The sequence below is a fragment of the Enterobacter sp. WP_7_1 genome, from assembly GCF_003688535.1.
GTDB lineage: Bacteria > Pseudomonadota > Gammaproteobacteria > Enterobacterales > Enterobacteriaceae > Enterobacter > Enterobacter asburiae.
The window spans coordinates 1-57,671 of record NZ_REFK01000008.1 but is presented as its reverse complement, the minus strand read 5'-3'; the positions used below and the strand labels follow the sequence as shown (position 1 = coordinate 57,671).

Genomic DNA, 57,671 nt, shown 5'->3' with positions numbered 1-57,671 from the left:
ACTTTCATCAAACAACGTAACCCGATGGTTTTCGTCCAGTGGCTGGCGGTCTTCATGATCCTGACATCCATCCTGCTGGTACCGAAACGCTCAGTGCAGGTCATCGACCTCTCTGATCCGGGGGCGGTCTGGGTCACCGATAACGTACCGGTTGGCCTGGCGGCTATCGCGTCGCTGACGACCAGTATAGGGTACAAGATGGCGTCGGTTTACGACATGCTGATGGCCAGACCCGACTCAGTGACCTACAGCAAAACCGGGATGCTGTTCGGCTCGCAGATTGTGGCGGAAACCAGTGACTTCACCACGCAAAACCCGGAGCTGGCACAGATGCTGCCGGATTACGTGGAAAACTGTGTGATCGGCGACATTCTCCTTAACGGTAAATACACCATCAATCAACTGCTCAATTCCACTGACCCGCTGACGCTGATAACCAGTAATCCAAGCCCACTGCGGGGCATTTTTAAGATGACCTCCACCTCGCGCCAGTTCCTGACCTGCCAGCAGGCCGCAACGGAGATCCAGAAGCTGGCCAATACTGACGTTAACCCTGGCAGTGCGACGTTCACGTGGCTGACGAGAAAGGTCTTCGGCAACAAGCTGAATGGCGCGTCGCTTCTGGCCAACTCAATGGGTGACAGTTATGGATTCTTCTATGCCGGTGGCATGACGGCTGCTCAGATCATGAAGAACAACATCACGAACAGTGCAGTACGGCAGGGGATTAAAGGTTTTGCTGCTCGCTCATCCGACACGGCTAACCTGCTTAATCTGGCCACAGAGAACGCGGCAACCAAACAGCGTCTCGCCTGGGCTGCAGGTAACGAACTGGCGACCCGCACGCTGCCGTTTGCACAGTCCCTGCTGATGCTTATCTTGGTGTGCCTGTTCCCGCTGATGATTGCGCTGGCTGCGTCAAACCACACGCTTTTTGGTCTGAACACACTGAAAATATACGTTTCCGGTTTTATCTACTTCCAGATGTGGCCGGTTATGTTCGCCATTCTTAACTATGCCGCCAACTACTGGCTGCAGAGTCAGTCCGGGGGCACGCCCCTGGTGCTGGCCAACAAGGATGTGGTTGCACTGCAGCATTCTGACGTGGCGAATCTTGCCGGGTATCTGTCCCTTTCCATTCCGGTGCTGTCGTTCTATCTGACCAAAGGTGCGGCGGCGATGGGCTCTCAGGTGGCAGGGAGTGTACTCAGCTCGGGTGCCTTCACGTCGGCAGGTGTGGCAGCAACCACAGCGGACGGTAACTGGTCGTTTAACAACATGTCGATGGACAATGTCAGCCAGAACAAGATGGATACTAACCTGATGCAGCGTCAGGGGCAGCAGACGTGGCAGGCAGATAATGGCTCCACGCAGACTCAGACGGCAGGTGGCCATACGGTTATCGACGGCTCGGGTGCAATGTCGAATCTGCCGGTGAACATGAAGCTCAGCCAGCTGGCCAGCAGTGGATTCCAGGAGTCTGCCCGTCAGTCGCAGGTTCAGGCGCAGACAGCTCTCGATGGCTACAACCACAGCGTTACCAGCGGCTGGTCACAGCTCTCTCAGCTTTCTAACCAGACCGGTACCAGCGACAGCTTGATCAAAGGCAGTGAAAACAGCCAGGCCACTAACGCAACGCGCGGTGCCAGTATGATGATGTCTGCTGCAGAGAATTACGCGAAGGCGAATAATATCTCTACGCAGGAGGCTTACAACCAGCTGATGTCAAAATCTGTTGAAGGCAGTGTTAATGCGGGAGCAAGCGGTAAATTCAACACCGGCGATCAGGCATTCGGGAAAATTGGGAAATGGGCTACTGGAGTAAGTGCAGAAGCACATCTTGGTGCAGAAGTTAAAGGGGCGAGCGGAAGTTCGCATGGTACCCAGGAAACTCACTCCAGTAATCAGGATATGCGACACGACCAGAACAGCCAGGCAGTTAATGACTTCCGGCAGGGTATGGATATGGTTAAAAGTAGCCGAATCACCGAGGGTGCAAACCATTCCGAGAATGCAGCAAGCAGCAATGTTCAGCAGTTTGCCGCAACACTCAATGATGCTGAAAGCCAGTACCATCAATACACCACCAGTTCAACGCAGAGTAACGAGTTCAGCCGTATGGCCACCGTTGCTCAGAACCAGAGTGCAAGCCTCGATACGAACTATACACAGGAGTTTGTGGACTGGGCGGCTAATAAATACGGTGATAAGGCTCAGTCCATGCTGACAAGTGCGCCGTCGGCGCGCGAAGCGGCAATGGAATTCGTTAATGAGCGTCTTAAACCTGAAATTATGGGCGACTATCAGCAGGGGAGAGCGGATCTTAAAAGCGGTAATGAGCATGCGGCATTCAGCGGTGAGCATATTGTTCAGCCAGCCCATGGCAGTCAGCAGGTATCAGGTACATCCGGTAATGTAGGAGGAGTAAGTTACAGTTCTCTGGATGGCGATGCTCATAGCCAGGGGGGTGTTGGCAATGTCCAGACATCAGGAACGACTCAGGTCACAGGTTATGGAGGCCAGCAGGGTGGGCAGATTACACCTGTAGGTGAAAATATTTCTACTAGAACAACCGAGTATGTTTCGCGAGGGAATGAGCAACCAACAAATCATGAAGGACAATCTGCCGGACAGAGAAGCAGCTCGGGTAATATCACCTCGTCGGTAAGTATGGTTAACACCGGAAGACACTCAGCTGAAGATGAAAATGCCGGCCATATTGCAGAATCACATCCAGAGTTCCGTCATTCAGGAGTTGTTAGGGAGCAAGGGACCGTGCATGGCCAGGAAAGTGAAGTTACTCATAACCGTTCTGGTATTAATGTCGGCGGCGAAAAAGTACGTGGTGATGCTATGCAGGAGGCATACAAAGAAAATCAGACTAAGCTGCACGAACATTCCTCGCAGGGTTTTGGTCCACAGAATGAGTTACAACGACGAGTGGCGGAACAAAGATCTGAAAATGAGCATAAAATCAACGAATCTGCTGGAGAAATTGGTAAAAAACAATCCACTGTTCAGGCATCCAGTGATATATTGAAAGGAGAGCTTCATAATTCACAAAGTTCATTCTCGAATGGTTTAAATAAAGAGAAAATCAGGCAGGGGGAATCATCTCCTGCTGAACATGATGATGAAATGAAACGTAGATTAGCTGAGCTAAGAGAAAGGAAGACGGGCTGATTAGGAGGGTATATGGCATTCTCAAATGGTGATGCAAAAAAAGAAATTGCTGAGATTATCTCAGGGATTAGTAGTGATGAACGTCCAGTTTCATCGCCGAAGAAGGCTTTCCAGATTGTAGCTATATACCCTGTAATTATGATCCTCACAGCCATTCTGATGTGGTTTGCTTATTATGTCAGTCTGATTCAAGCAGGAGATAATAGCGGGCTAGGCTGGAAGTTCTATCTTGAAGCAGCACAGCTCGTTTTAGGGTATGGAGGATGGATATCTATAGGGGCGACAGCTGTTGTAGCAATATTCTTCATACTCATAAATTATTCTACTGTACTGGTATATCTATCTATACCTGAAGATATCAGGAATCGTTCGACATTAATCACTTCCTTAAGGTCCACAGTTAAGAAAATAGCCTTGTACCTATGGGGTAGCGCCACCTTGTTATCTGTCGTAGGGATGATAACTGATTGGGGGGGGTTACTGGCAGGGAGTATTCCAGCAGTTTTATTCATATCAATATTTGTTACTAATGGATATCTTGGAATACAGAGCACTCGTTACGGTTTGGGGCCATTGATGTCAACGGCCAGTAAGATGATGAGTAGATAGGAATGGTCAATATTCTATCTTAAGTAAAATTTAACATCTGATGAAAATACAGTCCCGGAACTTCATACGTTGCCGGGATTTTTATACCCTCTCGCTGTAAATTAACATTCAAATCAGCCGATAACGTCTCTGTTAGCTATATCTCGCTAACGGGGACGTTTTTCTATGCACAGGATGAATTCATGAAATTAAAACAATTAGCCGTTGTAGGTCTGATCGCATCTACTCTCGCTCTGTCTGGTTGTGGTGCCATGTCCACAGCGGTGAAGAAACGTAATCTCGATGTCAAAACCCAGATGAGTGAAACCATCTGGCTGGAGCCATCATCAGAGAAGACTGTTTATTTGCAAATCCGTAATACATCTGACAAGGACATGTCTGGTCTGCAGGCACAAATTACAAATGAACTGGCCGCGAAAGGCTACCGCGTCTCCAGCTCTCCGGACACGGCCTACTACTGGATTCAGGCAAACGTGCTGAAAGCCGAGAAAATGGATCTGCGCGATGCCCAGGGCTTCCTCAAGACCGGCTATGAAGGTGCGGCAATGGGTGCGGCACTGGGCGCGGGTATTACGGCGTATAACTCATCGTCTGCTGGCGCAACGCTGGGTGTCGGTCTGGCCACCGGGCTGATCGGTATGGCTGCAGATGCAATGGTTGAAGACGTCAACTACACGATGGTGACCGATCTGCAAATCTCCGAGCGCAGCAAAGCGGCCGTCACGACCGACAATATTGCCGCCCTGAAGCAGGGAACGTCCGGCATTAAGCTGCAGACCAGCACGGAGCAGGGCAACCGTGCTAAATATCAGACCCGCGTGGTATCCAACGCCAACAAGGTGAACCTCAAGTTTGAAGAGGCGAAACCTGTTCTCGAAGCACAGCTGGCCAAATCCATCGCTGGCATCATGTAATGCCCTGCGGCTGCGGCGATCGTCGCAGCCGTTCTTCTTCCCCCGCTGATTTTTAACTGTGCTCATTCCGGGCAGGGTGCGTCAGTGCTTTCTGTCAGTTACCAGTAATTATGCTTCCTCGCATGACTGCGCCAGGCGCAGCCCTGCCTGCGGCGAGCGTTGCGTCCTTAATTTCAAAGGAGTTCGTCCATCATGATGCATCAGATAAATGAACGTGCAGATTACTCAGCTGAATTCTGGTCGCTTATCCATCTGGAAAGTGAGCTGATGGTAGCGAGGGCTTATCTGAATGTCTTTGGTTCACTTCCTGAGGGGCACGGAATGACCTTCATTACTGGCTGGGCTGGCTATGAATTCACTCTATATGGTCTGGAACCCCAGGAATGGTATTCACCGGTTTATAAGGATGTGGCCTCCTCAGTCCGCTCTATGGCTGCATACATTAATGCACAGGACTGGGAGGACGGATGTCAGCAGGCCAGATATGAACTGAGTCTGATGTAATAACCTGACGTTTTCCCACTCGCGGTACCACGTATTTCATCACCCTTTTCAACGTTTCTTCTCTGATAACACACATCACCGCGCAGGTGATGCGATAACGGCCGGACAACACTCTATGAGCTTCGCAGGAAAAAACCTCACCCAGGGCGGGCAGATGACCGCCTATCGCTGGCGCATGTTCATTCAGGTGAACAACTGGATAGGATTCTGGATCTTCATCCTGTTCGCCGTGCTGACTACCGCCATTTTTCTCTGGCGAATTCCACAGGAAGCCCTTGATAACGGCTCCCTGTGGTGGTTCGCCAGCATCAACAGCAGTTTTATCGAACTGATGCCGGCAACGGGGACGCCAAAAATTTACGACGTCCACTACTGGTATGCGCCAACGGCGACGATGATGGTGCTCAAAATGACCCTGCCGCAGATCTATGCGGACCCGTACATGCAGGCTATGGGTGACCAGTGCCTGACTGAGCTGCAGTGGGCGGCCTGTGCCAGCGGGCTGTTCAGTATGGTGGTGTTTATCGCCGTGACATGGTTTATCGCCAATATCGGTCGTAAGGAAAGTGAAGACGAATACATTTCCGGGATGCAGCTGACTGACAAGCCTGCCGAAGTTAATAAGCTGCTGCGTAAAAACGGTGAGTTCTCTGACCTGCGCGTGGGTGATCTGCATATGGTCAGGATGGCGGAGGTACTCAATTTCCTGATGCATGGCACTATCGGGGTGGGGAAGTCGACGCTAATACGCTGGTTACTCGACTACATCCGCAAACGTGGTGACCGGGCCATCATCTACGACTCCGGCTGTACCTTCACAGAAACCCATTACAACCCGTCCACCGATTTCATACTCTGTGCTCACGACGAACGCTGTGCCAACTGGCAGATGTGGGGCGAGTGTGTCGACGCCGTTGATTATGACAACCTGGCCGCCAGCCTTATTCCGGTGGAAGGCGACTCAGATCCGTTCTGGGTATCCAGCTCGCGAACCATCTATGCCGACCTGGCCATTCGTATGTCTACGGACCCGGAACGCAGTATTGAGAAGTTCCTCAAAACCCTGCTGTCTCTCAGCATGAAAAATCTGCGTGACTATCTGGCCAACACGCCCTCAGCCAACCTGGTTGAGGAGAAGATCGAGAAAACGGCCATTTCCATTCGCTCAGTGGTAACCAACTACGCCAAAGCCCTTCGCTACCTGCAGGGGCTGGATGACGGAACAAAGCCACCATTCACCATCAGAGAGTGGATGACGCAGGAACGCTATGACAGCAGCTGGCTGTTTATTTCAACCCAGGCTCGTCACCGCAAGAGTGTACGCCCGCTGATCTCACTGTGGGTATCTCTGGCCACGCTGATGCTGCAGAGCATGGGGGAGAACAGCGACCGCCGCGTATGGTTCATTATCGATGAAGCCCCCAGCCTGCAGCGCATCCCCGAGCTTGCCGAGACACTTGCTGAGGCGCGTAAGTTCGGCGGCTGTTTCGTGCTGGGGATGCAGAACATGGCCCAGCTGGTTCACGTCTATGGCCGCGAGCTGGCCAAAAGCATCTTTGACCTGATGAACACCCGTATGTACGGACGTTCGCCGAGTGCCGAGATGGCCAAAGTGGTGGAAGAGGAGCTGGGCAACCAGCGTAAGCGCAAAATCCGCGAGCAGAACAGCTACGGTCTGGACCAGGTGCGTGACGGTGTGTCCCTCGGTAAGGACGAGGTCAATAACCCCATTGTCGACTACGAGCAGATCATGCGTCTGCCAAACCTCAACTTCTACGTGCGCCTCCCGGGTGAGTATCCGGTCGTCCGTCTGAAGCTGAAATATCGCGCCCCGAAGAAGCGGCAGGCAGGCCTGATCGAGCGCAACATCCGTGATGCGCTTAGTCCAGAGCTTGAGAGGGTTATTCAGGAGAACGAGCGCGCAGCGGCGGCTGCAGGTCTGACATTCCCGACCGGAGACGAAATGCTGGAGAAGGGAAGCGAGACATCATCTGCTGCTGACGGTCCTGCACCGGTTTCATCAGCAGGGGCAACCGGCTCGCCGGCGGCATCGCCCGTCGAAAAAGTGGCTCGTGCCCGAATGGAGGAACCGAATCCATCACGCAGCGCTGCACCTGAACGGCAGCCGGTACCAGCCAGGGAGCCCGTGACATCCCGAACAGCGCCAGTGGTCCCGGAAGTAGTGACTGAAAAACACAGCACGGTGACAGACCCTGTCACCGAAGACAAAAAAGACAACGTTGTTTCTCTTCGTATTGTCGGGCTGGCTAAACGTACCGCTGAAGCACCGGGCAAAGCACCGGTCGTGGCCGATGTATCTGGCAGCAAATCTCCTGCTGGCTCCGTACAACCGATGCCGGATGCTCTCAAAGCCCTGCGAAATCGTCAGCACATATCTGAACCGCCCGTCGCATCACCCCTGAGCATGCTGCACAGGGCGCGTCAGCGTCCTGCCACTTCAGAAGGCGATCAGCAGACCGAAGAAAGCGGTGGCGAATCAATGAATCTGGATATGAAGGTGACGGCACTGCCTGACGGCGGCCTGAGTATGACGACGGCAGGGAAGTCAGTGACACCGCAATCCCCGGATGAAGCCCACAGCACCCACCGGCAGCTGGCGAAGGAAGAAGAGAACATTTTACTTCACCGTCACGCGGACGATCCGGGTTACGACGAAAACGACCATCACTATTACGACAGAGAGCCTGAACTATGATGTCAGTCGCCCCTGTAGCGTCAGCCGGCGAGGCTGCAGGCTACTACAGCAATTCCGATAACTACTATTTTCTGGGCAGCCTGCAGAGCCTCTGGATGGGAGAGGGTGCAAAAGAGCTGGGCCTTGAGGGCAATGTCCGAGGCGATGACCTGACGGCCGTGCTCGAGGGACGTCTGCCGGACGGCTCACGGCTTGGCAAGGAGGTTAACGGACAGCACGTCCACCGCCCCGGTCATGACCTGACCTTTTCCGCCCCCAAGAGCGTGTCCATTCTGGCACTCATCGGCAACGATAAAGAAATGGTGGAAGCACATAACCATGCCGTCCGCGTTGCGGCCGGCTATGTCGAGAAACTCATCTCGGCCCGCGACACGAAAGACGGCGTTACGTCCATTGTGCACACCGGCAAGATGGTGGCGGCCGCATATACGCATGATACCTCGCGCAATCTCGACCCGCAGCTGCACACCCATCTCCTGATTGCCAACATGACGGAGTATGCGGGCAAATGGAAAGCCCTGGCCACGGACTATATCCATAACGCCGGCTTTATCGAAACCGTCATGAAGCATCAGGTCACGCTCGGGAAAATTTATCGCAGCGCGCTGCGTGAGCGGGTTGAAGCGCTCGGCCATGAAGTGGAAGAAGTAGGCAAGCATGGCATGTGGGAAATCAAGGGCGTTCCGGAAGAAGTCCGGGACGAATATTCCTCACGGGGCCGGGAAATTCAGGGGGCCGTGGGGGCTGAAGCCACGCTGCGCAGCCGGGATATGGCGGCCAAAGACACCCGCAGAGCGAAAGTTGACCCTTCGCGGATGCGCCTGATGGAGCGCTGGCTGGGCCAGATGAAGGAGAAGGGATTTGATCTGAAGGCGTACCAGGAGAGCGTGGTGCCGCGTGATGCAGGTCTTCGTGAGACCGCGCCTCAGCCGGAGCGAGATCACCAGGCTAAGCCGGTTCCTGCCGGGCCTGAACAGGCTTCTCCGCAGACGTCGTCCACGGCAGAAAAGAGCGTCGACACACCTGCTCAACTCACAGAACGGGAGAGCCTGTCCCGTCAGCCAGTACCACAACAGACTGACACGCTGAGTCAGCCGGCACAGACCGTTCCCGAAAAGACGCCGGCGACCAGGAGCATTCCTGCAGCGCAGCTGGACACTGAAATACCCCGCCCGGAACTGACTGAGGCTGTCCGTATGGCCATCTCGCAGCTCAGCGACAGTAAAACGCGCTTCACCTTTGGCGAGCTGATGATGACCACCGCTGAGCTGAGCGAACGGCTGCCGGAGATTCAGGATATTCGTGTGGCCATCGATGCGGCGCTGAAGGACGGCATGATTGTGCCGCTGGACAGTGAGAAAGGGGTCTTCACCTCCCGTATTCACCTGCTCGATGAACTCTCGATCCAGGCGCTGAGTCAGGAGCATCTCAAATCCACAAAAGTCGTCAGTTTCACCCGCCCGGCGCAGTACGCGCCGGCTGCGCTGGAAGTGGTAGAGAAAGACGCCCTGGTTCTGATGAATGCCCCGTCAGGCGTGGCGGGCATCCGTGACCTGACCGCGCAGCTGGCCGGTATTGCCGGCGCGAACGGTCGTGACGTGCAGGTGCTGGCCAGCTCTGCCGAGCGCGCCATTTCACTGGCGAAATCCGACGATTTGCGGGAACGGATCATCAGCCGTCAGCATGTTCTGAGCGGTGATTTTCACCTGAAACCCCAGAGCACGCTGATTATCGAAGGAGCAGAGCGTCTGGGATTAAAGGAGACGCTGGTTCTGCTGGGCGAAGCGCGCGCGCAGGACGCACAGCTGGTCTTTCTCGACAGTGCCGGGCGGCAGGCGAACGGTAATGCCATGTCCGTACTGGAGTCCGCGGGGGTTGCCCGCTCCCGCCGCACTGAGCCGGCACCCGGGCTGGAGGCCGAAGTGGTCAGTATTCCGAACAAACGCGACCGTTACGAGGCGCTGGCCAACCGGTTTGCAGAGCTGAGCGGAGGAACTGAAAACGTCACCGCCGTCGTGATCGGCCGGCGTGAACAGGCACAGCTGACGGGCCTGGTACGTGAGGCGCTGCAGAACGCAGGGCAGCTGGGCCGCGATGGCGTGGAGATAGAGGCCCGGCAGCCGGTCTGGCTCGACAGCAAAACGCGCCGCATGCCCGGTTCATACCGTCCCGGTATGGTGCTTGAAGATCGCACGGACGCAAAAGAGCGTAAGTCCTATGTGATTGATCGGGTGCATGAGGATACGCGAGTCCTCTCGCTCATCGACGGGGACGGCGTGCTGACCCGGATGAAAATCGGTGATATCAGCGCTGACTGGCGTCTTTTCAGCCGTGAAACCCTCAGCGTGGCCACCGGCGAAAAACTGCTGTCCGTGGCGGGCGACCGCGAGCACAGCCTGAAGGCCAAAGATCGTCTTGAGGTGACCGGGATAAGTGAAAAGGGGATTGAGGTTAAACGGGGGGAAGACACCCTGACGCTGCCAAAAGACCAGCCGCTCTATCTGTCACATGCTTACGTGACCGCGCCGGGCGGACGGGATAACGACACCGGCGTGGTGCTGGCCGCGCTGAACAGCCGCGACATATCGACCCAGACCATGAACTCGCTGGCACAGAGTGGCCACCGTGCGGAAGTGTTCACCGCCGAAGTGCAGGACCGGGCTGAAGCCCGGTTGCAGCGCATGAAGACAAATGCCTCTCCCGTGCAGCTGGTCAAAAACCTGAGCGGACACCAGGACGTCAGTCAGGCGGTGGATTCACTGCATGACAGCGTCCGGACGGACGCGGGACTTGCCGTCTGGCGTGCCATTAACGACCAGCGCACCGTGGTTATCAGCGAGCTGAAGCTCGCGACGGAAGCGCAGAAATATCATCCCGACCTTGAGGCCATCGGGAATGAAATTGGCGCGATGATCAAAAACGGCGAGCTGTTATCCGTATCTGCAGGGGGAGAGCCGGTACTGGTTTCCCGGTCCACCTGGGAGATGGAGAAAGCCATTCTGCGCGTGGTGGAGGAAGGAAAGGGCACGCAGCAGCCGTTGCTGGAACAGGTACCGGAGGCCGTGCTGAACGGCCTGACGGATGGCCAGAAAAAGGCGACCACCCTGGTGCTGGGTACCACGGACCAGTTTATCGGGATTCAGGGCTATGCCGGCGTGGGGAAAACCACGCAGCTGAAGGCGGTGATATCTGCACTGGAGACCTTACCGGCGGACGTTCGCCCGGTGATGACGGGGCTTGCTCCTACGCACCAGGCAGTGAAAGAGATGAGCGACGTCGGTGTACGGGCGCAGACAATCAAATCCTTTGTCGTTGAGCATGACCAGGCGACGGCCGCAGGCGGGAAGCCTGACTATAAAGGCCAGGTGTTTCTTATCGATGAGTCCTCAATGGCAGGCAACCAGGATACGGCGGCACTGTTCCAGGCCATTGCCAGCGGCGGCGGTCGCGCAGTCTCGATGGGGGATATCGACCAGTTTGAAGCGGTCGACGTGGGCGCGCCGTTTAAGCTGATGCAGGAGCGAAGCCCGATGGATGTGGCCATCATGAAGCAAATCGTCCGTCAGAAAGACCTGCAGCTGCGCGGTGCCGTTCACGACATCATTGATAACCGGATCGATGCGGCCCTGCAGCGTATTGAAACCCAGACGGCTGACCGCGTTGCGCGTAGCGCTTCAGCCGCGCTCCCGGAGAGTGCCATTCAGGAAACGGAGGCGCCCGTTAACGATATCGTGGAGGACTGGACGGACCGGACGCCGGAGGCCCGGTCCCGCACGCTCATCATTGCGCAGCTGAACGCCGACCGTAAGGCGATAAATGCCGGCATTCATGCCGTGCTTGCTGCGCGGGGGGAACTTGGAGAGAAGGCCATTAAGGTGCCCGTGCTCGATAAAATCACCCATACCCGCCATGAGTTCAACAAAACAGAGGCCTGGGAAGCCGGGATGGTGGTTAAACGCGGCGATCGCTACCAGGATGTGCTGGCCGTTGACCGTAACGGCAGCACGGTGACGGTACGTGATGAGGAGGGGAAGATTGGTCTGGTTTCACCGAAGGAGCTGATCACCGGTGACGTGCAGCTGTTTCGCCGCAGCGAGATGGAAGTCCGTTCCGGCGATCTGCTTAAGTTCACGGCGACCGATCGCGAACAGGGGCAGATGGCCAACCAGCGCTATACGGTGGAGTCGGTCAGCGAGGAGGGGAATATCCGTCTGAAGGGGGAGAACGGTCGCGTCACCATCAATCCGGAGAAGGTCCGGGCGCAGCAGCATCTCGACTACGGATGGGCCGTTACCGGCTACGGTGCACAGGGGGCAAGTAGCGATTATGTCATTGCGCTTGAGGGCACGAAAGACGGGCGTAAGGCGCTGGCTTCCCGTCGGGCCTTCTACATCTCAACTTCCCGCGTCAAGGAGCACGTCCAGATTTACACCGACAATAAAGCGGACTGGGTTAAGGCGATAAAAACGCCGGAGCGTGATATCAAAACGGCGCACGATGCGCTGGCGCCTGAAACGCAGCGTAAACAGGCGAAAGCCATCTGGGCAATGGGGCAGCCGGTGAAGAAAACGGCCATCGGTCGCGCCTGGGTGCGCCATCAGGGCATGCAGGATGCGTCACTGACGGCAAAAATCATCCCGGCCACCCGGCGTTTTCCTGAACCGGCGCTGGCGCTGCCGGTGTATGACAACAATGGCAGGAGTGCGGGCCTGGCCCTGGTTTCCCTGGTTGCCAGCCCGGAAGGACGGATGACGCAGGGTGAGACCCGGATGGTCATGACAGAACGTGCCCGTGGCGCCGTGCTGCAGCGGAGTCAGTCCGGAAACACGATTGTGGCCAGCGACCTGACGGCCGCACTCGAGGCAGTACGAAATCATCCAAAGGACGGCGTGGTCTGGCAGACGGGAAATGAGTCACTCTCGACACATCTGTTAAAAGTCAGTGGCGGAATTATCAGGGCAGAGGAAGAGGGACTCGCTCAGCACGTTATCGGCAAAGAAAGCGAAATTGTACTTCCGGCAAAAACCGTGCTGCACGAAGCCCTGGCGGAAACTGCTGATCTTAAGGCAGCGCTGGCACAGGAAGAAGAAAGACGACAGCAAGATGAACCAGGTATCAGTAAGGCATTGATACAGGAGAATGCGCCCAAAGATGAGCAGGAAAAATACTCGATTCCGGTTGAGGATACGGTGCGCATCAGGCCTGACATGATCGCTGACAATCAGAGCACAGAACCACATAAACCCGAACACTGGAAGGTGAAACAGATAGCGGACAGGGACAGTAGCATGGCGAAGGACGTGGGAAGAGTGGACGGTCGCGATAATGTAGCGGACAAATCCCTTTCTGACCGTGAGCAACATATGGCGTCACGTATGGGCAGACAGCTGGTCAACAGTGAGAGCGATATCGTCCGTCAGCCAGACAGTAGTGAGCGTGGAAGGATGCCGGAGCGCGAAGAACAGACACTCACCCGAACCATTCCGAAAGAACGTTAATCTCACTTTTAACCACGAGAATCAGACAATGAAAGCAAACAAATTAGCAGCATTTATAGTTACAACATACATTGGCTTTATTTCAACGGCACACGCTTCAGCCCCTCAGCCTTTATTCAGCCCGGAGCAGGAGGCACGTATCGGCGAAATCGCTGCCGACTATCTGGTTTCTCACCCGGAGATTCTGGTGACGGTCAGTCATAAACTGCAGGAACAGCAGGAGGCACGTAAGCAGAAGATGTTTGCACTCAGCGTAATGGAGAATCAGGCGAACCTTCTGCATGATCCGGACACACCGGCTTACGGGCCTGATAACGCAAAGGTCGCGGTGATTGAATTCTTTGATTACCAGTGCGTGTTCTGCAGCCGCTTCGCGCCGGAGCTGGAGAAGGTTATGAAAGCGCAGCCGGACGTCCGCTACCTCTTTAAGGAGTGGCCAATATTTGGTGGTCGCTGGGAAGCTTCACTGCAGGCAGCGCAGCAGGGGCTGACGGTCTGGCAAAAGAAAGGGCCGCAGGCCTATGTCACCTATCACAATGCCGTCTACGCCACCGGCCATAATGAAGGCAAGCTGACGGCGGAGGATATTCTCGCGGCAGCGTCAAAGGCAGGGCTGGCTGCCCCAGCTCCTGGCGACCATACCGCATCCCTTGAGAAAAACAGTAACCTGGCAGAGGAACTGGGACTCACCGGAACGCCGGGGATCATCGTCATGCCCGTTAGCGGTGCGACTCCCGACACCATCACAGTTTTCCCGGAAGCCGTAACCGCTGAAAGACTCCAGGCAGCAATCCGGAAAGCCACCAGAGTGAAATGATCCTCAGCCCGAAGAACGTCTCCCGCCAGAGACTGTTTTTCATGTTCCGCGCGTAATTGCCATCTTTCCGTTCCGTTCTCCTGCGCTTCCTCGATCAGGCCTGCCGGCCTGATACTGCGGCGAGCGCTGCCGGTTATAGTCCCTTAAGGGCAATTAGCATGCAAACTATGGACGGTTATCTGGTCTAACATCTGGAAAAATTACTGACGAGAAGGTAGTATTCGGATCGTCAGCGATCGTCTTGTGGTGGGACAGATTGTTGATTCAGATTACTTTTGTGACCTAACTCAAACTGACGGTTTGACTGCTTTGTGGTGAGGCAGGCGGGTGGCAGAAGATGGTTTTACGGAAGAAATGCGGACTTCCGGAAACAAACAGGGACAGGACGTGTCCAGTAAAACGTTCAGGAGCAGGTAACGGGATTTCCCGGAGCCTGAATGCACAAACCCCCTGAAATCTGTATCCACTTTGGCGGGCGGTTCAGATTCAGGGGGTCCAAAAGCAGGCGCGTTGCCTGTGAAGGATTATAACGCATGCACCATAGAAAACAACACCCGGCCGCCATAAGAACAGGCCGCCGTGAATGACAATCAGATTTCTGTTCACTGGTCAGATCTACCGAAAGATGAGCTAACCCGTTTCTGGCAGGATGTCGATGCCGGCACTCAGGGTAATTTCCTCATTGCACCGATCAAAAAACTGACCCGCCGCAAACGCGGTGAGCATTCCACAAAAGCCAAATGTGAGAACCCGGCCTGGTATCGCCCGGAGCATTATAAAAAGCTCTCCGGACAGCTCGGTCATGCCTACAATCGCCTGGTAAAAAAAGACAAAGAAACCGGGCAGGTCAGCCTGCGCATGCATGTTTCGCGTCACCCTCTCTATGTCGCCGGCCGCCGTAAAGCGGGACGTAAATATGGCTTCCGTCCGGAACGTCAGCGCCTGCTCGATGCGCTCTGGCCAGTGCTCATCAGCTTCTGTGATGCCGGCAAGCATACCGTTGGCATGTGTATCTCCCGTCTTGCAAAAGAACTCAGTGCAAAGGACGCAAAAGGCAATGTCATTCCGGAAACGGAGGTGACGGTGTCACGCCTTTCACGGCTTATTGAGGAACAGGTAAGGTTTGGCGTCCTGGGCCTTGCGGAAGAACGCACCTGGGATCGTGAATCCCGCTCCTGGCTGCCAACGTATGTCTATATCACCCCCGTGGGATTCCAGATGCTGGGCGTCGATATGGACAAGCTGTTTAAAGAGCAGGAGAAGAAGCTCCGTCAGAGCGCCGAGCGTGAGCAGCTGATACGGGAAGGGGTGATGAGCGAATATGATGATGTTCAGCCCCACTCCGCGCGGAAATGCTGGTCTGGCCGTAAGCGTCGGGAGGCACTCGTTTACCGCCGCAAAAAAGGCGCAGAGCGTAAACGTGCCAACAATCTGATTAAGCTGCCGGCAGATGAACGACTCCATGCAATGTCTGAATGGATTTACCGCACCCTGCCGCCTGACGAAGCGTACTGGTGCACATCTGAGCGCCTGAAGGCTCTGGCCATCCAGCATCTTTACCAGCTGGATCTGGCGCTTTCTCCACCGGACTAGTCACAGACGAAACAAATGTCTTTCTGTTTACAGGCCCCTCACCGGGGCTTTTCGTGCTGGTTTTTTTCGGCCATTATGCTCATTTTTCATCCTTCACTCCTTTCTTCTTCCGGTCACCATGACGTTCTGCCGGTCGTTATGGCCCGCAATGGCCACTGTCTCTTTTTTTTACACAGAAATCCGCAAACGAATAAGTGAAGTAACCCGGAAATGAATAAAAGACATTCCGCAAAACAGTCTTACTTCACCTTTTTTATCTCTCTGTTCATTACATTCCAGAGTAGATCTTTGTCTTTGGCCACTCTGTGGATAACGTAAAATGCCTTCGCATGCAGCGGCCTCACGGCCGCGCGCTCAGAAAGAAATCAAAAGTTCCTCCCGTCGCAAGCGCCGGGCCCCGTTCTGGCCACAACCCGGCACCGCATACATACCTGACCCCTGCTAAACCGACGCCGCCCCGGCCCGTAGGGCCGGAACACCCTCGCTTTAAGAGGGATGTTGTAACTAGAAGTAAGAGCTGCTGCAGTTAGCGTCGCGGCAAGCCCACTGTACACGCTCGTAAGCGCCTGACGGCGCTAACGCGGAGATACAGCCCGTCAGCGGCCTCTGGCCTCGACGGGCTCACTCCGACCGCGCACGTCACTACCAGGCGTGGCGGTTAACGGGTATGGCTTTGCAGGGTAAGGGATGGGACAGGCAGAACCTTTCAAACCGCAGCGGCTTACGCCGGTCACGGCGCCCGTCGACTTCCTCTCCCTGTCTGGCTTCAGCTGGCGCCTCCATGCCGCGATGCGGCATCAGTGAGTTCTGCAGGGCAGTGTGTCCTTTTTTGTTGTCAAAACTAGTATCGGGAATATGCTTTCAGAGACAGATAAGCGAGGCGATAAAATGGACACGTTGCTTTTACCCGGCCAGAATCCCCGTGCCTGGGCGGAAACCATGATCAACCTGGAGGCCAGGAAACTGGTTAACACGGCCAACACGGTGGCACCCATGCACCTTCAGGATGGTTTTATCCGGATTCAGTTTGTGGATGAGATCAAGGCATTCATCATGGCCCAGTTTGAGGCCGCACGCCGGGCGAAAACGGATGATGACTGTATGGCTTGTTTGCGGGCCTTACGGGCTGAAAATAGCAGCCTGCTGGAGCAGTCCCGTTCGCTCAAAACCGGCTATGCAAAACTCTATGCCGAGGTGAAGGTTGTCCGGGACGAGAACAAAATTGTGGGCTACATCATTTCAGCGGTCGACGTCGTGGTGGCCGGTGCAGCCATCTTTGGTGGGATCGTCATGATGTCCTCGATGACGCCGGTGGGCGTGGTGGCTGGCGCGGTGATAGTCGTAAATGGCTTTAACACGATTTCACGGGAAGCCGCGCACAATCTCCTCGGTGATAAACAGACGGAGGGGATATTTGCGGACGGATCGATGGAGTTCGCTGAATTTTTGGGCTTCAGCCGGCAGCAGGGGCTGGGAACCTATAAGGCTGTCACACTCTTCAGCGAAGTGTACGGCGCTTATGGCCTGAGGCTGAAACCCGAAGCACAACGGCTGTGGTACTGGACCAGGCCCGATTTCTTCAGGAAAGTATCCGGCACGCCACGTCCCGCAATGGCGCTTAAAATTGCGGGATGGGGAGTTAAAGCCAAAGTGGCGCTTGATTTACTGACTATTGAGCCTTCCGGGAAATAGTCTTCTGCAGGCGGAATGCTTTCCAGCCCAGTACAGGTGGGAAGGTCACCCAGGCAATGATCAGGACGACAAGGGAACTCATGCCCCCGGAAAGAATGTGTGTCCGGCTGCCGGCAATGAGGGTGACCAGCATAACCAGAACCAGCGCGACAGTGATCCATACCGACACCCGGAAGCGCCGTGATAGCGCATCGATGAGATGCTGCATGGTGCCTCCGCCTGCTGCAAGCCGGCCCTGTAAATTGTTCACTTCGCTCTTGCTGAAACCTGCCTCAAGCAGCTCTTTCTCACTGATAGCCATCACGTCCTCCCTAATCAGGCGAAAGTATACTGTATAAGACCAATAATCCCCAGGTGACCGGTGTAAGCATAATAAAAGAAATTACGCGGCATGAAACGCCGGCGGCCGTCCGGACAGATTTGCCTGCAGAAGGAAACTACTGCCAGGGGGAATGCCAGAGTAGGCAGCGTGGCCAGTAATAATGTTTCTGCGGGCATATCCAGGAGATGCGATAACCCGTTTAAACAAATCAGTGACAGCACGGCAGTGATGGCCGCCAGCCGCTGCACTCCGGGTGTATCGCTGCCAGAAACCGTTGCCATACTGATGGCCAGCGTTATTCCTGCCAGCCCGTAGCTTGCCGGCTCCAGTGGCCAAATCATGAGGACCTGGAGCAGATATCCGGCGAGCATTCCTTTCCGGCCGTGCCGGTACTGAAGGGCAAGCAGCTGCGTGACGCCTGCAAACACGAACAGAATGTTCAGGGCCCACCAGGGCTGGTGATGCGAGAAGGCCAGGCTGAACACCGGCTGCGTGATGACTGCCCAGATCCACAGACGACAGGCTCTCTTCTGCAGTCGTTCCGGGGTGCGCTGTACGTTCATCGCCCATATAAGCGTGAACAGGGGGAAGGCCATCCGGCCAAGCGCATACATCACCGGCCAGGCTGGCGACAGAAACACCGTATTGGTGTGATCGATAATCATGGCCAGAAGTGCGAGAAGCTTGACCATATCGAGAGCAGCGGGACTGAGCTGGCTGGCGTTCCGGATAGCGGGAAGAACGTCGGGTACTGAACGATTCATGCTGTAGATTCCCCTGGCGACACGCGGTTAACAGCCAGCTCTGAACATAATACCAGAATGCCCTGCCGGTTTGCGTTGCGACCCTGATCTTAAGTTTCTCCAGAATCTTGCGCACCGCAAATTCTGATTTATCACGCAGCACGCGCATTGCGCCTGCCACATCCTTATTCTGAATACAAATACTTAAATTATGAAAATCGTTCACACCGCCCCCTTTCTTACACTCTTATTATCGGCCGCATGAATATTATATTTAGTGGAGCAGGAAATTTCATAATGAAATTTTAATATTATCGTTCTAAACCTTAGTCAATTTATCGACTCATTTTAAGTAAGTTAAGACCGTTCATTAATTATCTGTATTGTTTGCTGAAGTCTTTGCTTTGACCAGAGCAAAATCTTCACGAATAGATTTTGCGGCAGGCTTCCACCCTTTAGCCCATTCCTCGCTCATACGACCTTCACTGACAATTTTCAGGGTGATGGCATAAGGGGTGCGCTGCAGCTTCTTCGACAGCCAGAGTATATGATCATCGATTCTGTCATCCGGAATATCAGCAATAATCGAATGAATAAGGTCCAGGTCCTCCGGTGCCCACGGTTTTCCGGAACGCGGAAACACTTCATCAGGAAGGCGTGGTTTTTTTTCCTTTTCTTCTTTTACCTGCTTTCTGGCTTCTTTTTCCGCAGTGATGAGGCGCTGCCGTTCTGTTAACCCACCCAGGGTTGCAACCGTCCTGACCATATTTTCGCGCTGCTCACGCGTAATATTTACTTCACCGCATATAATGGCATTTAACGTATCGACAAGAATTTCCAGTTTGCTTTCGGTTAATTTTAAAGTCATACAATAATTTCCTTAATTTTTATTCGTTTTTAGCTCTTCCTGATGCAGACTACGCCAGCGCCAGGGCTCTGTCTGACCCGGTTCTGACCAGAGTCCGACTGACTGACGGCGGGCTTCGGCCTCCAGAACAGCGTAGTCTGGCCGGACGGGTTTTCCGTGGTACCGGTATGCCCAGGCCAGGCCTTTGCGTATCTGTTCGGCATTCACATCCGTCACGCCAAGCCACACGGTACCGAGCAGACGTCCATAGCGATCCGTATCACTTCCGGTGACGGTTACATGCCGCTGGGCCACCATCGATGAGAGTTCCTGACGAGAACGCTGGCCAAAGGGCTGACTCTTTTCCGGCGCATCGATACCGGCCAGACGAATGCGCGTCAGTTGGTTTCCTGGCTCAAGCACCTCAACGGTATCCCCGTCCAGCACGCGCACAATCCGGCCGATGATATCTGCACTGGCCGAAAACGCCACAACGAACAAAACCAGCGAGCAGAACTTCCTTTTCATTATTCGTTATCCCCGGTTGTATACACTGCGGTTATTAAGCACGTAAATTTCAACCCGGCTTATCCTCCAACGAGGCTTTTTAAAGGAATACCGAACATTGAATGTAATTTCCTGATCATGGGCAGTGTCAGATTACGTTTGCGATTAAGCACTTCATAGACCCGGTTAGATTTTCCGATTGCCGGCTCAAGATCTTTTACCGTCAGCCCCTGCTGTTCCATCCTGAACTTAATAGCTTCAATCGGGTCCGTCGCTTCGACAGGAAAGTGTTTATTTTCGTATTCATTAATCAGCACACACATGATTTCAAAAAAGTCTCCCTCCGGGGTATCGGCAGGAGGTTCGTTATCAAACATAGGCTCTACGGCGCGCAACGCAGCTTCATAGTCCTGTTCAGTTTTAATTGGTTTAATCTGCATAGGGTTTACTCCAGGCTGACAGTTTCAGCATCTATTTTGTCATATTATTTATACGTACCAATGAATTTTATAAACATCCATCCTCACTGGTATGCAATCGCAACAATTAACCGATAGTCATTTCCCTTGATATTAAAAACCACTCGCCTGTTTTTAAGAATACTGGCACTGCGGTACTGTTCTTTGATTTCTGCCGGGGTTTTCCATTCAGCTTTACTGGCCTCATCTACCCAGGCTTTTAGCAGCTGCTCTGCATCGGGATTCGCCGTCCAGAAATCCCTCAGTGTCTTGATAGCGATTATCTTCATGTCATGAAGATAGTCCCATTTTAGGACTATCTCAAGTTTTTTGTCCCATAACAGTGTTCCTGATCCCACTACCTTTGGTGAGGTCCGTCAGCGGGCCTGGAAAATCATGCCCCGGGAAACACTGAAAAGTACCGCACAGCGCATGAGTGTGAACCCCGTAGGTAAACTGGCGATGCAATGGCAGGTTGTGGATGGTATGACAGCATTAATCCGGCGTAACCTGAGGCCATTATATCTGTCGTTTGACCTCACCAGCATGGTCCGGGACAGCCCGTGGGTTAAAGTGCTGAACTGGCTCAGAGTGGTGTTCAACAAAAAGCAGACTCTTTCTCAGCACCCTCTGGAGGAGTGTCCACCGGAAACACTTCCCTCACGACTGCCCCCGTATCTGCTGGAATCAGGTGAAGAGGGGGAAACTGTCAGACTAAATTCCGGGCGTTATGAATTCTGGCTCTACCGACCAATCAGAAAACGCTTCTTGTCCGGCGAAATTTACCTTAATGACAGCCTCCGGCACCGCCATCTTTCAGATGAACTGGTTGCAGAAGGTAAACAGTCTGCGGTTCTGGCCGAAATAAAAATCCCCTTTCTGCAAAAGTCTATAAAAACACAGTTAAAGGCACTGTCAGGCGAACAACACCGACAATGGAAAGCATTTAACCGTGAACTGAAGCAGGGAAAACTGAAGCATCTGGAATACGACACAGAAACGCGGAAGCTGAACTGGCATAAATCGGTAGTCAGTCGTTATAAAGAATAGAACCGGCGTTTTTACGGGCAACTGCCGTTCTGTGATGTTACAGACGTTTTCCGTTTTGTTAACGAACAGTGCCGGTTCCTCTCCGTCATGAAACCATTACAACCCCGTTATGCCAAAAAAGATGCAGATACAGACAGTCTGACGGCTGTCATCGTTGCTCAGGCCATGAATCATGGCAACCATGTCATGGCGCGAACCAGCGATATTCCATACCATGTGCTGGAAAGTACGTACGAACAGTACCTTCGTCAGGCATCACTGCTCGCAGCTAATGACTGCATCACTGATGCCATAGAGAAACTGCCCGTTTTTCCGCTCTATTCGTTTGAGCCGGATACTCTTTATGGCGCTGTGGATGGGCAGAAATTTGGTGTTGAACGACCAACAGTGAAAGCCCGACACTCACGTAAATACTTTGGCCGCGGTAAAGGCCTAGTGGCCTACACTCTGCTGTGTAACCATATCCCGATCAACGGATACCTGATTGGCACGAATGATTACGAAGGACATCATGTTTTTGATATCTGGTACCGCAATACCTCTGTAGTGAAGCCGGTAGCCATCATCGGAGATATGCACAGTGTTAACAAGGCAAATTTTGCGATATTGCACTGGTTTGGCCTTCGTTTTGAGCCTCATTTTACTGACCTGAACCGGCAGTTACAGGATCTGTACAGCATCAGGGAACCGTCGGTCTATAAAAAATGCCTGATTCAGCCAGCCGGTCGGATTGACCTGGAACTTATATCCCGGGAGAAAAGCAATCTCGATCGCATCGTTGCCACGCTGGGTCTGAAGGAAATGACACAGGGAACGCTGATCCGTAAGTTATGTACATATACAGCAACCAATCCGACAAGGCAGGCAGTATTTGAATATGACCGTCTGATTCGCAGCATTTATACGCTGAAGTATCTGCGCGATCCGCAAATGGAACGCAATATTCGCCGTTCCCAGAACCGGATTGAGTCTTATCACCAGTTACGTGCAGCAGTGGCCAAAGTTGGTGGAAAGAAAGAGTTAACCGGAAAAAACGATATAGAAACGGAGATCAGTAATCAGTGCGGTCGCCTGATCTCCAACGCGATCGTTTATTACAACTCGGCGATCCTGTCACGTTTGCTGAGGCGACTGGAAACAGAAGGTAATGAAAAGGCCATTGAGGCTCTGACCATGATATCACCAGTAGCCTGGCAACACATTTTGTTGAATGGGCATTATACCTTCCAAAACGGTAATGAACTCATTGGCCTAGATAAATTGGTAGCCGGTTTAAAACTGGGATAGCGGAAATTTCGGCGGTTCCGGCGTAGAACCCCATCACGTGATGCGGGTGAACTTGTAAACCGCGTTCGCCACCTTCAAACAGGAAGTGACCGGCAAGATTGAAGAAACCAGCCAGGCATTTTCTGCCCTGAAAACCCTCCTTAACAACACTGAAAGTTTCAGTCGGCGGTGGCGATGAGCTGCTGACCGAAACCGGGCATGGTGATTCCCGCACCGGAGACAGGCGATACAACGATTACAAAAAGTTTTTTTCCCTGATGTGGGTCCGAAACTCATGCGCGAGCGGATATGCCTTGATCAGACGGTTTCCGGTGACATCAAATTATCTCAAAATAATTAATTGTGATTTTATTCACACTTTGTCAATCTTATAATTGACTAAGAGACTTATATTAATATTTTAGAATAAGCATTAGAAAGGAAAGTACACCATGGACATATTACATATGTATTATAAATATAGTAATAAAGCCTCTAAATGGTTTAATCTAGACAATCAAATTGTTGAACACCATCCTTGAAATCCATTCCTGAAAAATAATCAGCCTCAGGTTGATTACCAATCTTATTTAGTTGTTTGTAAAGTCATATCTTTGATGATTATGTGCAGGCAACAGTTATATTTAAATATCTATTATCGAGTAAATATGTACGGTTGCCTTCTCGTGGTAAATAGTATATTTACCGGGCACACAGTATAAAGTGAAGGATTATGTAATGGAAAAATTTAAACATCTCCCTGAACCATTCCGTATTCGGGTTATTGAGCCTGTAAAACGTACTACTCGCGCTTATCGTGAAGAGGCAATTATTAAATCCGGTATGAACCCCTTCCTGCTGGATAGCGAAGATGTGTTTATCGATTTACTGACCGACAGTGGCACCGGGGCGGTGACACAGAGTATGCAGGCCGCGATGATGCGCGGCGACGAAGCCTACAGCGGCAGCCGCAGCTACTATGCGTTAGCCGAGTCAGTAAAAAATATCTTTGGTTATCAATATACTATTCCGACTCACCAAGGACGTGGCGCAGAGCAAATTTATATTCCGGTACTGATTAAAAAACGTGAGCTGGAAAAAGGCCTGGATCGCAGCAAAATGGTGGCGTTCTCAAACTATTTCTTTGATACTACGCAGGGCCATAGCCAGATTAACGGCTGTACCGTGAGTAACGTTTATATCAAAGAAGCTTTCGATACGGGCATGCGTTACGACTTTAAAGGTAACTTTGACCTCGAGGGATTAGAACGCGGTATTGAAGAAGTTGGCCCGAATAACGTGCCGTATATCGTTGCAACCATCACCAGTAACTCTGCAGGTGGTCAGCCGGTTTCACTGGCAAACTTAAAAGCGATGTACCGCATCGCGAAGAAATACGATATTCCTGTGGTCATGGACTCCGCACGTTTTGCCGAAAACGCCTATTTCATCAAGCAACGTGAAGCAGAATATAAAGACTGGACTATCGAGCAGATCACCCGTGAAACCTACAAATATGCCGATATGCTGGCGATGTCCGCCAAGAAAGATGCAATGGTGCCAATGGGGGGTCTGCTGTGCGTGAAAGACGACAGCTTCTTTGATGTGTACACCGAATGCCGAACCCTTTGCGTGGTACAGGAAGGCTTCCCGACGTATGGCGGCCTGGAGGGCGGCGCGATGGAGCGCCTGGCGGTAGGTCTGTATGACGGCATGAATCTGGACTGGCTGGCTTATCGTATCGCGCAGGTGCAGTATCTGGTTGATGGTCTGGAAGATATTGGCGTTATCTGCCAGCAGGCGGGCGGTCACGCGGCATTCGTTGATGCCGGTAAACTGTTGCCACATATCCCGGCAGACCAGTTCCCGGCACAGGCGCTGGCGTGCGAGCTGTATAAAGTCGCCGGCATCCGTGCGGTAGAAATAGGTTCTTTCCTGTTAGGCCGCGATCCGAAAACAGGTAAACAGTTGCCGTGCCCGGCTGAACTGCTGCGTTTAACCATTCCGCGCGCAACATATACCCAAACACATATGGACTTCATTATTGAAGCTTTCAAACATGTGAAAGAGAACGCGGCGAATATTAAAGGGTTAACCTTTACCTACGAACCAAAAGTATTGCGTCACTTCACCGCAAAACTGAAGGAAGTCTGATTTTATATAATCATACAGCAGAGTGACTATAAAATATAAATAGTCACTCTGTTTGCGCTGGCGGTCCAAAATAAGTAACCTGTCTGCAAAAAAGGTATTGCCATGAATATTCATTCAGAAAAAAAACACTCCGCATTCTGGGGGGCTATGGTCATCGCTGGTACAGTAATTGGCGGAGGAATGTTTGCTTTACCTGTTGATCTTGCCGGTGCCTGGTTTTTCTGGGGTACATTTATCCTTATAATTGCCTGGTTTTCCATGCTTCATTCTGGGTTGTTGTTATTGGAAGCAAACTTAAATTATCCCGTCGGGTCCAGTTTTAACACCATCACCAAAGATTTAATCGGTAACACCTGGAACATTATCAGTGGTTTTACCGTTGCTTTTGTTCTCTATATCCTTACTTATGCCTATATTTCTGCTAATGGAGCGATCATTAGTGAAACAATTAATATAAACACTGGCAATAATATTAACCCCCGTATTGTGGGATTAATCACAACAGTCTTTGTCGCCAGTATACTCTGGATAAGTTCTTTAGCATCCAGCCGTATTACATCACTGTTTCTTGGTATAAAGATAATTTCTTTCGTCATCGTATTTGGTTCTTTCTTCTTCCAGGTCGATTATTCCATCCTGCGCGATGCTACCAGCATGACAGCAGGTGCTTCTTACTTCCCGTATATCTTTATGGCTTTGCCAGTGTGCCTGGCATCATTTGGTTTCCACGGCAATATTCCCAGCCTGATTATTTGCTATGGCAAACGCAAAGATAAGCTAATCAAAAGCGTGGTCTGCGGCTCGCTGCTGGCGCTGGTGATTTATATCTTCTGGCTTTATTGCACTATGGGGAACATTTCGCGAGAAAGCTTTAAGACCATTATCTCTTCAGGCGGCAACGTTGATTCACTGGTGAAATCGTTCCTCGGCACCAAACAGCACGGTATTGTCGAATTTTGCCTGTTGGTGTTTTCGAACTTAGCTGTTGCCAGTTCGTTCTTCGGGGTAACGCTGGGGTTGTTCGATTATCTGGCGGATCTGTTTAAGATTGATAACTCACACGCAGGGCGTTTCAAAACAGTGCTGTTAACCTTCCTGCCACCTGCTTTGTTGTACCTAATCTTCCCGAATGGCTTCATTTACGGGATCGGTGGTGCCGGGCTGTGCGCCACCATCTGGGCAGTTATTATTCCTGCTGTGCTGGCAATCAAATCCCGCAAAAAGTTTCCCAATCAGATGTTCACGGTTTGGGGCGGCAATTTTATTCCGGCAGTTGTGATTCTTTTTGGGATAACAGTGAGCATGTGCTGGTTTGGTAATGTTTTCAGTTTGTTGCCAAAATTTGGCTAATACATTGTTCATCGATAGGAATTTAAATCCCCAACAGATTGAAAAAACGCCGAAAAATCGGTGTTGTGGATTTACCGATTTTTTAGCATGTCCTGACGCATACGTTTACCGGGCCATGAATGAGAATTTATGCTTACCAGCTATATGAGGCGGTGTAACAAGGAGATCCGGCATAGAACCTCAAGAAGATGCTGAGTACGGAAGATTGATATCTAAAACCCAAGGGGCTGATAGTCAAGAGGCCAGTGGCCTGGCGCCCCTATTGATTATGCCTACTGGCAATGATAACGACTACTTTTTGAATGGACTGGAAACATTTAAAAATATGCCGCCTCAACAGCTTCGAAAAGTGGCACAATGACCTGTTCGCTCGATTTCGTTTACGATATGCCAACATACTGTTGTCGTGGCCACTCCGACGGTGCACAAAAAGTTCTTCATTGCGTTAAGCGGATTATGGCTTATCAGAATGAAGGGGGGATTGGCTCCCCCATTCCGCTTCGCGTCAGAATTACCGCCCCCTGAAAGCGGGAGTTTTTCCAAAATAAGTGAGTCAGCTTACGATATCTGTTGCCTGAACTCGCGTAATGGAACCGGAGGCGAGTAATAAAAACCCTGTTGCCAGTAAACGCCCCGTTCTCTCAGCCAGTTTGCCTGCGCTTCAGTTTCGACTCCCTCAGCCACTATTTTCAGATTCAGCACGTAAGCCAGATCGATAAGGCTTAACAGCAGCTGCTCTGCAGCCGCTCCCTGACCGATTCTGCTCACGAAAACCCGGTCCAGTTTGATGATATCCACCGGTAACCTACTGAGATACTCCATGTTGGAGTAGCCGGTACCAAAATCATCAAGAGCGATGGCCATCCCCGAGGCATGAAGTTGTTCCAGTCTGTTCCGGATAGCTTCACTGTTGCCAAAAGGTTCGCGCTCCGTTAGCTCCAGAGTGAGGCTGATGCTGCCCGGCGGAAAGGCTGAGGTAAACGAGAGGCACTCGGTTATAAAGCTGTCTTTCTGAAGATGTGCCTGCGTGACGTTGAATCCGACATGCCAGCATGGCTGGCTCTGTAACAGGGAAGGCAGCTCACATGCGGCCCGCTCAGTCAGACGCCGCGTCAGCGCGATTATCAGTTCTGAGCTTTCGGCCTCCGCGATAAAGCTGGCCGGGGACAGCACAGTGCCATCCGGTTTTTCCCAGCGGGCCAGTATTTCAACGCCGACAATCTCTCCGGTCCCGGCATCCACTATCGGCTGGTACCACGGCACTATTTCCCCGTTACGAACGGCCAGCCCGAGCTCCGTGCTGCGGCGAAGGAGTGCATGCCATAGTGCTGTGGCCACAGTGGCTCCCAGGAAAACAGACAGCAGCAATGAAAGCGCACCATCCCGCAGAAAAAGGGCCAGAGGAATACGCCGGTCTCCTGAGAATTCCACAGAAAAGGGGTACAGCCCCGAGTGAACGGCATGCGTGTACCTCGTCAGAGGCTCTTTCACCAGGTGGTTTCCGGCGGTAAGCACCATGTCAGCTGTGCGCAGCGCGAGTGGTCTGTGGTTATCGGGCTGCTTCAGTGCATCCGCTGTCCAGCGCGTGGCCACGCTGGCCGTAATGCTCCAGTCACCGTAATACCTGCGCAGAATAATTACCGGAGCTACGGGGGAAACTGAGTCGTCTGTCGCCAGGAAAAGCATCCGGCCCTCACCGACAGATATGAATTCCCGTACAGGAACTGCTCCCCCGAAGGAAGAGCACGCCAGAAGATCATGGTGGAAGAAATTCATCTCGCGGATGTGTTCAGTTCCGGTAGTCAGACGGCGTAGTCCGGCGCTGACTTTCTGCGTGCAGGGCTTAGTGAGCAAAGGGCTGACCCGATCGACAGCGCTCCGGGTTTCGTCGAGCATGCGTTCGGTGGACGAGACAACATCCCGGGCTACTGAGGCCGCCCTGTTCAGGTCCGTTTCCGAGACCTGATACCACGTCAGTAATGCTCCTGCAGCCGTGATCATCAGCCCGACAGCAAGAGTAATCGTAATCCGTTGTAACTGTTTTGCTGGCATGTTGTGTCCTTTTGCTTCGCCTGATTAGGGAAAACCCGTATCGCCCTGTTCCGCCGCTGAAGCGATCAAGGGAATAAGTCAGCATGGCGCAGTCAGAAGAATTGGGCCATCTTGCATGGCGTGCACTGGTGGCGCTTGAACTGGCCAGACAAGATGGTGGTGTGTGTCACCGACACAGAAAAATTAACTGATGACTTTCTGAAGGTAGTTGTTTCGGATGTTGGCAATATGCGTGTTCAGAGGCTGGACTTTTTGCTTCTGTTTCTGCCAACTTGCGCCTGCTTGCTTTAAGGCTGGTATATAGTGCCATCTGAAAGCGTGACGAATTACTATACGTTCTGGCGCTTACTTAAAAAATGAGTAATCGTCGATTTTTGAATTTCCCCGACTTCAACCCCCAGACTTTTGAGCAGATTAATGGCTCTATTCACAGCCTTTTCCTCTGCTTCCTTATATGATTTTCCCCAGGCTAAGCCCCAGACAGAATGGTCCTTTGGCAGAGGGATTTCATTCTCGTCATGGTCATTAACATTGGTCACTTTTGCTTCGTATTCTTCTCCGGAAGGTAACGGTCTTATTCTGTGTACGGTTGTATGCATTCTTAACTGTTCAAACTCTAAAGCCATCGTTGACTCCTCAGTAACTCCGCCAGGACGCGCGCCTGTTCGTTTGCAAGAAGTGGGGCGGCTAGCACACGGCCAGCTGCATGTTCGGGGCGCGCAGCGAGCCCGCGGTTTCCATGCGCCGGCAGGAGGCGCGGAGGGGCAGCCCGTACACAGGGGCGTCCCCGCCCTGCTCCAGCAGATGTTCCAGGCCCCGGGTACTGATTGTGCTCAATACCTGCCAGCATAATCAGCACCCGCCGCTGCAACGGTGATGGTCGGCGCATCGTTTTCATGTCGGTCATTAATGCAGCCTCATGGTCTGGTTTCCTGCTGCAATCAGCATCAGACGCTCCCTATCCGCGTCGATGATCTCCCGTTTCGCCTTTGAGGCGATGGCCAGCCTGTACCAGAATGACAATACGGCATATGCCTTTGCCTGCTCGAGTGCGAGGCCTATGCCGTCGAGGATCTCCGTTCTGGCCAGATGTTCCCGGATTGTGGTCTCACACTCGTGGGTCAGGATGTCATAGCTGAGGCAAAGGCTCTGTTTTCCACCCATCCTGTAGGCTCCGTCTGATGATGTTCGATAAAGTGAAAAATTATATCTTTTTTTCCCCCGCCGAGCAGATCCGATTTCCGGCTGAAGCAGAAGCTACTCAGCTGCCAGCCCCTTACGACACCTTAGACGTAGTAAACCCGCCTGTGATTAACGCAAAGAGCAGTTCAGCTTATTGCCTTAAGTGAAGCTGAACACAATTTTCCGGAGGTGAAAAATAAATCACGACTGGATAACCATTAACTTCGAAACAGATGCCTACCACAGTATCTTCAGAGTGGAACACTATTAAGTGTAATATTTTTCTGACTTTGCCTCACCGAATGACTCAGTCAAGGATGTTTCCTTTCGATATATCTTAAACTCTGTCTGTGTAACTGATATGGCTGATGGAAAACTGAGGTTCGTACTTAATAGTCTTCTGGACATTGCACAAGTAGAAATAAAAAATAATGATAACTACTTTTATCTATGTTTTCGGGTTTTTGTCTGGAGTGAGCAGAATGCCTCTTATTTACATTCAGGTAACAATTTACCTTGTGTTTTTAACATTAAAGAATAATATCATCGCAGCTTTCGCCATTGTGTATGTTAGCAGCGGTTATATACCTCTGAGCTTCATCCCGGAGTCGAAAGGTGATGTGATTAATGACGGTGCTCACACAGCTTGGGTTATGTAATATCATTAATTTTAACTCTGAATTTTATTTTATTTTTCAGAAAAAGAGAGTTAGATGCAACTAATTGATTTTTATATTTGTTTATATAAAATCCAAACAAATAAAAACAAACAAAAATAAATCCAAACAAAACATTTGAAAAAATTAAAAACAAATCAAAAAACTTAGAAACAACACTTTGCTGGGTTTTTATTTTTATATTTTTTGTTTTAATGGTGTTTTGTTTTAAGTTATTTGTGTTTTTTGGTTTTTTTTGCTTTTGTTTGTTTCTTTTTTTGTTGTTGAGGGGTGAAATTAGTCTTGAATGGCAATGAATTTTGAATAGAATGCGCGCCATGATTTGTTTTGGCATTTTTTCTTTTACTCGTAATAACGATAACAAGGGGGCATGCACAATGACAGAGCATTCTCTCACTGATAACTCTTCCTTAAGTACGTCTACATATTTGAAGGTTCGAAGTTGTGCGCTTATTGCAGGTGGCGTTGCTGAGGAACAATTCGAGTTATTAGTTGAGCTCTCATCCATTCACAGTGAAAAAATTGTTCAGGCGCTACGTGAGCACCTGGTCCTTGGTAAGCCAAGGAAAGAAGCTTGTGAGAAGTATGGCGCTAATATTAGTTATTTCAGTGTGGCGTTAGGTAGGTTGTTTCGTACGAATCTTCTTGTTTCGCAACTGGCTTCTTATTATTGCAGACAACCAGTTTATTAAACAAACCAGACTGAACTTAAAATGAAAAGAATATATTCATTTGCAATTCTGTTTCTGCTGGGGTGTGGGGTTTCTTACGCTTCTGTTCAGAAAACCGTATTCAGTGCAGACGTGGTGGCATCCGCATGCCATGTGGTGGTGGATGCTGACAGTTATGGCAACAGTGGGCGGCTGACATTCGGCACTTACCGTAAATCCACTGCCACACCTGTGCCGCCGCGTGACTTCACGGTGCGACTGTATGAGCCAGGCGCCACTGTTCAGGGCTGTTCTGCATTTCTTGCAGGGCAGGTAGCCACTCTGGACTTTGGTAACCCGGGGCAGCTGGATTCCGTTGGCGTGGTCACCCGTGGTGCCGGTGATGGCATTCATGTGGATGTGCGGGCAGTGGATCCACAGGCTGATTATCGTGGCCGTCTGACTCAGAACAACCATTTGGTGAGCTATCCGGTGGACTTTGCTGCCAGGGGGGCGTTCCGTTTTCGCGCGCAGCCGGTCTTTCCGGCGAATGTGAAGGCGGGAGAATACACAGGCGCACTGACCTTTGTGGTGACGTATCAGTAACGGAGTGAATGATTGTGCGTACAGAAAAAAAAACAGTCACAAAACCCGCTGCGTCTATGTTTTTTCGTCGGGCGTCCCTCGCACTTGCCGTTTCAGCTGCATTTGCGAGTGCCACAGGCGTCGCGGCTGAAAAGCTGGATATGTCCTTTATTCAGGGGGGAGCCGGTGTTAATCCGGAAGCCTGGGCTGCACTGAATGGAAGTTATGCGCCGGGGCGTTATCTGGTTGACCTGTCCCTGAACGGAAAGGAGGCAGGGAAACAGATACTGGACGTGTCGCCTCAGGACAGTGAGGCGCTGTGTCTGTCAGAGGAGTGGCTCACAAAAGCCGGAATTTATGTCAGTGCAGATTACTTCCGTGAGGGGTATGACGCCGCACGAAAGTGCTATGTGCTGACGAAAGCGCCCTCAGTGACCGTGGATTTTGATGTGTCCACGCAGAGCCTGGCGCTGTCCATCCCCCAGAAAGGTCTGGTGAAAATGCCGGAGAACGTGGAGTGGGATTACGGAACCAGTGCATTTCGCGTGAACTATAACGCGAATGCCTATACCGGACAGAACTACACATCGGCCTTTGGAGCTGCAGACCTGAAAGCCAACGTGGGACGCTGGGTGGTGAGTTCAGCAGCCACGGCCAGCAGCGGCGACACCGGGGATAACTCAGCCACGATAAATATGTTCACGGCCACCCGGGCTATCCAGGGACTGAGTGCGGATCTGGCGGTCGGGAAGACCTCCACCGGGGACAGCCTGCTGGGCAGTACAGGAACGTACGGGATGTCGCTGAGCCGGAACAACAGTATGAAGCCGGGCAATCTGGGGTACACCCCGGTGTTCAGCGGGATTGCAAACGGGCCATCGAGAGTGACCCTGTCGCAGAACGGACGACAGCTACATTCAGAGATGGTGCCGGCCGGACCATTTTCCATCACAGATGTGCCACTGTACACCAGTGGGGATGTGATGATGACCGTTACCGGAGAAGACGGACACGAACATGTGCAGAATTTCCCGCTGTCAGTCATGGCCGGACAGTTAAGTCCGGGCCAGCACGAGTTCAGCGTCGCGGCGGGCATGCCGGATGAGGACAGTGATCTGAAGGGGAGCGTTTTTGCCGCGTCATACGGTTACGGTCTGGACGGTCTGACGCTGCGCACCGGGGGGGTGTTTAACCAGGACTGGCAGGGGGTCAGCGCCGGGGCAGTACTGGACCTTGGTTATCTGGGGGCGGTATCAGCGGACGGGGCATATGCCACGGCGAAATACCGTGACGGCAGCCGCAGCGGGAATAAGGTAAAGGGTTCCTGGAGTAAACAGTTGCCACTCACAAACACTGGACTACGGATGAGCTGGTCACGGCAGAGTGCGGAATATGAAGACATGTCCTCCTTTGACCCTACGGAGCTGTGGGGACGGGAAAACCACGGACGGCGGATAAAGGATGAATGGAGTGCCGGTATCAGCCAGCCGGTGGGGGGACTGTTCAGTCTGTCGGCTTCCGCCTGGCAGAGGAGTTACTACCCGGCATCGACCACAGGCAGTTACTGGTACCGTGATGACAACGGTAAGGATACGGGGATTACCGGCACCCTGAGCACCCAGGTTAAGGGTGTTAACCTGAACCTGGGCTTGTCCGGCTCCCGAAACTCTCAGGGAGAGAACAACTGGTCGGCGTCCGCATCAGTGTCAGTGCCGTTCACGCTGTTTGACCGTCGGTACAGCAGCAGTACGTCGGTGAGCACAGGTAAGGATGGCGGTACAGGCTTCAGTACCGGGTTGTCAGGCTCCCTGAATGATCGCTTCAGCTATGGCTTCGGTGGTGGTCGTGACAGCGCTGGCGGTGCCAGCAGTTATCTGAATGCGTCATACAGCGGTGATCGGGCTTATCTGAACGGCACACTGAACCACTCGCAGGCCGGCGGAACCAGTGGTTCTGTTTCTGCCAGCGGTTCTGTGCTGGCGGTGCCTGCCGCAAAAGACGTCATGTTCAGCCGCACGACCGGCGACACGGTGGCCGTGGTGAATGTGAAGGATACGCCGGGCGTGAAGGTGACGTCCGTTGACGGGCAGACCAACAGTGACGGCAATCTGGTGGTGCCACTGAACAGTTATGACTGGAACACGGTGACGATTGAGGCGGGAGCGCTGCCGCTGGATACGGAACTGGTTACTACCAGTCAGAAAGTGGTGCCAGCAGACAAGGCGGTGGTGTGGATGCCGTTTGATGCCCTGAAAGTTAAACGCTATCTGCTGCAGGTGAAGCAGCGTAACGGTGAGTTTGTGCCAGGGGGAACCTGGGCACGTGACAGTAAGAACACACCGCTGGGCTTTGTGGCCAACAATGGTGTGCTGATGATTAATACGGTGGACACGCCAGGTGACATCACTCTGGGTCAGTGTCGGATACCTGCAGCGAAACTGCAGGAAACAGAGAAACTACAGGAGGTTTCGTGTGACTAAGCGTAACGCAGTAACGACGTTTTTCACCAGCCGGGTGACAAAAGCACTGGGAATGACCCTGGCTCTGATGATGGGCAGCCAGAGTGCGATGGCCTCTCTGGCTGCAGACCAGACCCGCTATATCTTCCGCGGGGACAAGGATGCACTGACCATCACGGTTACCAACAATGACAAGGAGCGCACCTTTGGTGGTCAGGCATGGGTGGACAACATCGTGGAGAAGGACACCCGCCCGACGTTTGTGGTGACGCCCTCCTTCTTTAAGGTGAAGCCGAACGGTCAGCAGTCGCTGCGTATCATCATGGCCTCAGACCATCTGCCGAAGGACAGGGAGTCGGTGTACTGGCTGAACCTGCAGGATATTCCGCCGGCCCTGGAAGGGAGTGGTATCGCCGTGGCACTGCGCACAAAGCTGAAGTTGTTCTACCGCCCGAAAGCACTGATCGAAGGCCGTAGGGGCGCAGAGGAAGGCCTCAGTCTGCAGAGCCGGCCGGACGGCAGAACCGCGCTGGTGAACACCACGCCGTATATTTTTGCGATTGGCAGTCTGCTGGATGCAAACGGGAAGAAAATCGCTACGGACAATGAGACAGCACAGAAACTACTGATGTTCATGCCGGGGGATGAGGTGCAGGTGAAGGGGAATGTGGTGAAGGTTGACTCGCTGAACGATTACGGTGAGCTGCAGACATGGACCATTAACCAGAAAAAACCGGCAACGCCTTCTGAACGGAAGGATAATAAATGAAGATCAAAATGATGGCAGCTGCTCTGGTGCTCACCACCCTCAGTTTTCAGTCAGTGCAGGCAGCTGAATACAGAGAGAAGACGCAGTACCTTGGGGTAGTGAACGGCCAGGTGGTGGGTAACAGTGTGGTGAAGGTGACCCGCACACCGACAGATCCGGTGCTGTACCGGAGCGGGGAAGGCACATTACCGGAACGCCTGACCATCCGTAACGCCGATGTGCGTCCGGCATCCGGAAACATGGCATATATCACGGTGAAGCAGGGACTGCAGGATAACCAGGAAGCACGCATCACCCTGAAGACAGCGCTGATAGTTGACGGAAAGAAAGTGGCGGTCAGTGCCAGACAGCAGGGTGAGGACGTGGTGATTGCGGTGCCGGAGGCGTACAGGCTGGTTGAGTTACGGACGGATGCGCCGGCGGAGCTGGAAATACCGGCCAGCTACCGGGGAAATCTGCAGATAGCCCTGCAGGTGGAGGACTGAGTATTCATCTCAGACAACAGATATCGATGCAATACCACCGTGACTCCGGAATGGGTCAGATTGGTAAAGGGACTTACCGTTTTTACGGGAATAACGTAAAACCATTCTTAAAACAGAACGCTCTGTGAATAAAAACAGAGAATGTAGTGCGGCGAAATAAATATGGCTGCAGGGGATGGTTTTGCGGTAATTCCGGGAAATAAGGATTACCACTTTCAGTTTGCTATTTATGAAATATAGAGGTTATTTTATGAAAAAGACTCTGATTGCAATGGCAGTAGCTGCATCTGCTGCGGTATCCGGCTCTGTAATGGCATGGACCCAGAACGGTACCGGTGGTTCTGTTGACCTGAGCGGTACGCTGACGCCGGTTGAAAAAGTCACTCCGTGGGAAGTTAAGATTGGTCAGGCAGTAACAAATCTTGATGCCCTTGTCCAGAAGGGACAGTCCTCTATTGACCTTCTTGTAAAAGAAGCTATTCCTGTACTGGGTATTCGTACTCAGGAAGCAAAGGCATTTAGCGGGAAGCCGGGTATTAGCCCACAAATTGACTTCCGAGGCACCGTTAACCTTAATGGATTTAGCGGCGGTCTCTCCACCTTGACTCTGGAGGTTAAGGATAACAACGACCAGAAAATTGGCACACTGTCAGTTCCATTCGCAGTTGGGTCAGCCGGCTCAGTAGCCAAAAATGGGGTTCCTCAAGACCAATGGCGTCTTATAGCTCCGACCGCGGGCAACACCTTTTATGGTGGTTTACCAACAAATGAATCGGGGGTACCAACGTCCGCTTGGGGAATGGCAGCCACTGTATTTGAGGAGGCTGCGATGCACTATCAAACTCAAGGCGTTACCTACTGGGGAGCGGTTCGGGGGCTTTCTACCGAAGACCCTTCATTGACCTATAGTGCATATTATGCTTCTGGTATTCAGGCTGGCGCTAAAGCCAAAATTAATCTTGATGCCCCGGCTACAGGTGATGCTGCGATTGCCTGGAAAGCTTCTCTGCCGGTTACTGTTCACTACCAGTAATTCAGTCGTTCGTCAGGCATAAGTGTACAGAACTCAGTGCCTGATAAAATAAATCAGGCCGCCGTCGTTATTAGGTGGCCTGAATAAACAGAACCGGCATGTCGGCAAGAGTATTATTCCTTGTCGAAATGCTTATGCATGCCGATTTTATTTACATCCGATATTGCATTAAACCTGAATTACAACTCTGGCTCATTTTTTCCCTGCGTTATATTTATATGTGCGAATAAAACAGAGTGAATAACGATGAAAATAATACATCATTATAAATTCCTATTTTCCGCCCTGCTGACTGCGGCCTTGTTTTATTCAGCAGTACCCCGTGCAGACATGCTTGACGGTGGCGAAATTCAGTTTAACGGCTTTGTCACTGACGACGCCCCCAAATGGACTTGGCAGATCAGTACACCTGACCAGAGCTGGGCGGTGGATACGGCAGATGCACGCTCGGAGAACGGGCAGCTGGTTTTTGATTTGCGTGATAAAGGTGCGCTGCCGTTCCTGGAAGGCCATCTGCATGAGGTGGCAGAGCGCGGTGGCCCTGGGTTTACACCATTTATTACTTTCAGCAGCAATGGACAGCCTTTTACCGTAACAGAGGGTAATAGCGCTACAGCACAACATTTTCGCGCCTCTGTCCCGGTACGTGATCCGGAGAGCGGTAACGTGGCGGGGCAGCTTTTTTTCACTCTGAACCAGGGGATGGCGGTGAGTGCCGGCAGACAGGAAGACGGTGCATCCGTTCCGGCCGGCATGTCACTGGTCAGCGGTCAGAGTGTGACGGAGGTGCAGTCGGGAAGTCTGCCACAGGGGCTGAAAAGCCGCTTATCTTCATTATTGCTGATGAACCAGAATTTCGGGAATGGCATGAGTGCGGTTGATAACGGTCAGGTTATCAGTCAGGGAGTACTGGCTGATGGTAACGTGATGAATCTGGCCGCGTCATATGCCTCAATCGTGTCAGATTTTGAACTGCGGCTGCCGGCAGAAGGTACTCCGGCAGTGTGGCAGGCAGGGCTGAATGTGACCGTCACGGTACAGTGATGGTCGCCTGAATCAAAGGGGAAAAGAGTAATGAAAAAGATGACACTGTTTCTCTTAACTGCCAGTCTTCTGCCCTCCTGTGTGCTGGCCTGGAACACTCCGGGAGAGGATTTCAGCGGGGAGCTTAAGCTGGAAGGGGCTGTGACCAGTACCCGAAACCCATGGGTGTGGAAGGTCGGGGAGGGAAATGAAAGCCTGGACGTTAAACTGCGCCCTGACGTGCGTGGCGGAGAGCAGGGTATACCGGTTTCTCTGCCGCCACTGACCGTTGTGCTGGGAAAAACCACACTGACTACCCCTGCCGGTCGCGAAGGGCTGTCGCCGCGGGTGAGTTACGGAAAGGGGGCCGGGGATTTTTCGCTTGTATGGACAGAACCCGGCACAGCGGAAGTGACGCTGCCCGTGACCGGAGAAAATAATACCCGCGCGGGCACATTGGTTTTCAGGATGCAGGCCGCCGGGGTGTTGCGTCATGTTCAGAACGGACAGCCGGTGTATGCTGGCGTTTATGACGATCTGAATGCGAATGGTCTGCCCGGTGAAAGCCGTGCCATGAAGGCGGGTGACATCCCGGGTGTCCTACAGAGAATGTTCCGTGGTGAAGGTCCGTCCTGGCTACAGATAATGTCTGTGACAGCGACAGCGGGGGTGAGTCATTTCAGTGATGCAGCCCTGCGTCAGGTTGAAGGTGCGTATGGCGCACAGATCGTGGCAGGCAGCGGTGAATTACGTCTGAACGGAACGCTGCCGGAACGCTGGCGGGTGTCATTGCCGGTAAGTATTGAGTATCAGTGAGGAATGGAGAGTATGCTGAATAATATCCATCATCTGAAACCTGGTATGTTGCTGGCACGATTTTTTCTGACTTCAGGTTGTTGATGATGGTGTGGCTGCACAGGGATCTCAACAGAATGGAGAGCGCACAAAATGCAAGGTGATGCAGTGACAGCAGACAGACTTCTGCGGGCCCTCAGTAACGGGGAATTTGAGCCGTATATTCAGCCGGTGGTTCGTGCATCAGACCTGCAGGTGTCGGGCGGTGAATTACTGGTACGCTGGCACACGTCGGTGGGAGAGATTATCCCGCCTGCGTGTTTCATTGAGCAGGCTGAATCTGCTGGCCTGTTATCACTCATAACACAAAAGATACTGCACCAGGCTGTGACAGCGCTTGCTGGCATAAAAACAATGCTGCCGCAGGGGTTCCGGCTGGCCGTGAATGTAACCCCGCTGCTACTGGAAGACAGTGATTTTTCACAGATGTGTTTGTCACTGGCTGGTGAACGCGGTATACGCCTGGTGCTGGAGCTGACAGAGCAGCAACCCTTTTATATAACAGATAAAACAGCGCAGGTGGTGAACAAACTGAGTGATGCCGGCGTGGAAGTTGCGCTGGATGATTTTGGCGCTGGATGTTCGGTGCTGTCATATCTGAAGTATTTTCCGGTCAGTTATATAAAGATGGACAAAAGCTTTATACAAGATCTTTTGTGGGAGAAAACATCCCGGGATATTGTTGAGTGTGTGACTGATCTGGCAGAAAGACTGGGGGCCACTACAGTAGCGGAAGGTGTGGAGACACTGGCGCAGGCAAACTGTCTGTGTGCTTTGGGTTTGGATTATCTTCAGGGCTATTATTTCGGGATACCCGTGAGGTTGAACGCATTTATCAGTGAACACCTCTGATACTGGAAAATTTTCGAAAAATAAGAGTCGGGCATTAACTGGACATCATTGAAAACTCTGGATGAAAAATAATAAACAAACTTGGGGACATTATATCTTTTGAAGTGATTTTGTGCCTTCTTTCTTAATGGTTTTTTAATTCATTAATATCTAGTTGATTTGACCTCCAGAGTTTACCCCACCACACATAATATTAATGCTAGATATGACGGGAGGGAGTTTTGCGCAAAAATACTGTGACTAATATATTACTTACCTATTTTATTTTTTCTTTGTTACTTTTCGGAAAAGTTTTTGCTGCCGGATGGCAGTCCGGAGAGAATTTTCAGGGGACAGTGGAGCTGAGGGGGACCCTTACACCTTATGATGCTTCACTTCCACCCTGGATGTGGAAGACGGGGGGATATTCCGGGTTCAGTAACAGCATTAGCGATCTGACCAGTAATGGAACCCACCTGGCTGTCAGTGCACCTCATGATCTTCTGTTGCTTGCAGGAAAATCAGAACGGGCTTTTGAGGGCAGTCTGACATCTGGTACCCATATTGTTCCTGTCATTCAGCTGGCAGGAAGTGACGGGGCAGAAATACATATTCAGTGGTTTAGTGATTCGCCGGGGCGAGGATTGCTTGTGCTGCCACTGAAAGTTACCGGAGATTCTTCGGCAACAGGCACGTTGGCTGCTGAGGTTCAGGCTTTCGGGGCTCTGGCGTGGGCGGAAGAAGACGGTTTCGGCGCCAGAATCACTCAGGTACAGGGGAATAACAGCACCGATGCTTATGTATTTAATGGTGGTGTACCGGGCACGAACATGTGGCACACCGCTGACGGGCTGAGTTTTATTTCCCGGATGACGAATGGTGAAGTGTCAGCAGAAAGCATCTGGGGACAGTTGAAATACAGTGTGCCGGGTGTTCCTGATTCACCAGTGATTGCTGATGAGAGTGGTTACCAGGACCTGGTGGGAGAAGGCTGGTTTTATGCCGGAGGCTATGCGCTGGGAATATCTTCGGGTACCCCTCTTAATCTTCATTTTAATACGTCGGTTACCGGAGAGTCAGTCTGGCATGCCGGAATGACAATTGTCATTAGTTATATCTGAGATTACAGGTTTTATTTTTTTTCAGAGATGAAATAATGAACAGAATTTATTCTCTTCGCTACAGCGCTGTAGCCCGGGGCTTTATTGCCGTATCTGAGTTTGCCAGGAAATGTTCTTTAAAATCAGTCAGGCGTTTTCGCTTTCCTGTTTTATTTCTGCTCCCCGTATTTTTCTCTGCAGGATGTATTGGCGGGACGGTCAATAATGAGCTTGACTATCAGTTGTTTCGTGATTTTGCTGAAAATAAAGGCATGTTCCGTCCGGGAGCAACAGATATCGCCATTTATAATAAACAGAGGGAGTTGGTTGGTACTCTGGATAAGGCCGCCATGCCAGACTTTAGTTCTGTGGATTCGAAACTAGGGGTGGCGACGCTGATTAATCCTCAGTATATCACCAGTGTGAAACATAACGGGGGATATAAAAACGTCAGCTTTGGTGATAGTGAAAACCGTTACAATATTGTGGACCGGAACAATGCTCCTTCACTGGATTTCCACACTCCCAGACTGGATAAACTGGTAACAGAGGTTGCCCCGTCAGAGGTAACGGCGCAGGGAGCCGTTGCCGGCGCATATCTGGATAAGCAACGCTATCCTGTTTTTTATCGTCTGGGCTCCGGTACTCAGTATATTAAGGACAGGAACGGACAACTGCCTCAGATTGGTGGTGCCTATTCCTGGTTGACAGGAGGGACCACAGGAAGTTTGTCTTCCTATCTGAACGGGCAAATGATAACCACAAGATCAGGTTTGATATTCGATTATGCCACCAATGGAGCGATGCCGATACTGGGAGAGACCGGTGACAGTGGTTCTCCACTGTTTGCCTGGGACAAGCTTCAGAACAAATGGGTTCTTGTTGGAGTACTGTCGTCGGGTTATGGCCCTGGAGGACGGGGAACTAACTGGGCCGTTATTCCCCTGGATTTTCTCGGACAAAAATTTGATGAGGACAATGATGCTCCTGTCACGTTCAGTGCATCAGACAGTGGGGCGCTGGAATGGACATTTGACAGCGATACAGGAACCGGAACGCTGACGCAGGGGACTGCCACATATGCAATGCACGGGCAAAAAGGCAATGACCTGAATGCCGGTAAAAATCAGATATTCGTGGGGGAAAATGGTCAGATTGACCTGAAAAGTTCGGTTTCACAGGGAGCGGGTTCTCTGAGGTTCCGTAATGACTATACGGTGACAACCTCCAGCGGGAGTACCTGGACCGGAGCCGGTATTATTGTCGATAAGGATGCTACCGTAAACTGGCAGGTCAACGGCGTGAAAGGAGATAACCTGCATAAAATTGGTGAAGGAACACTGGTAGTCCAGGGTACAGGGATCAATGAAGGCGGTCTGAAGGCTGGCGACGGAACCGTTATTCTGGATCAACAGGCAGACAGCAAAGGACAAATTCAGGCCTTCAGCCGTGTGAACATTGCCAGTGGTCGGCCGACTGTAGTGCTGGCTGATGAAAGGCAGGTGGATCCGGACAGTATCTCATGGGGATTCCGGGGGGGGGCACTGGATGTCAACGGTAACAGTCTGACGTTCCATCAACTGAAAGCTGCTGATTTTGGCGCCGTACTGGCAAACAACGCTGATAAGCGGGCAACCATCACGCTGGATTATTCCCCGGAGACTGGCAATTTAAATACGGCAGGTTATATATACCACGGTCAACTGAAGGGCAATCTGGATGTGGAAAACCGTTTGCCGGAGAAAACGTCTGGTGTGCTGATTCTGGACGGTACAGCAGATATTTCCGGCTCGTTCACACAGGAAAACGGACGCCTGACCCTGCAGGGGCACCCGGTTATTCATGCATACAACGCCAAGTCTGTGGCCGATAAACTGGCTTCCCTCGGGGATCATTCTGTTCTGACGCAGCCCACGTATTTTAACCAGGAGGACTGGGAAAACCGCACTTTTTCGTTTAACAGACTATCGCTGACGAATACAGATTTTGGACTTGGTCGTAATGCCACGCTGAACACCACCCTTGAAGCAACAGACTCAACTGTCACGCTGGGCGACAGACGGGTATTTATTGACAAAAAGGATGGTGATGGTACGGCCTTTGTTCTGGAAGAAGGTTCTTCTGAAGCGGTACAGGATGCAGACCGGAGTGTGTTTAATGGTCATGCAGTGCTGAACGGGAAGACAACGCTGGATATCATGAATGCGACCTTCCGGGGGGATATTAACGGCCGCACCGGCTCACAGGTGGCGTTGTCACGCAAAAGTCACTGGAATATGACGAAAAGCTCCACGCTGGATTCATTCAGGAGTAAAGGGGGAACTCTTTCCCTGCTGACCGAAAACTGGTCACCTAAAACGCTGACAGTAAACACCATGCATGCCAGCAGTATGAATATTGCCATAGGTGTCAGCGCAGCAGACAACACCAGTGACCGGATTGACATTCTGAATAAAGCTACAGGCGGTCATAACGTGCTGGACCTGTCCACGCTGTTAAACCAGAGTGTCGCGTTGAAAAGTAACCTGACACTGGCTTCGGCCCCTGCCGGAACCTCTCACGGGTATTTCTCTTTTGCCAGCCTGAACCGGGGTTTTACCATATATACCCCCGACGCACAGATCCTGGAAAAAGACGGTAAGGTTTTCTGGCAGCTGAAGGGGAATGCCGGAGCAACAGATTCTCAGGGTACAACATTTCCGGAAGATGGCCATACCGGCGGTACGTTGTTTAAAAACAGTAAAGCACGGGCCATGTTTGCGGCACGTGAATTTCTCCTGAGCGACAGTGCTTATAACTGGGCGCAGGTGGTGGACAAGAGTGACGCGGATGATGTTACCAGTACAATGTCTCCGGATATTGACCATGCCCGCAATACCGGAGAGGGGGATCTTGTGGCAGAAAGTAACCATAGGGAGACCATGATTTCGCCTGATTCTCCGGAAGAGAATACTGATACTAACGTGAGCGGTAGTACGTTGTTTAAAGGAGAAGATAACCTTTCTCTACTGAATAAAGCACGAGCTATGTTTGCGGCACGTGAATTCATCCTTAGCGACAGTGCCGATCGCTGGCAGCAGGTGGTGGATAACAGTGACGCTGACGGTGGCATGTGGGCCATGACAGGTTACAGTCATGGCGGATACGGTGGTTTTACGCTGAACCAGAGTGGTCTTAACGTCGGGTACCGTCAGTCTGATGCGGGTGATGCATGGTGGGGGATCGGTACAGAATTCTACCGTGGACACAGTAGCGCTGATGATTACCGGGATGACTTCAGTCTGTGGGGCGTGCATCTTCTGGCCGGAAAACAGGTCGCAGACCGTCTGTTTGTGGATGGTATGGCCGGCTACCGGGAGTTGTCTGAAGATTATACCATTCAGGGAGAACTTAACGATCTGTCAGGTAAAGTGAAAAGCCATATTTTGACTGCAGGTGTCCGCGCCGGGTGGAAGACGTACTTCAGGGGTATGGATATGACAGTTACGCCAGCCCTTTCGCTCAACGGTGTTCAGGCAGACGTAAACCGGTTGCAAGGTAATGCGCGAAGTGTCGAACTGCATAGTGGCAGGGCAGCCTGGCTGAAGGCCGGTTTTGAGGCAGAGAAATTACTCGGCGGGCTGTCGCTGAAAGCAGGTATCTGGCGGAGCATCACCCTTAATGATATGCCCGGGGTGAGCCTGAGTGATGACTGGAAAACACGTCACTATGATGCAGAGAAGGCAGACCGTTACACCGCATCGTTGGGTGTTAATGGAAAGATTACTGAGAAGCTTTCTGTCCAGGCGAAAGTGAACAGCAGTTTTGACGGGTATTTTAAGACGGATTGTGAGGGGATCGTGGGGATACGGTATGATTTCTGATCTCCGGAAGTCATTTCTCTGCCACCAGATTTACGGCTGACCGATGCCTGCCCTGCTACAGGTGAGGATATGGATAGCTTACTTGCTCAATGCCCGCAGACGGGCATTGTTACAGACGTAACAGGACACCATCCGCCAATGGCGGACTACCACCCTCTGCACTCACGGCAGGGTAGCCGCTTACGCTTTCGAAATCAACCGGATGTAGGCGTGTCCTGCAGCGTATTATTTCCTTGGAAAGTCGCAGCTAGCCAATAAGTTCTGGCGGCTGTTTAATTTCTGACAGAGATAATATGGAGTGAATAGTCGTGAACTCAGAAATAATAAATATATGGATATACAGCAGTAATGTTTTTTTTATTTGGGGAGTGACTGCTCTGGTTGCTGAGGTTTTAGGCAAGAGGAAATATGTTATTCATGTTTTTGATGAAAAGCACATCCTGAATATAACGTCAGTTAATGGTATGCCGGACAGGACACTTGTTTTCTCTGATACACATAACCCTCTGTTCTTGCTTTATCTGGATTTGTTTTGCAGAGACAATCTTGTTTCCGGAATCTGTGATATTGAGAATGTCAGGAGGCGTCTTTCCAGAAGAAGCAGAAAAAAAGGAGGGGGGGGTTCAGTCTCTCATCTGAAGGGAGAGCTGTCTCTCCGGGAAAGGGAAATTATTGCATGCATGAAACTCATGATGACGGATGATGAAATAGCGTCAAGGTTTAAGTTGTCCAAGAAGACTGTCAGTGCTCACCGAAGAAATATTCGGTTAAAACTTGGAATTAGAAACAGGAATGACCTTTATAAATACCTTTTTTTGGGGGGCAAAGGGGGGGGATGATGGAAGACACTCTTCTGTCTGATGAAGTGCTTGTTATTCTGGGAGGGATTCTTGTGGTGGTCATAATATTAAGTTTGTGCCGGCATTATCATCAGTGGGCTGCCAGGTACATGGGGGATGAGATAGTGACCTTTTTAAAGGCCCTTTTACTGAGATGAACATGAGGTTTAGTCACTGTCAGCCCACAGGGCTTTTATCTGGTCACCCCGGCATCTGCGGAAGATGAACAGATACCCGGAGAACGGGTCATTCCTTCAGGCCGCTCTGAACTTTTGATGCAAGACCGTTAAACCCGTTTCGCATGTCGGTGATACCGGCAACCAGCCAGATACGCGAATCTACAGAGAGATATCATCAGTACCCGTCTTTTATTTCGCGGATAAGCGTCTGTAATAATGCCGGTGTCAGCGCACCTTTCAGCCTGAGGGTTCCGGTCGGCAGGACCAGCTCGCAGCACAGACTGTCTTTGGAATGAGAATAGTCTGGGCAGCATAATAGCGTTCTTTGAAGCGCTTAAGAACCCTGAAATAAGAATGGGGAGACATTTATCCCTCTTTTGAAGAAACAATCGAATTGCTTCGAAACCTGCCAGATAAATTCTCCAGAACGGATATTCTTCGTCCCAACATAGATTCTGTTATTTAAGTATCAGGCCCACACTCGCTCAAACTCTCGCGTATTTTTCATCACCAGCACGGCGATGGCGTGCCCGGCGATCAATGTGTCGCCTGGACCGATCGGCGTCCCGGGTTGTTGCAGCCGCCACCTTAATCTCGTTGGTGGCATCCACCGTGGCAAGGCCTTCGGGCCGGCGGCGCCGAAGCGCATTTCAGAAAATGCTTTTTCCAGTATTGTCCAATATTCCAGACTGTATATTACTTTTTATAGAAGCCAGTGATTGAATTTATTTTTGTTTCCGTTTTTTTATTTTTCATGAAAAATGTGAACTGTTTTTTGATGAATATCTAAATGTGCACAAAAAACCTTTCCAGAACGCTATATTGTTATTTGAAAAAATTAATATCTTTTTATCTGTCTTTTTGTTGTGCCTTGGTTCTTTATTCCTAATTTGGTTTGTTTTTTGATTATTTGTTCTGTTTACGCCTGGTTTGATGGTTGTAAAGATCGTCAAAGTGGTGTTTTTTAGTATAAATCACCATGATAAGATTAATGGCAGATAACAGGTCGGTATATTTGTGTTCTTCAGGATTGCGCCGTCTTTTTGTCTGGTTGTCTTTCTGGGAAAGATATAAATGAGTAGCAGTAACCTGTATTTGAGCAAGAAGCACGGGTGTGTTTTTTCGCCCGGTGAAATGTCAGAAAACCAGTTCTGGTTATTAGCTGAAATATCTCCAGTTCACAGTGAAAAGGTTATTAACGCACTGAGAGATTTTCTGGTTCTGGGCTATACCCGAAGGGAGGCCTGTGAGCGGCATGAGGTTTCTCAGGGGTATTTTTCTGGTGCGCTCGGGCGTTTCCAGCATACTCATCAAATGGTAAACAGGCTGGTTCTTTTTTATATATCAGAAGCCAGTATTCCATATACGGGATAACAGTTGCATGAAAAATTTTATCGCTTTCAGTACTTCTGCTTCTGGCAGGCTGTTCAGAAAACCGTATTCAGCGCTTACATGCGTGGTGGCTTCGGTCTGCCATGTGGTGGTGGATGCGGACATCACCGGAAACAGTGACTGGCTGACATTCGGGACATTACCGTAATGTCCACTGCCACACCTGTGCCGCCGCGTGAGAAGACTGGTAAAGGCATTTACCGCCTTTTTAAGGGGAATAGCTCAAAATTATTTTGAGTTAAATAATGAATTTAATTCAAAGCGACTGTTTAAATAAGGTCGCGGAGATGGCTTTACGGTAATTCCTTAAAATAAGGATTATCACTTTCAGTTTACTATTTATGAAATGTAGAGGATTTATTTTATGAAAAAGACTCTGATTGCAATGGCAGTAGCTGCATCCGCTGCGGTATCCGGCTCCGCGATAGCGTGGACCCAGAACGGTGCAGGTGGTTCTGTTGATTTCAGTGGTACGCTGAATCCGAAACCCCTTGTTACACCATGGGAAATCAAGGTTGGTGATGCCGTAAATAATCTGAATGCACCAATCCAAAAAGGTCAGAGTGTTGTTGATGTCGTGCTGAAAGCAGATATACCTGTACTTGGTATCCGTAACAACAATAAGGCTGGTTTTCGGGGGCAAAGTGGTATTGACCCGCAAATTAGTTATAGTGGGAAAGTTGATATTGATTCCATGAAGAATGGTGTTGCTAAACTCACTCTTGACGTTACTTCCGGTAATCAGAAAATTGGAACACTGTCGACTGAAATGCGGGTAGCTTCTCAGGCGACCAATGGTTCAAATTCCAATCTCATGTTGTATGCTCCAAGGGAAGGCGATGGTTTCTTCGGTGGGCTTGCAAAAAATAAAGCTGGTACCTGGAACTCTGTTAGTGCATACACTTGGGCTGTGGGTCTTTTCCCCGGCATTGCTGAAACGTGGAGTGATGGCAATATCACTTACAATGGTGGGGCAGGAATTTACAATTTCTATTCTGGTAAGCGTATCTATCATGCGTATTATGCTTCTGGCATTGATAAGAGCAAAAAAATCAAGATCACCCTTGCACAGCCTGTAACCGGTGATAATGAAATAACCTGGAATGCTTCCCTGCCGGTTACTGTTTTCTACCAGTAACACTCTTGCCGGCATGCGGTTGTGTTTATTCAGGCCGATTAATAATCGGCGGCCTGATTTATTTTATCAGGCACTGAGTTCTGTACACTCATGCCTGACGTACGACTGAATTACTCCTTGTCGAAATGCTTGCATGCTCAGTAAGCCTGATGGAATCAGGTTTTACTGAGCCATGAGCCGTAAACCTCCCTGCGTCGCTCAAAGGCTTCCCGTCCTCCCTCCATCACAGAAATAATGTGCTGTTGCACAGGCGGAGCATCCATACCTCCACCGGCTATCTGGATCTTCCCGCTTGCATATTTACAGGCACAAACATTCTCTGCATCCCCCAGAACCGGAATGTTAGCGTTGTGAGTTGCAAAGATAAACTGGGTGCGGGGTTTCATCGTCCGGATGATTTTAATCACGTCGTCATAAATCGTCTGATTGTCAAGGTCGTCCTCGGGCTGGTCGATGATCACCACATCATTGTCCTGCTGATTCAGGACAAACAGCATTAATGCGGAGGCGCGCTGACCCAGCGAATGTTGTTCCAGTGGTTTACCTCGAAATTCAATGGTATAGGTATTCGGTATCTGCCTGACAATAAGCGATTCTATCTGCTGTTCCAGATACACGCTGAAAGTCTCGGCAGAACTGTTGATAATGTCCGGCAGTTTACCCCTGTTCAGCCAGAGCTCGCCAAAGTCTCTGAAGTTGTCAGCCACGGTCTGGTAAGTGCTTTCCCGCAACCGGCTGCCGGTACAGGCTTCTTTTAAAAAGGTCTGCATGGCTTTTTTATCGCTCGCAAAGGACGGCACGATCTTCAGGGGCGAATCTGCCTGGCTGATGGCGGCCAGCACAGCTTCAATTTCCTGATACTCTTCCCCCCATAGTTCAGACAATCGGCTCAGCGCCTCTGTCAGACTTTGGTCCAGTAACGCCTGACGGCTTTCCGCCCGGGTCAGCTCTGCAATTTTCTGTTCCGCAAGTTCCAGCCCGGCCTTCAGCTTCAGAAAGTCAGCCGGATCGACTTTTTCCACGCCTGCCAGCCGCAGCTCTTCAGCCAGGCCACGCTCTATTTCGGCAAATTCCTCCGTCAGCGCGAGCTTTTTCTCCAGGAAGGCCTGCTGCTTCGTATCGAGTTCTGTAAGGAGCCGGCGGGCGCCGTCCACGATGGTGTTCAGGGAGTCGAGATGAGCCGTGAAGCGATCATATCCCGCACTGTAATCATCAATGTCTGCCTGGTTATGCGCTGACTCATGCTTCTGCTCCTGCTTCAGCTCATCGAGTGTTTCCCTGATCCCGTCCTGCAGACTGTCCAGCGCCCGGGTTGCCCGTACAGTGGTACTGCTGAGGTAGCGCTCATCCCGTCCGAAGGTGGTCTGACGTTCCAGTTTTTCTTCCATGCCGTGCCGGGCATAAAAGCGCAGGCGGAACTGCGCATCCTTCTCTTTCGCCTGCCATTCGGAGAGTGTTTCTCCTGATGTTTTCAGACGACGATACTCGCGTAACCTGTCGAGGACGACGTCTTTCTGCTGCCGGATTTTGTTCCGCACGGGAGCCAGACGCTCACCGACCAGTTTTTCAATCAGGTCGTGTTCAAATCCCGCGCCGGTATTGGACAAGTCTTTCTGGCCAAAATACACCGGCTTGTGCAGAACCGTTTCCCGGAGCGCCACTCCCTGCCGGGCCTGACCGTCAAAAATAACCTGCGGCTCCTGGCCGTAGATGCGGGTTATCTGATAGACCCGACCGTGACGGCACACGGCGTCGAGAATAATCTTTCCGCCGCTTTTGAGTAAATTACTGACCAGATTTTCTTTATAATCGCGGTCAGAAGCCTTCTCGCCAAACGGAATGTCCAGGGCATACCGGATCCCTTCAAGTATGGAGGATTTTCCGCTGCCGCGGATCCCAATCAGGGTGTTCAGTTCCGGAGATAACTTCACTACAGTTCCGCCGAGTGAACCGGCTCCCTCGAATGCTATCTGGCGGATATGGCTGTGGGGCAGGTGCGGTTTTTCCCCACTGACGCGGTGCGGAAAATCCTGCAGGGCAAACCGGACAGCTTCAAAGCTGTAATCACCCAGTTTCAGATAGCTGGCGACTTTTCTGGCACCGATGTGATCCAGCGTTTTGGCATCGCACCCCTGGACTTCGGCAGGATAGCGTTCACCGAGCACGCCCTGAATTTTGACCCGCAGGTCGTGGGTCATTACCTTCTGAAATCCCTTCACGCGCCGGCGGACAAGGTCATTATCAAAAAGCTCCCCGATCCGGCCAGGGCTCAGCCCTCCCCATAACCCGTTATCCGCCTCAACGTGGGCAAACACAATAAAGTAATCCCGTTCGTACCGGTCAAGGCGCCGGATGGTCTGTGTGATATTTTCTGTTGAACGGGCATTTTCGTTCTCAAAATTATCAACGCCCGCAAACGTAGCCGTCAGGAAACTTTCAATATGGTTCGTCTGCTGCGGATTGATAAACCACTCATCAGCAAACACTACGAGCGTATGCACGCCGGCTTGGCCATCATTAACGGACAACTCCACGCCGGGAAGCAGCTCCATGCCTTCACGGCGCGCGGCTTTGCGCAATGCCTTAAACTCTCCGGGATCGAATTTATTGTGATTGGTGATCACGCCCACGCCCACTTTAGCCGCTTTCAGGGCGCTGACATAGTCCCGAATATATCTGTCGGATTCTCCGGCATAGCGAAATTCTTTATCTGCTCGGGTATGAAGATGAAAATCTACCTTGACCCAGCAGGCTCCATTCTCAAATACAGGATACATTCCTTAATACCTTTTTCAGTCGCTGATGAATGCCCGGAGGCTTTGCATAATTTCATTCATATTAGGGCGATCCCGTTCCTGCTTCATTTTATTTGCATCACCGGTTAATAAATATTTGATCTGAACCCGACCGGCATTAAACAGGTTAGGGATGAAGGTGAGTAGCAAACTTCGTCAGATGTTACTCTTAAGGCGATAAAACCTGATAATTATTGTATTTACGACAATAGTGCCGAGATGGCAATAATAATGATTATTTATTGCTACAGGGGCAACTGTTCCTTTCTCTTCATACGAAGATCCGATTTCTGTTGAAGTCGGAACCTCCGAAACTAACGCACAGCATTGACTCAGTACCTCCTGCTTTGACATCCCGTTATACTTTGTAAAAAGAGGAGGCTGGCGTGAAACTGAAAATGCAGGATCTGAGACTGTTTAATCTCATCTTTGAAAGCGATCCGGGCTGGATACTCGATTTCTCCAACCGAACGCTGTCGGCTTTTTTTGATGAAGAGTTGAATATTGATATTGATGATGAACGTTATAAGGAAGAAGGAACCTCAAAAGCCAAACGGGTAAGATGTTTGCTGAAACAGGTGGATCGCGAAACAGCCCTGCGGGTTCTTGATGCTCTGTGGCGGTATAAAATGGAGACCATGCCTGATCAGGCCGAACAAAGCCGCAATGACTGGCTTGCACTGATTTCACGACTGGAAAATACGGACGCTGATACAGCCAAAGGCGACAGGCCTGTACAGGTATGGCACGGTGTTGACTGGCCTTCACTGATAACCGAAATGAACGAGATGAAATCCCTGCCACCACATCCGCGGGGGTTTCGGTTTGAAGCATGGCTTGCAGAACTTTTCAGTACCTTTAAGCTTGCCCCCCGCTCGTCATTCCGTAACACGGGCGAGCAGATTGACGGCAGTTTCCGGCTGAATGATGACTTTTACCTGATAGAAGCTAAGTGGCATCAGAACAGAACGCCAGCGGCAGATTTGCACATATTCGAAGGAAAACTCAGCTCCAAGGCAAAATGGGCCCGGGGCGTGTTCATCAGCTGGATGGGGTTTACTGAGGAAGGTCTGACGGCCTTCGGGAAAGGAAAGCGGGTGATCTGTGTCAGTGGCTATGATCTTTATCATTCACTCAGTCACAGTATCGCTCTGCCCGACCTGCTTGAAGCCAAGCTCCGGCATGCAGCTGAAACAGGGGAGCCTTATGCTGAGTTTGACAGGCTCTACAACCTTAAAGACAAAATAACCGGCACGCCGAAATAAACTGCAGGGTAATTCAGTAAATTACCCTGAAGAGAGCGGCTTACTTCACCCAGTCTTCCAGTACCAGACCCGGCACCCGCTCAAACTCCCGCACATTGTTCGTCACCAGCACGGCGCCGGCCGCAATCGCATGCCCGGCGATCGCCGTATCGTTCGGGCCGATCGGCGTTCCGGCGATGCGCAGCGCCACCTTAATCTCCGTGGTCGCATCCACCGCGGTGCGATCCCAGGGCAGGACGGCATCGAGTCGCTCACAGAATGCGTCAACCAGCTGAACGTGGCGCGGCGAGGCCTTCGGGCCGGTGGCGCCGAAGCGCATCTCGGAGTAGGTGATGGCCGAGACCACGATACGGTGACCGCGCAGCACAGCCTGCTCCAGACGCTTCAGTACGGCTTCCGGCTGCTCGCGCATGATGAAAGAGCAGATATTCGTGTCGAGCATATACATTTTGTTCACAGATTAAATCGTCCTTCGTCGCTGACAACGTCCTCGCGCTCCGCCATAAAGTCCGGATCGGCTTTTTCGAGCTCCAGGAATGAGCCCCAGGTCGGCCGGACGGGACGCAGAATGATACTGTCCCCTTCCCGGACTATCTCCAGCTCGCTCACCCCCTCAAAATCCAGATCGCGGGGCAGTCGGATGGCGCGGTTGTTGCCGTTTTTAAAAATGGATACGGTTCTCATGGTTTTTCTCCCGGGTAAGTATGGATATGTGATGCATATCCGGAATGAGGTTCATTGCACCGGGTGCGTGCATTTGCCAAGTATATGCAGATGTTGAGCATATGTATAGGCATAGCATATGCAGATAGTGAGTATATGCGTATGCCATACCCATGCAGATGCCAGGCATATGGATATGTCACACCTATCCTTCCTTTTCTCATTTCACGCTGAGATCCGAAAAAAGCTAGTTCCGGATCTTCTTCACCCACCCCGGCGCGCAGCGGCCCACTGACACAATATGTAGCGGTATTGGTAGCTGATAATGACGCTATATGTTGTGTTACTGCCCTGCCCCGCGACCGCCCGCTCACCACCGGAATTGAGCGCTTTGCTTATTCCCTGACCGTGGTACACTTCCGGAAAGTCGTGAATACGTAAGAAATCGGATCACCGCGAAACGGGTATCCGGTAATTTAGTATTGTTTCTATATGCCTGCTTACTATCATCCTAAAAATGATAACAGCATGGGAAAATCATCCTGGTGACAGACGCAGGGTTGTGCTCAGCAGATTGTGCCGTGCGTCATCATTACTCTGAGTGACTATTTAAGGAATGATGTGATGGATGAAGAAGAACCGGTATCTCAAAAATTTGACAGCCTGAATGATCTCCTCAATGAACTGAATCGGGCTGGCCACCCAAATGACCAGATCTGGTTTTATGGCGCCAACGGAGATTACAGTGAACCGGTCGCATTTCAGGCAGTGGACTCGCGTTTAATCGCAGAACGCCGTGATGATGGCTCATGGTGGACCGTCGACGGATACGGGAATGCTAATGATCCGCGTATGCCTGAACCGGAGGATGCCTGGGATGTTGAATCGAATCGCGGTCAACTGGATATGTGGTTTGATAACGGAATCAGAGAAAATGAATGATGGCTGGCGGGATTTCTCGATAAGGAATAAGCATGGCTGACTGGTTTATTGCGACCGAAGGCGTGAAGGTGGTGAAAGACAGCGCCAGTCTGTGGCCGCAGATATTTACTGCCGGTGCTGCATTCGGTGGTGTGTGGTTCGGGCAATGGCTGATAACGCAGCGGGAAGCAAAAGCGACCGCAGGTAAACGTGATGAAGAGTGTCTATATATTTCCACGGAGCTGGTTTTTTTGCTGGAGCAGTTTGCCGAAGGTTGTGCAAGGATAGCGACAGACACTGGGCATACCGATGCGCAGGGTTTTACCCGCTCGAATGAAAGCACTCCTGAAATTGACCTCTCGGTGGTATCCGGGGACTGGCGGGTTCTGCCTCCACGTCTGATGTATGCCATTCGTGAAATACCGATGCTGCAGAAAGGAGCTGACAGACTGATACAGGCTACCGAAGAGCACGATGATCCACCTGATTACTTCAGGACATTCGGAGAACGCAGGTATCAGTACACCCGGCTGGGGCTCAGGGCGATAATTCAGGCGCGTCGTCTGAGAAAAAATGCTGGTTTTCCTGCAACCCGCCTCGATGCCACTGAATGGTCTGCCCAACCCGTGCTCTGGAGTGTGTGGCGGCTGGAGCGTAACAGACGTTCGGTTCAGGCAAGGCTGCGGCTTCAGACCATTGCGCAGATGAATATTGCTCTTCAGCAGAGTATTAAAAATAACGGTCAGTCCGGGGGAAGTCAGTGAATTTACCTGCCCATTTTACCCCGACACCCTCCTTACATTTGCCGGTAGCCATCGACTATCCGGCAGCGCTGGCGCTGCGCCAGATGGCACTTGTTCAGGATGAACTGCCAAAATATCTGCTGGCGCCGGAGGTGAGCGCCCTGCTTCACTATGTCCCGGATCTGCACCGCAAGATGCTGCTGGCAACACTCTGGAACACCGGTGCACGTATTAACGAAGCTCTGGCGTTGACGCGAGGGGATTTTTCGCTGGCTCCACCTTACCCATTCGTGCAGCTGGCCACACTCAAACAAAGGACTGAAAAAGCTGCCAGAACAGCCGGCCGTGCACCCGCCGGCAGTCAGGCTCACCGGCTGGTACCGCTTTCTGATCCGAACTATGTTGGGCAGCTGGAGATGATGGTGGCCACGCTGAAAATACCTCTTGAACGACGTAACAAGCGAAGCGGCAGAACCGAGAAGGCGCGTATCTGGGAGATTACCGATCGGACGGTCCGCACCTGGCTCAGCGAAGCGGTTGAAACGGCTGCGGCCGATGGAGTGACGTTCTCCGTGCCGGTGACCCCGCACACATTCCGCCATTCCTACGCGATGCACATGCTATACGCAGGCATACCGCTGAAGGTGCTGCAGAGTTTAATGGGGCACAAAAGCATTAGCTCGACGGAGGTGTATACGAAGGTGTTTGCGCTTGATTTCGCAGCACGCCACCGGGTGCAGTTCCAGATGCCGGGCGATGAGGCGGTGGCCCTGCTGAAGGGTAACGGTTAAGCAGTCAGTTCTTATTTAATACTACTAGCTGGAGAGCCCTTAGTTGTTTTTAATAAAAAGATAATAGGCAATTATTCCAAGACCTATATAAACAAGATGCATAAAAAAGAAGTTATTCATTTAAATCACCATTAAATATGGCCGCATTCGCGGCCAAAGATAAAAGGAAGTAGAAATAGTTGTACCTGGTTTGACAGCTAAGCACTTCTTCAATCTCATCAGATGAGATAGTGTCAATGGTGACATCATTTTCATGCTTACAGCGCCAGCCAGTAGAACAGGACGGCAACACCTTCCCAAATGAGGTAATGTTGCGGGAAGGTGCACTCTTGAGAGGCAGTAACACATGAATCATTATTTAATGACATCATGATATAATGATTTCATTTTTTTGGGTAAAAGCGACTCGATACTTTCTACAGTTGTTCGAGTTGCATCCCATGATAACCAACCAGTTGCACCATAATTTGCGTTGTACCATCTTTCCTTTACCATCCGATGCTCTTGATAATCAGAAGTATTCATCCCCCATATTTCCACAGGGAATGGTAAATGGTTCTCTGTAGATGCATCAGTAAGACAAAAATCCGCGAGATATTCATGAGTGGATGAATCATAACGTAGGGGTTTATAAAACGAGCGCTCCAGCTCGTATAGCTTTTTTTCAAACTCCCCTTCATTCAATGAATCAAGTGGTATGTAGCGATCACTTACCATCATCAGAGCAAGCTGTCTTACCTGAGCTGATTTTGCACCAGGAACATCCGTAACAGCTATAACAAATACCTTCATCCCTTTCATCCAGCCATTCACAGCAATTGGGAATCTGCTTAACGCAGACTTCCATCTGTCATCATCAAGCCCCAGAAAAGGCATGCCGGAAAAGTCACGTACAGGAAGTCGATTTAATCCATCCATGTAACTTTCAGAGAACTTAGCAAGCTCAGCAATAACTACAAGACGTTGTTTATTAACTTTCGCACGTTCGACAGTCATGCTGTTTCTTCTGCTATCGCTTGAGTTCGTGTAGGCCGGGGTGAGCAGAACGTCAGATAACTTTGTTTTGCCTGCTTCTATCTTTTCTGCTTGCTTAAACAAGTGATAACCCAATTTGGTGGATGAACGCATACCGTCCATTTTAGGTACCCACGTGTTATAGCTAGTTGTCTCCCAGAGAAAATGCAGAAGACCAAGAATAGAAACTGTGTCGCGTTTATTGTTCCGTGAAGCATCACCAGAACGCAGAGAGCTATCTATGGGAGCTGACGGACCGGTGACCTGCAATGGGTAATCAAGCTTAATATTGATTGTTCCATCCGGCTTCTCTTTCAATGCGTCCTGTGTATAACACCCCTGCGGCCCTTCAGGACTGAGGCTACTATAGAATCTGCAGTCCTCTCTGTGTTTTATACCCGTGAGTGGGAATCGAGCTAAATGATGTTTCTCCACTCTGAGCCTCACAGAGAGTGGCAATTCTTTACCCGTACATAAGCAAGCAGCATATGAATTACAGTCTCGCGACTTTTTAAGAGCCACCTGGAACGGTGTCGTATTCGATGAATCATCCTGCCTGTCGCCACCAAAATAAGCAGGCTCGGATTTATCTCCAAAGTAAATTTTCAATGTGTACTGTTTCATAAACTATCCTCGCGCACTTAATCATGAAATCATTACATCATGCTTTTATTGCTTATTGATGTATTACTATCAGTCAGTTACGTAAATCATGCTATAATTATATCATTAAATCATGATTTCATCTTGTTAAGTTGTTCGATTTTGGGCAATATGAGTAGTGGGATGTATGTGTTTAATGAAATCATGATTTAATGAAGGTGGTTAATATGGGAAAGGTTATATCGATCGTTGGTCAGAAAGGCGGAGGTTCAAAAAGTACCAAAGCCAGAACACTTGCTGTTGGGTTTACTGAAGCTGGATGGAAGACTCATCTGGCGGACATAGACACGAAGCAACAAACCTCTCTGAAGTGGACAGAACGACGCGAGAACAATGGTCTAAGCCAAATTGACTGCGCTCTTTACCGCCGGGTAGATACAGCTGTCAAAATGAAAGATAGCTGTCATTTGCTTATCATCGATGGTCGTCCTGCAGCAGAGACAACATCACTGGATGTGGCTGATGAATCTGATCTCGTTATCATAACCACTGGGACTACAATTGATGATCTGGAACCCTCTCTGGAACTTGCCCGTGAATTGATTAAAAAGGGCATTGAGAAAAGCAAAATCGTATTCATTGTCGCTAAGTCACCATCTCAGTCGCAGGGCGAAAAAGCTCAGGAGACTATCAAGGCGTGGGGCTTCAAAGTTCTCAATACAATCATTCCATTCAAAACCAGTTACGGTGAGGCTCTGGATGCGGGGCGTGCCCTCCATGAAACTCCTTTCAAATCTTTAAACGAAACGGCAAAACAAATGATTGAAGAAATTCATGATATCATTAACTCATGATAGCATGATAGCATGATAGCATGATAGCATGATCCAATGATTTCATTATTTTTGACATGAGGAGATCTATGAAAGCCCCGGGAAAATCAATAAAACTAGCGCCTCCTAAGGAGGATGAGCCAACTCTGGATGTTACCGGAAAGGGGGCTGTGCCGGATTCGTCGGTTAAACCTATCCAAATCAAAGTGCCGGTATCTAAGCATAAAGAGATGAAAGCTTACGCAGCAGAACAGGGAATATCGATGACAGATATGCTCCTGGCAGGATATGAAATGTATCGCAATAAAATGAAATGATGAAATCATGATTTCATTCCCAGGTTAACCCCTAAGATCCCCAGCCTTCATGAAAGGATGAAATCATGATTTCATCCTTTCATCTAAGTACATGCACTCTCATCGCCTGTCACCTCGGTCACTAAAGAGCAAGAGCACAAAGCTATTTAATGACTTCATGACTTCATGACTTCATGCTTTGTTATGGCGGCGCCAGATTATCTTATCTAGTTATATCTCTTTGGCGCACAGCTGCGACTCAAGATTAATCTTTGCGGACTCCGGCCGTAGATCACTCTGCCTATAGCATCGGTGTACTGTGGGAAACAGGTCAACTTCACAGACATCCCGGGCTGTGGGAAACAGGTCAACTTCACAGACATCCCGGGCTGTGGGAAACAGGTCAACTTCA

General features: G+C 51.1%; 45 protein-coding genes and 7 pseudogenes (1 of these 52 running past the window's edge). 34 read left to right on the top strand and 18 right to left on the bottom strand.

Translation table 11 applies throughout. The features are described from left to right. From traG to BJ885_RS21885, 9 genes are all read left to right on the top strand, one after another. Window positions 1-3,183 carry the 3' portion of a conjugal transfer mating-pair stabilization protein TraG gene (gene traG, locus BJ885_RS21925; RefSeq protein ID WP_121932790.1) on the top strand. Its footprint begins 138 nt before the window's first position, so the window shows 3,183 of its 3,321 coding nt (coding positions 139-3,321); its start codon lies beyond the left edge, outside the window; it ends in the stop codon at window positions 3,181-3,183. A 12-nt stretch (window positions 3,184-3,195) separates the two neighbouring features. Further along, the gene (locus BJ885_RS21920) at window positions 3,196-3,792 is read left to right on the top strand and encodes a hypothetical protein (protein ID WP_047345087.1); all 597 of its coding nucleotides are present in this window, start codon (window positions 3,196-3,198) and stop codon (window positions 3,790-3,792) included. A gap of 182 nt (window positions 3,793-3,974) precedes the next feature. Next, the gene (traT, locus tag BJ885_RS21915; RefSeq protein ID WP_032641144.1) at window positions 3,975-4,706 is read left to right on the top strand and encodes a conjugal transfer complement resistance protein TraT; all 732 of its coding nucleotides are present in this window, start codon (window positions 3,975-3,977) and stop codon (window positions 4,704-4,706) included. Window positions 4,707-4,898: 192 nt separating this feature from the next. Further along, on the top strand, window positions 4,899-5,210 hold the full coding sequence (locus BJ885_RS21910; RefSeq protein ID WP_032663648.1) for a hypothetical protein: 312 nt from the start codon (window positions 4,899-4,901) through the stop codon (window positions 5,208-5,210). A gap of 115 nt (window positions 5,211-5,325) precedes the next feature. Beyond that, window positions 5,326-7,926: a type IV conjugative transfer system coupling protein TraD gene (traD, locus tag BJ885_RS21905; protein ID WP_121932789.1), complete on the top strand. Its 2,601-nt coding sequence runs from the start codon at window positions 5,326-5,328 to the stop codon at window positions 7,924-7,926. Beyond that, window positions 7,923-13,424: a conjugative transfer relaxase/helicase TraI gene (gene traI, locus BJ885_RS21900; RefSeq protein WP_121932788.1), complete on the top strand. Its 5,502-nt coding sequence runs from the start codon at window positions 7,923-7,925 to the stop codon at window positions 13,422-13,424. The genes traD and traI overlap by 4 nt, the downstream gene beginning before the upstream one ends. 28 nt (window positions 13,425-13,452) lie before the next feature. Then, window positions 13,453-14,241 carry a DsbA family protein gene (locus tag BJ885_RS21895; RefSeq protein WP_032663653.1) on the top strand — a complete coding sequence of 263 codons (789 nt, stop codon included), beginning with the start codon at window positions 13,453-13,455 and terminating at the stop codon, window positions 14,239-14,241. A 579-nt stretch (window positions 14,242-14,820) separates the two neighbouring features. Continuing rightward, entirely contained in the window at window positions 14,821-15,834 is a 1,014-nt protein-coding gene (repA, locus tag BJ885_RS21890) for a plasmid replication initiator RepA (protein ID WP_029403829.1), read from the top strand. 888 nt (window positions 15,835-16,722) lie between these two features. Then, on the top strand, window positions 16,723-17,526 hold the full coding sequence (locus tag BJ885_RS21885; protein WP_121932787.1) for a DUF4225 domain-containing protein: 804 nt from the start codon (window positions 16,723-16,725) through the stop codon (window positions 17,524-17,526). Here BJ885_RS21885 and BJ885_RS21880 read toward each other — a convergent pair. The 6 genes and pseudogenes from BJ885_RS21880 to BJ885_RS21855 form a co-directional block, all read right to left on the bottom strand. Further along, window positions 17,504-17,827, bottom strand: coding sequence for a hypothetical protein (locus BJ885_RS21880; RefSeq protein WP_121932786.1), 324 nt, complete (start codon window positions 17,825-17,827; stop codon window positions 17,504-17,506). The two genes, BJ885_RS21885 and BJ885_RS21880, sit on opposite strands and share 23 nt — an antisense overlap. A 14-nt stretch (window positions 17,828-17,841) precedes the next feature. Continuing rightward, window positions 17,842-18,612 carry a TraX family protein gene (locus BJ885_RS21875; RefSeq protein WP_121932785.1) on the bottom strand — a complete coding sequence of 257 codons (771 nt, stop codon included), beginning with the start codon at window positions 18,610-18,612 and terminating at the stop codon, window positions 17,842-17,844. A 349-nt stretch (window positions 18,613-18,961) separates the two neighbouring features. Then, the gene (locus tag BJ885_RS21870; protein WP_033488180.1) at window positions 18,962-19,459 is read right to left on the bottom strand and encodes a hypothetical protein; all 498 of its coding nucleotides are present in this window, start codon (window positions 19,457-19,459) and stop codon (window positions 18,962-18,964) included. A gap of 12 nt (window positions 19,460-19,471) precedes the next feature. Further along, window positions 19,472-19,966 (bottom strand): thermonuclease family protein, encoded by a 495-nt coding sequence (locus tag BJ885_RS21865; RefSeq protein WP_121932784.1) that lies wholly within the window; start codon window positions 19,964-19,966, stop codon window positions 19,472-19,474. Window positions 19,967-20,025: 59 nt separating this feature from the next. Beyond that, window positions 20,026-20,385: a type II toxin-antitoxin system HigA family antitoxin gene (locus BJ885_RS21860; protein ID WP_121932783.1), complete on the bottom strand. Its 360-nt coding sequence runs from the start codon at window positions 20,383-20,385 to the stop codon at window positions 20,026-20,028. A gap of 44 nt (window positions 20,386-20,429) precedes the next feature. Next, a pseudogene (locus tag BJ885_RS21855) lies at window positions 20,430-20,693 on the bottom strand (type II toxin-antitoxin system HigB family toxin). A 49-nt stretch (window positions 20,694-20,742) separates the two neighbouring features. Here BJ885_RS21855 and BJ885_RS21850 point away from each other — a divergent pair. The 5 genes and pseudogenes from BJ885_RS21850 to tnaB form a co-directional block, all read left to right on the top strand. Further along, window positions 20,743-22,740: pseudogene (locus BJ885_RS21850) on the top strand (Tn3 family transposase); the annotation flags it as partial. Window positions 22,741-22,798: 58 nt separating this feature from the next. Further along, a pseudogene (locus tag BJ885_RS23520) lies at window positions 22,799-22,931 on the top strand (GPO family capsid scaffolding protein); the annotation flags it as partial. A gap of 240 nt (window positions 22,932-23,171) precedes the next feature. Continuing rightward, entirely contained in the window at window positions 23,172-23,261 is a 90-nt protein-coding gene (locus BJ885_RS23605) for a tryptophanase leader peptide (protein WP_121932782.1), read from the top strand. Between the two features lie 196 nt (window positions 23,262-23,457). Next, window positions 23,458-24,873 carry a tryptophanase gene (gene tnaA / locus BJ885_RS21835; protein ID WP_121932781.1) on the top strand — a complete coding sequence of 472 codons (1,416 nt, stop codon included), beginning with the start codon at window positions 23,458-23,460 and terminating at the stop codon, window positions 24,871-24,873. Window positions 24,874-24,975: 102 nt separating this feature from the next. Continuing rightward, on the top strand, window positions 24,976-26,223 hold the full coding sequence (tnaB, locus tag BJ885_RS21830; protein WP_121932780.1) for a low affinity tryptophan permease TnaB: 1,248 nt from the start codon (window positions 24,976-24,978) through the stop codon (window positions 26,221-26,223). A gap of 558 nt (window positions 26,224-26,781) precedes the next feature. Here the strand turns inward: tnaB and BJ885_RS21825 are convergent. From BJ885_RS21825 to BJ885_RS21810, 5 genes and pseudogenes are all read right to left on the bottom strand, one after another. Beyond that, on the bottom strand, window positions 26,782-28,275 hold the full coding sequence (locus tag BJ885_RS21825; protein ID WP_121932779.1) for an EAL domain-containing protein: 1,494 nt from the start codon (window positions 28,273-28,275) through the stop codon (window positions 26,782-26,784). A 329-nt stretch (window positions 28,276-28,604) separates the two neighbouring features. After that, window positions 28,605-28,901 (bottom strand): hypothetical protein, encoded by a 297-nt coding sequence (locus tag BJ885_RS21820; RefSeq protein WP_121932778.1) that lies wholly within the window; start codon window positions 28,899-28,901, stop codon window positions 28,605-28,607. 67 nt (window positions 28,902-28,968) lie between these two features. Further along, a pseudogene (locus BJ885_RS23515) lies at window positions 28,969-29,182 on the bottom strand (hypothetical protein); the annotation flags it as partial. Continuing rightward, on the bottom strand, window positions 29,182-29,439 hold the full coding sequence (locus BJ885_RS21815; protein WP_121932777.1) for a hypothetical protein: 258 nt from the start codon (window positions 29,437-29,439) through the stop codon (window positions 29,182-29,184). The pseudogene BJ885_RS23515 and the gene BJ885_RS21815, both read right to left, overlap by 1 nt. A 669-nt stretch (window positions 29,440-30,108) precedes the next feature. Then, window positions 30,109-30,468 (bottom strand): hypothetical protein, encoded by a 360-nt coding sequence (locus tag BJ885_RS21810; RefSeq protein ID WP_147449230.1) that lies wholly within the window; start codon window positions 30,466-30,468, stop codon window positions 30,109-30,111. A 43-nt stretch (window positions 30,469-30,511) separates the two neighbouring features. On the opposite strand from BJ885_RS21810, the gene BJ885_RS21805 reads away from it, so the two are divergent. The 12 genes from BJ885_RS21805 (at window position 30,512) to BJ885_RS21750 (ending at window position 44,626) form a co-directional block, all read left to right on the top strand. Further along, window positions 30,512-30,826 carry a PapB/FocB family fimbrial expression transcriptional regulator gene (locus tag BJ885_RS21805; protein WP_121932775.1) on the top strand — a complete coding sequence of 105 codons (315 nt, stop codon included), beginning with the start codon at window positions 30,512-30,514 and terminating at the stop codon, window positions 30,824-30,826. Between the two features lie 21 nt (window positions 30,827-30,847). Continuing rightward, window positions 30,848-31,390, top strand: a complete 543-nt coding sequence (locus tag BJ885_RS21800) for a fimbrial protein (protein WP_121932774.1) — start codon at window positions 30,848-30,850, stop codon at window positions 31,388-31,390. An 8-nt stretch (window positions 31,391-31,398) separates the two neighbouring features. Next, complete coding sequence (faeD, locus tag BJ885_RS21795; RefSeq protein ID WP_404851415.1) at window positions 31,399-33,849, top strand: F4 (K88) fimbrial usher FaeD; 2,451 nt, start codon at window positions 31,399-31,401, stop codon at window positions 33,847-33,849. Then, window positions 33,842-34,597 carry a F4 (K88) fimbrial chaperone FaeE gene (gene faeE, locus BJ885_RS21790; protein ID WP_121932773.1) on the top strand — a complete coding sequence of 252 codons (756 nt, stop codon included), beginning with the start codon at window positions 33,842-33,844 and terminating at the stop codon, window positions 34,595-34,597. Before faeD ends, faeE begins: the two co-directional genes overlap by 8 nt. Then, a complete protein-coding gene (locus BJ885_RS21785; RefSeq protein ID WP_121932772.1) occupies window positions 34,594-35,082 on the top strand; it encodes a DUF5462 family protein in 489 nt (162 codons plus the stop codon). Before faeE ends, BJ885_RS21785 begins: the two co-directional genes overlap by 4 nt. Window positions 35,083-35,332: 250 nt before the next feature. Beyond that, window positions 35,333-36,115, top strand: coding sequence for a fimbrial protein (locus BJ885_RS21780; protein ID WP_121932815.1), 783 nt, complete (start codon window positions 35,333-35,335; stop codon window positions 36,113-36,115). A 246-nt stretch (window positions 36,116-36,361) separates the two neighbouring features. Next, the gene (faeH, locus tag BJ885_RS21775; RefSeq protein ID WP_121932771.1) at window positions 36,362-37,159 is read left to right on the top strand and encodes a F4 (K88) fimbria minor subunit FaeH; all 798 of its coding nucleotides are present in this window, start codon (window positions 36,362-36,364) and stop codon (window positions 37,157-37,159) included. 30 nt (window positions 37,160-37,189) lie between these two features. Next, window positions 37,190-37,954: a F4 (K88) fimbria minor subunit FaeI gene (gene faeI, locus BJ885_RS21770; protein WP_121932770.1), complete on the top strand. Its 765-nt coding sequence runs from the start codon at window positions 37,190-37,192 to the stop codon at window positions 37,952-37,954. A gap of 132 nt (window positions 37,955-38,086) precedes the next feature. Next, window positions 38,087-38,845 (top strand): EAL domain-containing protein, encoded by a 759-nt coding sequence (locus BJ885_RS21765; RefSeq protein ID WP_121932769.1) that lies wholly within the window; start codon window positions 38,087-38,089, stop codon window positions 38,843-38,845. 221 nt (window positions 38,846-39,066) lie between these two features. Next, complete coding sequence (locus tag BJ885_RS21760; protein ID WP_121932768.1) at window positions 39,067-39,945, top strand: fimbrial; 879 nt, start codon at window positions 39,067-39,069, stop codon at window positions 39,943-39,945. A gap of 35 nt (window positions 39,946-39,980) precedes the next feature. Further along, window positions 39,981-43,787: a S6 family peptidase gene (locus tag BJ885_RS21755; protein ID WP_121932767.1), complete on the top strand. Its 3,807-nt coding sequence runs from the start codon at window positions 39,981-39,983 to the stop codon at window positions 43,785-43,787. A gap of 308 nt (window positions 43,788-44,095) precedes the next feature. Further along, complete coding sequence (locus BJ885_RS21750) at window positions 44,096-44,626, top strand: helix-turn-helix transcriptional regulator (protein ID WP_121932766.1); 531 nt, start codon at window positions 44,096-44,098, stop codon at window positions 44,624-44,626. A gap of 170 nt (window positions 44,627-44,796) precedes the next feature. On the opposite strand, the pseudogene tnpB reads toward BJ885_RS21750, so the two are convergent. From tnpB to BJ885_RS23510, 3 pseudogenes are all read right to left on the bottom strand, one after another. After that, window positions 44,797-44,929: pseudogene (gene tnpB, locus BJ885_RS21745) on the bottom strand (IS66 family insertion sequence element accessory protein TnpB); the annotation flags it as partial. 51 nt (window positions 44,930-44,980) lie between these two features. Then, a pseudogene (locus tag BJ885_RS21740) lies at window positions 44,981-45,091 on the bottom strand (IS66 family insertion sequence element accessory protein TnpB); the annotation flags it as partial. 183 nt (window positions 45,092-45,274) lie between these two features. After that, window positions 45,275-45,463, bottom strand: a pseudogene (locus BJ885_RS23510) (VapC toxin family PIN domain ribonuclease); the annotation flags it as partial. A 416-nt stretch (window positions 45,464-45,879) separates the two neighbouring features. Here BJ885_RS23510 and BJ885_RS21730 point away from each other — a divergent pair. Both BJ885_RS21730 and BJ885_RS21720 read left to right on the top strand, forming a co-directional pair. Beyond that, complete coding sequence (locus tag BJ885_RS21730) at window positions 45,880-46,179, top strand: adhesin biosynthesis transcription regulatory family protein (protein ID WP_121932764.1); 300 nt, start codon at window positions 45,880-45,882, stop codon at window positions 46,177-46,179. 382 nt (window positions 46,180-46,561) lie between these two features. Next, window positions 46,562-47,335: a hypothetical protein gene (locus BJ885_RS21720; protein WP_121932763.1), complete on the top strand. Its 774-nt coding sequence runs from the start codon at window positions 46,562-46,564 to the stop codon at window positions 47,333-47,335. A gap of 155 nt (window positions 47,336-47,490) precedes the next feature. Here the strand turns inward: BJ885_RS21720 and BJ885_RS21715 are convergent, their stop codons facing one another. Beyond that, on the bottom strand, window positions 47,491-50,112 hold the full coding sequence (locus BJ885_RS21715) for a TrlF family AAA-like ATPase (protein WP_121932762.1): 2,622 nt from the start codon (window positions 50,110-50,112) through the stop codon (window positions 47,491-47,493). Window positions 50,113-50,516: 404 nt separating this feature from the next. On the opposite strand from BJ885_RS21715, the gene BJ885_RS21710 reads away from it, so the two are divergent. Continuing rightward, window positions 50,517-51,395 carry a restriction endonuclease gene (locus BJ885_RS21710; protein WP_121932761.1) on the top strand — a complete coding sequence of 293 codons (879 nt, stop codon included), beginning with the start codon at window positions 50,517-50,519 and terminating at the stop codon, window positions 51,393-51,395. Window positions 51,396-51,435: 40 nt separating this feature from the next. Here the strand turns inward: BJ885_RS21710 and BJ885_RS21705 are convergent, their stop codons facing one another. Both BJ885_RS21705 and vapB read right to left on the bottom strand, forming a co-directional pair. Next, complete coding sequence (locus BJ885_RS21705) at window positions 51,436-51,852, bottom strand: type II toxin-antitoxin system VapC family toxin (RefSeq protein ID WP_121932760.1); 417 nt, start codon at window positions 51,850-51,852, stop codon at window positions 51,436-51,438. Beyond that, window positions 51,849-52,079, bottom strand: coding sequence for a type II toxin-antitoxin system VapB family antitoxin (vapB, locus tag BJ885_RS21700; RefSeq protein WP_047596145.1), 231 nt, complete (start codon window positions 52,077-52,079; stop codon window positions 51,849-51,851). Before vapB ends, BJ885_RS21705 begins: the two co-directional genes overlap by 4 nt. A 603-nt stretch (window positions 52,080-52,682) precedes the next feature. On the opposite strand from vapB, the gene BJ885_RS21690 reads away from it, so the two are divergent. The 3 genes from BJ885_RS21690 to BJ885_RS21680 are packed head-to-tail and all read left to right on the top strand — an operon-like array spanning window position 52,683 to window position 54,513. Continuing rightward, window positions 52,683-53,000: a hypothetical protein gene (locus BJ885_RS21690; protein WP_173400155.1), complete on the top strand. Its 318-nt coding sequence runs from the start codon at window positions 52,683-52,685 to the stop codon at window positions 52,998-53,000. A gap of 32 nt (window positions 53,001-53,032) precedes the next feature. After that, complete coding sequence (locus BJ885_RS21685) at window positions 53,033-53,743, top strand: hypothetical protein (protein WP_121932759.1); 711 nt, start codon at window positions 53,033-53,035, stop codon at window positions 53,741-53,743. Beyond that, entirely contained in the window at window positions 53,740-54,513 is a 774-nt protein-coding gene (locus BJ885_RS21680; protein ID WP_029403844.1) for a site-specific integrase, read from the top strand. The genes BJ885_RS21685 and BJ885_RS21680 overlap by 4 nt, the downstream gene beginning before the upstream one ends. Window positions 54,514-54,867: 354 nt before the next feature. On the opposite strand, the gene BJ885_RS21675 is transcribed toward BJ885_RS21680, so the two are convergent. Next, window positions 54,868-56,151, bottom strand: coding sequence for a DUF1173 family protein (locus BJ885_RS21675; RefSeq protein WP_029403845.1), 1,284 nt, complete (start codon window positions 56,149-56,151; stop codon window positions 54,868-54,870). Between the two features lie 206 nt (window positions 56,152-56,357). Between BJ885_RS21675 and BJ885_RS21670 the strand changes: the two genes are divergently transcribed. Both BJ885_RS21670 and BJ885_RS21665 read left to right on the top strand, forming a co-directional pair. Continuing rightward, window positions 56,358-56,984: a ParA family protein gene (locus BJ885_RS21670; protein ID WP_032300957.1), complete on the top strand. Its 627-nt coding sequence runs from the start codon at window positions 56,358-56,360 to the stop codon at window positions 56,982-56,984. A 68-nt stretch (window positions 56,985-57,052) separates the two neighbouring features. Further along, a complete protein-coding gene (locus BJ885_RS21665) occupies window positions 57,053-57,280 on the top strand; it encodes a hypothetical protein (protein ID WP_029403847.1) in 228 nt (75 codons plus the stop codon). Window positions 57,281-57,671 lie beyond the last annotated feature (391 nt).

What these genes read in the sequence shown, in the direction of transcription:
- BJ885_RS21920 (WP_047345087.1), top strand. Translation starts at nt 3,196, where the DNA reads ATGGCATTCTCAAATGGTGATGCAAAAAAAGAAATTGCTGAGATTATC.
- traT (WP_032641144.1), top strand. Translation starts at nt 3,975, where the DNA reads ATGAAATTAAAACAATTAGCCGTTGTAGGTCTGATCGCATCTACTCTC.
- BJ885_RS21910 (WP_032663648.1), top strand. Translation starts at nt 4,899, where the DNA reads ATGATGCATCAGATAAATGAACGTGCAGATTACTCAGCTGAATTCTGG.
- traD (WP_121932789.1), top strand. Translation starts at nt 5,326, where the DNA reads ATGAGCTTCGCAGGAAAAAACCTCACCCAGGGCGGGCAGATGACCGCC.
- traI (WP_121932788.1), top strand. Translation starts at nt 7,923, where the DNA reads ATGATGTCAGTCGCCCCTGTAGCGTCAGCCGGCGAGGCTGCAGGCTAC.
- BJ885_RS21895 (WP_032663653.1), top strand. Translation starts at nt 13,453, where the DNA reads ATGAAAGCAAACAAATTAGCAGCATTTATAGTTACAACATACATTGGC.
- BJ885_RS21885 (WP_121932787.1), top strand. Translation starts at nt 16,723, where the DNA reads ATGGACACGTTGCTTTTACCCGGCCAGAATCCCCGTGCCTGGGCGGAA.
- BJ885_RS21880 (WP_121932786.1), bottom strand. Translation starts at nt 17,827, where the DNA reads ATGGCTATCAGTGAGAAAGAGCTGCTTGAGGCAGGTTTCAGCAAGAGC.
- BJ885_RS21875 (WP_121932785.1), bottom strand. Translation starts at nt 18,612, where the DNA reads ATGAATCGTTCAGTACCCGACGTTCTTCCCGCTATCCGGAACGCCAGC.
- BJ885_RS21870 (WP_033488180.1), bottom strand. Translation starts at nt 19,459, where the DNA reads ATGACTTTAAAATTAACCGAAAGCAAACTGGAAATTCTTGTCGATACG.
- BJ885_RS21865 (WP_121932784.1), bottom strand. Translation starts at nt 19,966, where the DNA reads ATGAAAAGGAAGTTCTGCTCGCTGGTTTTGTTCGTTGTGGCGTTTTCG.
- BJ885_RS21860 (WP_121932783.1), bottom strand. Translation starts at nt 20,385, where the DNA reads ATGCAGATTAAACCAATTAAAACTGAACAGGACTATGAAGCTGCGTTG.
- BJ885_RS23605 (WP_121932782.1), top strand. Translation starts at nt 23,172, where the DNA reads ATGGACATATTACATATGTATTATAAATATAGTAATAAAGCCTCTAAA.
- tnaA (WP_121932781.1), top strand. Translation starts at nt 23,458, where the DNA reads ATGGAAAAATTTAAACATCTCCCTGAACCATTCCGTATTCGGGTTATT.
- tnaB (WP_121932780.1), top strand. Translation starts at nt 24,976, where the DNA reads ATGAATATTCATTCAGAAAAAAAACACTCCGCATTCTGGGGGGCTATG.
- BJ885_RS21825 (WP_121932779.1), bottom strand. Translation starts at nt 28,275, where the DNA reads ATGCCAGCAAAACAGTTACAACGGATTACGATTACTCTTGCTGTCGGG.
- BJ885_RS21820 (WP_121932778.1), bottom strand. Translation starts at nt 28,901, where the DNA reads ATGGCTTTAGAGTTTGAACAGTTAAGAATGCATACAACCGTACACAGA.
- BJ885_RS21815 (WP_121932777.1), bottom strand. Translation starts at nt 29,439, where the DNA reads ATGGGTGGAAAACAGAGCCTTTGCCTCAGCTATGACATCCTGACCCAC.
- BJ885_RS21810 (WP_147449230.1), bottom strand. Translation starts at nt 30,468, where the DNA reads ATGCCAAAACAAATCATGGCGCGCATTCTATTCAAAATTCATTGCCAT.
- BJ885_RS21805 (WP_121932775.1), top strand. Translation starts at nt 30,512, where the DNA reads ATGACAGAGCATTCTCTCACTGATAACTCTTCCTTAAGTACGTCTACA.
- BJ885_RS21800 (WP_121932774.1), top strand. Translation starts at nt 30,848, where the DNA reads ATGAAAAGAATATATTCATTTGCAATTCTGTTTCTGCTGGGGTGTGGG.
- faeD (WP_404851415.1), top strand. Translation starts at nt 31,399, where the DNA reads ATGATTGTGCGTACAGAAAAAAAAACAGTCACAAAACCCGCTGCGTCT.
- BJ885_RS21785 (WP_121932772.1), top strand. Translation starts at nt 34,594, where the DNA reads ATGAAGATCAAAATGATGGCAGCTGCTCTGGTGCTCACCACCCTCAGT.
- BJ885_RS21780 (WP_121932815.1), top strand. Translation starts at nt 35,333, where the DNA reads ATGAAAAAGACTCTGATTGCAATGGCAGTAGCTGCATCTGCTGCGGTA.
- faeH (WP_121932771.1), top strand. Translation starts at nt 36,362, where the DNA reads ATGAAAATAATACATCATTATAAATTCCTATTTTCCGCCCTGCTGACT.
- faeI (WP_121932770.1), top strand. Translation starts at nt 37,190, where the DNA reads ATGAAAAAGATGACACTGTTTCTCTTAACTGCCAGTCTTCTGCCCTCC.
- BJ885_RS21765 (WP_121932769.1), top strand. Translation starts at nt 38,087, where the DNA reads ATGCAAGGTGATGCAGTGACAGCAGACAGACTTCTGCGGGCCCTCAGT.
- BJ885_RS21755 (WP_121932767.1), top strand. Translation starts at nt 39,981, where the DNA reads ATGAACAGAATTTATTCTCTTCGCTACAGCGCTGTAGCCCGGGGCTTT.
- BJ885_RS21730 (WP_121932764.1), top strand. Translation starts at nt 45,880, where the DNA reads ATGAGTAGCAGTAACCTGTATTTGAGCAAGAAGCACGGGTGTGTTTTT.
- BJ885_RS21720 (WP_121932763.1), top strand. Translation starts at nt 46,562, where the DNA reads ATGAAAAAGACTCTGATTGCAATGGCAGTAGCTGCATCCGCTGCGGTA.
- BJ885_RS21715 (WP_121932762.1), bottom strand. Translation starts at nt 50,112, where the DNA reads ATGTATCCTGTATTTGAGAATGGAGCCTGCTGGGTCAAGGTAGATTTT.
- vapB (WP_047596145.1), bottom strand. Translation starts at nt 52,079, where the DNA reads ATGAGAACCGTATCCATTTTTAAAAACGGCAACAACCGCGCCATCCGA.
- BJ885_RS21690 (WP_173400155.1), top strand. Translation starts at nt 52,683, where the DNA reads ATGGATGAAGAAGAACCGGTATCTCAAAAATTTGACAGCCTGAATGAT.
- BJ885_RS21685 (WP_121932759.1), top strand. Translation starts at nt 53,033, where the DNA reads ATGGCTGACTGGTTTATTGCGACCGAAGGCGTGAAGGTGGTGAAAGAC.
- BJ885_RS21675 (WP_029403845.1), bottom strand. Translation starts at nt 56,151, where the DNA reads ATGAAACAGTACACATTGAAAATTTACTTTGGAGATAAATCCGAGCCT.
- BJ885_RS21670 (WP_032300957.1), top strand. Translation starts at nt 56,358, where the DNA reads ATGGGAAAGGTTATATCGATCGTTGGTCAGAAAGGCGGAGGTTCAAAA.
- BJ885_RS21665 (WP_029403847.1), top strand. Translation starts at nt 57,053, where the DNA reads ATGAAAGCCCCGGGAAAATCAATAAAACTAGCGCCTCCTAAGGAGGAT.